Consider the following 57,671-nt stretch of genomic DNA (forward strand, 5'->3'; position numbering starts at 1 on the left):
TTCGATGATAGGCACGGATAGATAACCCCAATTGATGAAGAGCGCTCTCCAGAAACTCCGCATCTTGTTTATTCAGCTCGCAATACTGCTCAATTTCCCGACTAGTGAGCAGAGCGTTCTCCTTTCCTGCTCGGTTAAGCATTTTTTCTCTGGCTTTAATGACTCTATCTCTTACGACCTGAGTTGTTTCACCTCTGTCACCTCCCTCAGCTAAAGTTCCTTTGGGCAGTGCGGGAATTTCCAGACTCATATCGAACCTATCCAAAAATGGCCCCGATATTCTGCCCAGATAACGCAGTATGGTTTGAGGATTAACCCTAGCCTGATTGCCTTCGTAATACCCTGTAGGGCTTGGATTAAGAGCCCCGACGAGCTGAAAACGAGCAGGAAATCGAGTTTTACCTGCTGCACGGGAAATAATTATCTCTCCAGATTCCAATGGCTCACGCAGCGAGTCCAGCACTTTTCTCTCGAATTCAGGAAGTTCATCTAAAAAGAGCAAGCCATTATGAGCAAGAGATATCTCACCTGGACGGGGAACTGAGCCACCTGTGAATTACATCAATTTATGAGAACATATATTGTGCAAAGCTATAATTTTGGTGCAATAGTACATCAAATACTGAGAATATTTACACTTATAGGTGATACCAGTTTGTATTTTACAGCTACTAATGAGACCAGTTTATGTCAGTAAGAACTATCCCAAAAAATTATCGAAATCTAACTGGTGTAATCACAACGCATAAGTCTGACTCTCAGGTTGCATTCGAGTCTACTCTTGAACGTGATCTCTTCATCATGTTGGAACAACGTGAGGATGTTCATCATTTTTTAGAGCAACCTGTAAAAGTTGAGTTCAAAGATGAAAAAAATCAACTGCGCTGCTATACACCCGATGCATTGGTTTCTTTCACGGAACAACCTCAACAACTGGTGGAAGTAAAGTATGAGGCTGAGTTAAAAGAAAAATGGAGTGAGCTGAAACCTAAATTTAAAGCAGCTACTAAACTCGCCCGCTCTAAAGGTTGGGTTTTCAAGATATACACCGAAAGACGAATCCGTACCCCATTTCTTACCAATGCTAGGTTCCTAAAGCAGTATCGAAATATATCTGCTAAGCAAACAGATATTTTGTCTATTTTGAGCACGTTGTTTGAGTTGCGGGAGAGCTCCCCTAAAGCTCTTCTAGCAACCTTAAAAACAAACAAATGGAATCAAGCGACCTATATTCCCATTATTTGGCATTTGGTTTCCAGCAACCAAATCGCCACTGATTTAAATCGCCCACTAACGATGGATTCACCAATTTGGTTGCCAATAAAAAGAGGTGACTCATGATAACGATGTCATTCACCCCAGGAAATAAAGTACTGCTAGATAATGAAAAGCTAACTATCACTCAACAAGTCGATCTACACAGGGTATTAACACGCAATGAGTCCACAGGCGAGTACAAGACCGTTAAGATATCCCAGTTGGCTCCCTGTCCAACTGATGAAGGGGGTGATATCAACAAAGGGCCCAAGGATATTCACTTGCTGCCAGATGCCGATTGGAAGTTAGCACAAGAGCGATTTGAAGCGATTAGGCCTGTTCTGGACAACCCAGAATACCGCTTTAGTCGGATTGAAATGAGTGAGTTGGCTCAGAAAAACAAGGTTAGCCGAGCAACGTTGTACCGATGGATTGACCGGTATCGCGCTACAGGAAAAATATCTTCTCTGGTTCCAGAAAAAAGAGGAGTGAAACCTGGGAAGCTTAAGTTATCTGCTCCTGTGAACGCCATTATCAACGAAGTTTTAGATGAACATTACCTATCTTCACAGAAACACTCCGTGTCTTGGGTGTGCAGGGAAGTGATAAGGTTGTGTAAAAATGCAAAGCTAGAGCCTCCACACCCAAATACCGTTCGAAGCCGTATCCAGAAAATATCTGAAAAGAAACAGATAAAATTTAGGTTTGGCGGAAAAGCCGCGGAGCAAGAGTTCTCCGTTCACCGGGGAGAATTTCCTGATGGCACTTTTCCTCTTCAGGTCGTACAGATAGACCATACTCAACTAGATATTATGCTCGTTGATGATATTCATAGGCTGCCTATTGGAAGGCCATGGATAACACTGGCTATCGATGTATACAGCAGAATGGTCACTGGCTTCTATACAAGCTTTGACCCTCCAGGTGCCCTTTCTACTGGGCTTTGTCTATCTCATTCGATACTTCCTAAAGATAACTGGATAGAGAAGCATGGCTCTCAGACAGACTGGCCACTATGGGGAGTTATGTCGACCGTTCATGCTGATAATGCCAAAGAATTTCGTGGGGAGATGCTAAAGCGAGCGTGTGATGAGTATGGCATTGATATCAGCTGGCGTCCTGTCGCCAGGCCTCATTATGGAGCACATATAGAGCGTCTACTTGGGACCTTTAATAAAGAAATTCACAACCTTCCAGGAACCACATTTCATAATCCGGTGCTTAGGAAAAATTACGACTCAGAAAAAGCTGCATCATTAACACTGTCTGAATTCGAACGTTGGCTCACTATCTACATCACTGATGTGTATCACCAAAGAACACACAAGATGCTAGGTTGCTCCCCGCTTAGACAATTTGAAAAAGGCATCTTTGGCAACGATGAGTCACCGGGTACAGGCCTACCAGAGAAGATTCTTGATGAAAGAAGGTTAAGACTCGACTTTATGCCTTTTGAACTCAGAACAATTCAACGCTATGGTGTCCAGATAGATAAATGCCGTTATTACAGCGATATCTTGAGCACTTATGTCAACGCAAAAGACCCGAATAACAAAAGGCTGAAACGAAAGTTTCTTTTCCGAAGAGATCCACGAAATATCAGCTTACTGTACTTTTTTGACCCAGAGCTCAATGAGTACTTTGATATTCCCTATAGGGATACATCACACCCACCAGTATCGATTTGGGAGTACCGAGAAGCACAGAAAAAGGCAGAAGAAGAAAATCCAGATGCGAGTGAGGACGATATCTTTGAGGCCTTCAATCGCTTAAGAACCATTGAGAACAATGCAAAACAAGAGACAAAAAAAGTACGCAGAAACAATCAAAGAAAGCGCTCTAACAAGCAAAAGTCAGCGCTGGAGGGGAACACACCGAAAGCAAAATCTAGCTTGTCCTCTATAGAAAAAAGCTTGTTTGACAATATCACACCATTTGCAGACCGAGAGGTTTTAGATGACTGAGTACCCTCATCTTGATAAAAGTGTAGCCAAGTTACTGTCGGAGCCTGATGAGCTACGTCTAGAGTACATTCGCAGACCTAGGTGGATCACATACAGTCGGGCCAAGGAAGGACTAGAAAAGTTAGAAGATCTGTTGTACTACCCTAGGACGCACAGAATGCCTAACTTGTTATTGCTGGGAAATACCAACAATGGAAAGACGGCTTTAGCAAAGCACTTCATTCGACAAAACCCAGCTTATGATAACCCTAAAGGTGATAGCATTATTGTTCCTGCACTCTATGTTCAGGCACCACCAAAACCGGACGAAGCGCGCTTATACAACGCCATTTTAGACTCTGTGTATTGCCCCTATAAACGCACAAGTCATGTCTCTGAGAAACTCTCATTAGTCATTGATGTCTGCCAAAACATCAATTTGAAAATGTTGTTTATTGATGAAATCCAAAACGTACTGGCAGGCTCGACAAGCCAACAGCGCCATTTTATGCAGGTACTCAAATATATAGGAAACGAGCTACAAATACCCATCGTTGCAATTGGGGTTCGGGAAGCATTAAGAGCAATACAGATAGAAGAACAATTGGCCAATCGATTTGAGCCTTTTGCTCTTCCCAAATGGGAGCTCAATGAAGACTTTGTTCAATTATTGGCTTCTTTTGAGCGCCTTCTCCCGTTAAAGCAGCCTTCTAACCTTGCCTCACCTGAGCTTGCTCCTAAGTTGTTGGTTATGTCGAACGGGTTGCTTGGAGAACTATCAACGATATTACAAAAAGCTGCGATATTCGCTGTAAAAAACAATGTAGAACGAATCGATGAAGGCGTTCTTAACGACATTAACTGGATAGCTCCTGATGAGCGAAGAAAAATGGCTGAAAAGGTTATACGGTAAACATCACCTAAGTCATTTATGGCCTATCCACTTACACCCCATCTATGGCGAGTCGCTCTATTCATGGTTATTGAGACTCGCTAAGACTTACCATTTAACGTCTCAGTCATTTGGTCACTTGATATGGCCCAGCACTCAGATATGGACCAGAGATATCGACCTCTTTGCACCACCATCCATAATCTCTACATTGGCTCATTTCACATCAACACATATAAGCCAATGTTTATCAACTACGCTGACGCATTATGACGGAACTTACTACGAACAATGCCACCCCACTCGCTCTACACCGTTTTTACTCCCTATTGGAGTACAACATAGGAATAGACTCCGATACGGGCAACAATTTTGCCCATATTGCATCGCAAACAACGCATACCTTAAATTAGAGTGGCGATTGGCACATATAACATACTGCAGCACACACCACTCACTGCTCCTCGATGCCTGTCCTCACTGCAATAAGCCTGCTGCTTTTCACCGATACTCTGACTGGCGCCATCACTTACTCAATTGTGTTTATTGTGGACACTTAATGCTGCCCACTCTCCTCAATCGAAAGAACATAACGTCATCTCAACTGTCCCATCGCAATGCCTGGACAACTCACCTGATGGAAAAGACCGTTTTCGTTAATAGCGATCGTCGGCTGCACTGCCTCGCTTTTTTTAAGGGTTTGCGAATGCTAACAAAGTTGCTACTAGGCTCAACAAGGGAAAAAGCCTGGAATGGATTGGCATCTATTGGCTGCAAAGAGCCTCAAGCCACCTCATTTGAAAGGGATGTTTTGGAGTATCAAAGGGTCGCAACTCGACACAAAATTTTTAATGCTTGTTCTTGGTTACTCGTTGATTGGCCTATCCGGTTCGCACAGCTTATATCTGCATCAAAGCTCACCTACTCTGAGCTCGTAAAAGACTCCCACTCAGTGCCATTTTGGATACAAGAGTCGATTCAAAGGCTTGGGATATATAAAAAGAAGTATAGCCCTTCATGTTCAGAGTTATCTTCGGCAAGGCGCTATTTAGAAGAATGCAACTCATACAGTAAGAGCTCTCTGATGAAGCTTACCTGTGCTTCCCACAAAAATAAAAACTTAAAGTCGAAAGTAAATCGGTCACTACACCAAGAGGTAAGAAAAGATGTCAGCCATATTCCCTTCTTGGATATACTCACTAAGACAGAGTCAGCCAATAGCTATGCGCTTTTTGGTTTAAGAAAAATGACATTGAGACAAATTTACTTGCTAAAGTTAGTTCAGGATAAAACCGGCCGTTCGATGACAACCATCCTGAAAACAAAAAAGCGCTCGCTGTTCTATGACGCAATAAAAGGTTGTTGGTGTATATCATTGACTCATGGCCTATACACCGATCTTCGAATAGAAAATGGCTTCAATAAGTTTGTATGCTTGACCATCAACCGATTTATGGAATCGAAAACCTCATATCTTTTTCCATCAAACTCAGGTGGACAACTCCGGCTCTCCCGATTTCACCACAGCATCAGTGTTTTCGTTTGCAGATTCGAGCTCATCCTCAGAAAAGACAAAATCATATAAGCGCTCTATCACCGCACTGGCGTACTTATCCGTTGTCGCAAAGTTATGTTGGACTCGACAAAATAAGTAGTCCCCCCAAACACGTAATCGGCCAGAGTCAGATTCAGGGCTTGGCCATCTCGACTGGCAGATGGTCTCAGCCATAAAAACGTCAAACAATCGCGGCGTCATTTCCTGAAATGACGTATGCCAAACCAGCAGAGAGCTGAATTTTTCAGACTTTTTCTTTCTCTCCAGCTCAAGCAGAACAACATTTTTTCCTTGATGTGAAATAGTGGTGCCCGCTAGCCTTCGCCTATCATCTGGAGTACCCGTCCATTTTTTGTTTCTCAGTGGAACAAGAGAGAGAGTTCTCCCGTCAACGTTGTCATACTCTAAAGTGAGAGAGGCAGTATGCATCTTCCATTCGGGCTTCTGTAATTCGATATAATCAATGGCTTCAAAGTAAGCACCAAAGCCCTGAGGCATAATGCTCCTAGGTTTCTTTTCATCATTATCTTCACCTTGAATTACTGTAATGCCTCTTATTGGATCTTCAGTCCAGGAGCCCTCGCCCGTGGATAAAAAGTGCTCATCTTGGCAAACTTCATTAGAGTCGAGCAGCAAAGAGTGCTCTTTCTCTACAGAAGAAGCCGGTAATGTCACTTTACGTACGGGTATCTTGGGCTTGAACCCATTCTCACCCGTCTTCAGTAACTGTCTGTCATACCCAGCTCTTGGTGCTTTCGCACTCTGAATGGCTCTCTCAGGTAAGGGGTCAGAGCTTAGCTTCGGAGTGTCTCTGCGTGTGATTTCTGTATTATTGTCATTCTCTGTTGATTCTCGTTCCGCGTATCTGGCAAAGTCGATAGACTCTACTTCATCTGGGTAAACAAACTCGGACTCAACTATCTGAAAAACCAAAAAGCGCTTGTTGTCTTCTAACCATATCCCATCCACACGCATCTTGTATGACTCGGAACCGTCCATCGGCAGAAAGGTTCGAACGTAGGACTCACTATTAGAAATAAAACCCAGTTGAAGCCCAGTGTACACATGTGTAGCAGCAGCCCTAGCGTGGTGGCTTGTACATAGGAGAGAGATTGGTTTGATGTCTGAGTCATAAGCTTCTTTGCGCAATACAAACATTCGCTCTGGTCCATATAATTTGGAACTTTTTTTGTAGATTAATTTGTCGGCAGCTTTTCCAAAATCGGTGGTAAATAACATTCGAGCCGTGTAGCTGGACGTGGCATAGAAAAACCGTGCTATTTCCACGTTAGGTATGATGTACTCAACACCACTATGCTCCAGTAAACTACAGTTAGACTTCCAAATTTTCTCTTTGTAAGGGAACTGGTATCTAAAAGGAGGAAAATAATACAGTTTTTTTCCATCAACCTTTCGAGAATCTAAAGGTGATATTCTTTTTCCGATACCCGTCGCTTTGGATACCGTCAACCTTCTTCGAACATGCCCATCACCAGAGACGCGTTCATTGTTTCGCCATAAAGAGCCTAAAGTGACTTGCGGCAATCGACCTACGGCAACATAAATCTCACAAGTTTCTGAGAACTCAGAGAACTTTTTATAAGCATCAGGCTCATGTTTGACAATTTGAACGCGTATAAGTGGGTTTGATACATCTTTCGTTTTGTTAATCAGTACACCATCAATCCATTGCACACGCCAAAGCACATTGTCTTTTGGAAAATCTAACTTTAGTTCCTTAATATTGATCATGCATCAACACCTTGAGACTGCTTCTGCTTCAAGAGTTCAGATACTTCATCATAAATGGGAAGTTGAAGGTTCGGAGAATCTAGTGTGGCGATAACAGCGAATGGGACTTCTAAGCCAGACTCTTTAAATCCCGCCCTCAAATTGCATCTCACTTCAATCGATAAATCATCACCATGAATAAACGCAGCGGCCTTATTCCCTTCAAAGATGCGATGATCAACCGTTCCATGCATTAAGTGAGGGTGATAGTTTTCACTACCGCCCAGTTTTAACTTCTCTTTATCGGCCTTGAGCCAAAATTTAGCACCACGATATTCATTGTGATTTACGTTAATTGGGCTAAGCCAAGCCACAGTGACAACCAATCGACGCTGTTCGGTACTTGCGGCCAAACAACCAGGCAGAGGAAAGGTAAAGGTATGGCTGTCTTTATCGGATGCATGCCCAGTCCCTATCATCGTCGCCTGACTTGAAATACAGCCATGGATCCGCTGCTCATCCACGACACCAAAACCAACAAACTGATTAACAATAGAATTAAAGGTTCGACTATTGAGTTTTGTCTTTAGCTCACCTGAAAGAAATTCTTTAGCCTCTGGATGGTGCTGGGCCCCATGACATAGCATTGCTTTTAGTAGAACCGAATCAAACCCATCTTGAGGTAAGTTGCCCATGGATTTAAGGTCGGTTAGTGTTTCATGTAAAAATCCAAGTCGACGAGAAGTCAGCGCTGCTGCATTGCTTGTCCCTGCTGAGTACACATAGCTATTTAAGCTACCACTAGAACCCGGGTGAGCGCTTTTAACTCCCGGAGATAGCGTGGATGAGTTCGCAACCGAAAGCAATAAAGGCTCACTTTCAAGAATTGATTTTTGACGATATAACTGTCTGCCTCCCGGCATCATGATCTCGGGCTTTACCGCATTACGACGCCCTAGAGAAATCGGGTTGATGGGACTCGGCATTCCATCTTTTTGGGTAAAATCCCAAAAAGCCAGAGGAGAGGGTCCCTCGCATCCATCATCATGAGAAGATCTGGCGGTCAGCGCGTTGATAGCCTCTGCTGGAGCTCGCATTCTTCGCTCTGGTTGCTGTCTGGCTAACGCTTTAAAAAAATGAGATTCTTTTTCTTCTTCGCTACACTGATTAAACTCTGATTCGGTGATCGATAGCTGAATATCATTTGTCATGTTTCCTGCGCTCACAACAAAAAGCACGTCAAATTTATATGATAGCCAATCTAGCATTCGAGCCCAGGGGCTCATTTTTCTGTCAAACAGACGGTGTCTTTCTCCCACCGATAAATTGATGATTTTTACATTAGGCGCTGTTGGCGGCTGCCCTGCCTCACCCTCTTTCATGCGTTTTACAGCTCGATGAACCAAGTCTAAGGGGAGCTCGTCTTCTGGCACACCTTCATATCGCGCATCATTAAAGTTTGGCTGGCCCAACTTCATAATAGGACGAACATAAAGCGGCTGAGGTAAAGGGACACTTGACGGGTAGTTTAAATCGCCATGAATAATCAGTGATGCCATCGATGTGCCGTGGACCTGCGATTTAGGTTCACCATCGTAACCGCTCTCATAGTCATCCGGATCATCAACAATGATACGCCCACGGAGAGCCTCATGGTTTTCCAGTGGCAACCCATCCAAAAGTGCGACAACCGGAGAAGTGGAGAGTGGCTCTGGCTCGTAAAATGAATGCTCTTCCTGAACAGTTTCGTCCTCTCCTCCTGCAACGGTACATTGTCCGACAGGCCTAAAGAACATAACGTCATCACAATGCATTAGATCTATATCGGAACCAAAGTCGGATAAGATTTTTGATACCGAACTTGCAGGAAGGTTACCAAGCACAGAGTGATAGCTTATTTCAGGCATCACGTATCGACGGGAAACATTGCCGCCAGCTAAGGAAATCGCCCTTGTCAGTCTTTGCTCAGATATCTGACGGCTTGCCTCTGAGTCTCGATACCAAAGCTCAGCTTCAAACGGAATAAGTGCATCATCACCCGATGTTTCGATGTACTCCATTCGTTCTTGCCAATCTGTCAGTATTGAGTAGCCGTCACTGTCTCTTATATCAAGACGATCTTTTACATCCCAGACGCGCAAATCTATGAGCTGATTAAAGGCATTACCTAGCGCTTTTTTACCTGTCGGCAGTCCTTGCGATTTGTGTTGTTCCCAATACGCCAACAATCGTTTTAAGCCATCTTGACTACTCATCGCCAGATAGGCCGTTCTCTCTACCGGCTTTACCTTTCCTTTATCAAGCCGGAAAAAATCTTCGCTTTCAAAATTGGACTCTTGTAGCTCTTGAGCCAGCAACTCAAAACCGGGGACTTTGCTCAAAACGCTCCCAAAACTGGCCACTTCTCCGGCAACTTCGAGAACCAGCACTTTCTCAGGAACAAGGCCATCGGTTGAGCTTGTAAGCATGGCATATTCGGCAAACGCTTTTTCAACCTTTTGAATTTTAGGTGTCAAACGATTTGCCTGAAGTATCAGGCTTGGAGTTTCAACTTTATTTGGGAATGCCGTTCCCGAAAAAGACTTTTTAGTCGACTTAAGGAAGGTAAGATGAGGTCGCAGATCCATGAAAACTCCATTTCCAATGATTACTGCGACCTAGTTTAGAGGCTAATCTTCTGGTTTGTAACGTTTTTTCCAGTATTTAAGACGCTGCTCTGTAATTTTCTTGATGCCTGTCTCACTATCAGGTAAACCGAGCACGTATTTTCGTTGAACATCTAATGCAAACTCTTCAAGTTCTGCAAAACTAAAACCTGATAGTTTTTGTGCCAGAGTGCCTGGAGCATAGCCCAATGAGCGACCAAATCTCTCAGTAAAATTCTCAAACCATTGTTTTGCCATCGCTTGTGTAGGCGTAGGAATATCTAACTGAACCTGAAATCGTCTCCAAATCGCTTTATCTAACATTCCTTGATGGTTGGTCGCTGCCAGAACATACACATGAGGAGGCAGCATATCGATTTGTTTTAGAAGAGAGTTCACAACACGTTTCATCTCCCCATTATCGTTTGAATCTTCTCGTTCTTTACCGATGGAATCAAACTCATCCAGAAATAGAACACAACGTCGTGTTTTGACATGTTCAAACATCATGTCTAAGTGTTGAGAGGTTTTACCCAGGTATCTATCAATGATCCCTTCGTATTTCACAACATAAAACGGAAGGCCAAGATGATTTGCAAAAGCTTCAGCAAGCGATGTTTTACCGTTCCCCGGAGGGCCTGACATTAAAATTTTATGACGAGGCACTAAGTTGTATGAGCGCAGCACTTCGCGACGAGCATACTCTTCAATTACCTCATTAAAGATATCTTTCACATCAACAGGAAGCACTAAGTCATCAATGGTTTTTAGTGCTTGAAGCTCATAGAAGGTATTTTGAAGCTGCTCATCCATAGAGGTCGGTGTCCCCGTAGGCAGCACTTCTGAAGTTGTGAGGATATCACTAAGCTTCGTTGCCAGATGATGGTGTTGTTTTAATCTTGCATCAGCAGCAATCGCCTCAGCCGTCATTTTAAAACGAGGCAAGTCTCCTTTCATTCCTGTTTCAACAAGGTTAATCACCAAATCTGCTCTAGCCATCATCTCCTCCAAGGATCAAACCTAATGCTAAGCCTGATACAAGTATAGTTCAATACTAGCGATTATAATTCATTTAATGCATAATATCAATTATCAACCGACTTGAACCCACTGGAAATATACGATGATTAACCCAGCAGACATTGTTAGAAAAGCATTATCATTTTCCAATTTAAATCAAGAAGATTTCTCTAAAACTCTTGGTAAAAGTCAATCTCAGATATCAAAATATCTAAGTGAAAAGAGCCTACCTCCCTCTGACACGCTTATTCATTGTATGAATATTATTGAGACTCACAAAGATAAAACAACCACAGAAACGCCATACCAAATACTGTTAACTAAGGTTCAAAAATTAGAGGGGAGTCAAAATTCGCACATCTGCGAAGCTTTACTGGGTGTGCTCAACGCACTAGACAAGGAACACAGCCTAAGCAAGTAATCAGAATTCTAAAAACTAAGTAAGAGGGTTTGTCGAACAGGAAGTAGTGCCAATAAGCCCAGTATGAATGACTGTGCAATACAATAAAGCCTGTAGGACGAGTTCATGAAAATAACGGGCTGTTGTAGGTAAAATAATAAAGAGCTTCAAGCTAAATCGAGTGTTGGTTACTCTCAGAGAATGAACGCAAATAAAGGGCAAGCTCTTCTATCGGAACTGGCTTTGAGTAGTAATACCCTTGGTATATATCACACCCTAACGCCCTTAAGGCATTTTGCACTTCTTCGGTTTCCACACCTTCAGCCACCGTCACCATTTTTAGCTTCTGCGCAATGGCAACTACTCCCTCAACCATAGAGCTTGAGTTCGTATCTGTCAGCATATCTGACACAAAACTCTTGTCTATTTTCAGCTCATCGATTGGCAGGTTCTTCAATAGACTCAACGACGAATACCCCGTACCAAAGTCATCCAATGAAATTCGAATGTTTTGTTGCCTAAGCTTGTCCATTAATACGCAAATTCTATCTACATCATCGATCAACACACTTTCTGTCACTTCCAGTAGCAACTTAGACATAGCGAATTGGTGTTTATTAACACTCGAAATCAGAGAAGAGAAAAATGCTTCACTCTGAAACTGCTTGACCGATACATTTATCGAGAGGTCAAACTCTAAGCCACTATGATCCTGTATAGCAGATATCTCTTCTAACGCCTTATCGATGACGAACTGACCTATCGCATTCATCATTCCAATAGACTCAGCAATAGGAATAAACCTGTCTGGACCAACAAACCCAAGCTCTTCGTTGTTCCAGCGGATCAAGGCTTCTACCCCTTTTAAACTCCCATTCGAAGCGAGTTGGGGTTGATACGTTAAGTAAAGCTCATTGTTATCCAAAGCCTTTCTTAGGTGATGTTCTATTTCGATATTGTGCAAATGAACATCGAGCAAGTGGGGTTCAAAAAAAGTAATGGCATCTCGACTTTTTTTCGATTCGTACATAGCCAAATCAGCATTTCTTTTTAGCACTTCTTGCTTTTTCCCATCAAAGGGTTTGCGAGACACACCAACGCTCACGCTTAACTTTACTTCATAGTCTTTGGAGGGAAATGGGGTATCAAACTGCTGCTTCATACACTCACACAGCATCATAACGTCTTCTTGGTTAGTGCTGGCAGTAATAGCCACAAACTCGTCACTGCTGGTTCGTACCAGAAACGTATCGTTGGTTATCGAACCTTGCAATCTTTTAGCTACCTGAATTAGCACTTCATCGCCTACCTGATGCCCATAGCTATCATTCACCGACTTGAAGTTATCAATATCCAAAAAGACCAACGAGTAGTGCGCTTTCTTGGGTAAAGCGCTTAAGTAATCTTCGAGGTAGAACCGATTGTATAACCCTGTAAGGTAGTCATGTCGCGCCTGATGTAATAGCTCCTGTTGCTTTCGTTTTTCGCTACCTGCAATGTTTCGAAATAAAGCAAACATAATCAACGAAGATGCAATCCAAAGAAAAAAGAGCAAAAGCGCTTTTTGAAAAAACTGCTCTTGAACTTCATCCAGTTTGATTTCAGTCGTCAACCAAAGATCATACTGCTTCAAATAAGTACTGGCGCTGAGAGACTGACGAGAAGGATGACGCAACTCATTAATATAGACCTTGCCGTTTTGTTTAATTTCATCATACGACTCTCCCGTATTCCTTGTCAGCCTCTCTATGGAATCCTGAACATACTCTTGAGGGATTTGATATCGATAGACCTCCTGGTCACGGATTTGGTCTGCTGGAGCCAGCTGAAAATATCTGTCTTTTTCTCTGTAGAGAAGTGTACGACTAACAAGATGTTCATCCGTACTATTGAGGAAATAATCGAAACCTCGCTCCAGGTTAATGGAAAGCGACAACACAAACCGAGCGTTTCCGCGATCATCACGTACCGCTTTTTGAAACGGCAGGATAAAGCTATTCAGGTGCTTATTGAAATACGTACGCCCGAGAACTATTTCCTGGCTACTCAGAGTATCTTGAAAGGATGTTTTGCTTTCTTCTAACTGCAACAAAGATTCTCCACGTGGGAGAACTAGAATGGGCGCACTGACATCGACAATCCCCTCTAGGTTGAATATTGCAAATGTCTGAATAGACTGGTCCTTGGTCGCAACATCATTTAGGATTTCCCACGCGACTGCTTTGTCTTCGAAGTTGTTGCTTCTCATCAGCTCGCTAGCAACAATGTTTAAAATGGTCTCATATTGCGTAAAGGATGACTTGAGCGAGTTGCTTGTCAACAGCGTCAGTCCTTTTTGCTCTTGCGCCACTTCATGATAAACACTCTGGTAAGTAATATAAGCTGCTGCGCCCAAAAACAAGGACCAAAACAATAGGATAAAATGAAAAGCAAGCCAGATATTTTTTTTAATCAATGCCATAATTTCCCTCTGGCTTTTCTTCCTGTTCTGTTCCAAATCTCACTGACAATATTAACTATAGTGTTTGCTCAGTGAACGTGCTTTGCTGACGGTGATAACGGCTAATACCTATTTTTTAAGTCGGCTCGATGCCTCTAGTCTTCTTACTTTGCGGACATATTCAGGGATCACACAACCCAGAGCATTCGCGGCATCTTGCAACTTGTTGTAACCCGTTCGATATAACAAACTCTCAGTATGGGTAGGGATCAAGGTTGACGGCTCGATACGGTTACCAAACAGAACCATCACACGCGCCCCGGCAATACCTCGTTGATGTCCACTCCAAATAAACCCTTGAACTTCATCAAACCGTTTATCACTCAGCACAAGTTTCGCAAAATTTCTTAGCTTGCTGTAATTTTGCTTTCCTCCTGCCAATAATGGCTCTAGCGCCTTAATCGAGGAGAGGTCTAACAAGTGAATATTCTTGCTTACTAATAACGTGGTTATCTCTTTTTTCTCAATCTGATCAATGTTGAAATGCCGTGCACCATTCTCATTTTTACGCATAATCGTTTCGGCAATCGCATCGATGTAGTGAGTCCCAAGATACATGACGCTAAAACCATTTCCGTTCTTATCCGCTACCGGATCAAATCGCCCTTCACTAATGCCATAGGGTTTAAAACTGTCTGAAGCAAACTCTTGGGAGTGGACTCGAACTAAAAACTCTCCATCTTCAATATCATAGGTTCTCATCTATCTCATCCCTTTGCATGAGGGATAACTCGAGTATCTTCATGAAGGAGAGCCTCGACAAAAACAGAGAACGTAGCGTCATCACCATTCACGAGCAAATCAATGGGGCGAGATGTCACTGTCCCATCTGGTGTCTCATCTTGACTGACCACATCGGCCATATCATCCAGCGACAGTTCTTGCTTCACGATGTCTTCTACTACTGAGTCAGGCATCTCAGTTATCTCCATCGTCACCGTAAAGCACTCGGTTAACCAAAACGCGATATCCCAACCAGTCATACTTTTGTACAGCTTTGGTAAAGCGTGGCTAAGCGGCTCGTAGATACAGGCTTCTCTGTCTAACTGGAACGCTGGGTACATAAAACCATCTTGTGTTTTAACCGCCAGAACCGATTGCGAATCACGCAGCTTGTTGACGGCTCGGTTTGCATTACTGTCTCTGAGTTGTAATGTCTGAGCAAGCTGCTTGGCATCGTAGAGGTCATGTTTTTCTAAAAATTGAGCACGTTTTACTGCAAATCGCTGGGTCGCCACCACTTGAGACTCCGCCATTCGCTGTATCCCAAGCTGTTCAAGTTGCTCTTCAAGTGCAATTTCTTCAGTGATGTCTATGTGTGCAAGCTTTTGAAGCTCACAGATCAATGGGCGAAATTTAGGCTCATCAGGTTGCTCAAACATGTATTTGGCTTTGAATTTCTCATTGTAACTGCTGACGCGTTTTCCCAAGGGATCTGTAATCAACATTTGCCATTGGTTGGTCAGCTCCTGACGCATCGAGCTCGAAAGCTCCCATGCAAATCTTTCTTTAGGGTTACTAAAGTTCAGCACATGCACGTGACGATGGCCATCAACAAGATACACATCCGGTGTAGTCAAACCTTTGTTAATACACCCCATTGGCTGAAATAACGACAGGTTTACCTCCACAACCTTTCCATCTATGATCAACTTGACCATCTGTGGTAGCCCAGACAAAGGCTCACTTCCTCCCTGCTCTCCCCAGGAAAGATTTGCCTGACTCATAAATCCTTGCACGATGGCATTCTGTACGTTTTGATTGCTCATATAACACTCACTAAATGGTACGCATGGTATTTAAGATACCACCATATACCAGTATTACATGGTAACTGGATATTTTCCACTCAATGAGGCGATACTCCAACAAGAAGGTTTGGCCATCTCAAGACCCTGCGTTGGAGCTGCTGGGCTGCGTCACTTAAAACAAGTCAGGCCTAAATACCCTCAAAACATCGGGTAGACGACCACTAATAAATGCAAAAGCAAACAGGCCAACGAGATACTTTGTCGTTTTACTCGACACCAGTTCATAATGCCATTGCGGAGCGTCTTTGTTCGCCATTAAGACAAGATAAAAGCAGTAAAGCAGCACAACGCCCACCAGTGCCAATAAGCAAGCAACCAACAAGTTGATAAACGCATACTCTACTGGGAGATTTAGGTTGTCTTGCAGTAGATAAATAGGGAGCAAGGCTCCCCACATAATACCTACGTAGCCCGCACTCATGGACAACGCTGTGTTGGCAAAATGAATTCCAACCACCTTAACGTACTTATTCCCGTAATCATTAACCGGCCCAGTGCGCGCAAACTTAACACTCAAAAACACGATAGAGAGTGACGCGAAAATCCAGATCCATTTCAAAGCAACTTGCTCAAGTAGAAGGTTGCCAAAAAACTCTGGGTTCACCTCGAACAAAATCAGAAACCAAGCTACAGCGGAGATAAGACTCAATGCGGTAAAAGGCAATAATACGGATCTATAACTGACAGGGTGACTTTTTAAGTAGCTCAAGCGTCCCACTTTGTTCGTTCCTTTTCTAGGCACTCAATGTGGATGAATGCTAAATACTATCTTTGCGAAGGGGGGCTAAGGCCGTATTGTAAAAATATTGCGTCGATTTCACCGGACTCAATCATCTCTTCAATAGCCTTCTTCAAGCGGTCAAAATACTTCGACATCCGGGACTCTTTTGGGATACTCAAGTACCGACCATTGTAAAAGTATTCGATATACCTTGCTTGCTTGACCCCCTTAATCCCCCTAAACATCTCTTCATCATGATTTGACGAGGTGATAGCAACATCAATACGTCCGCTTTTTAACATTTGAATGATTTGAGGAGTGTGCTTAAAAAAGTCTTTTTGAAGGTTAGATGCTTTGGCAAACGTATCTGAGTAATAACTGCCCCGAAGCGCACCAATTCGATACTTAAGGAGATCATCAAATGTATTCACTTCTATGTCTTTTTTAGGACTGATCATGTAATACACTTCTCGAATACTGTAACCATACGCGACTGCATGGAGGTAGCGTTCTCGATCTCGATTCATAGAGTGTCTGGGGATAATATCAACCGTACCAATTTTGGCCAGATTGATGGTTCGGGCCCACGGCACATGACTCCACTCCACACTATGCCCGATTCGTTGAACGGCAAGTTCAACAATCTCAGCAACAGGTCCTGTACACCCGCCTTCGATGGGGATGAGTTCTGGCGCTCTTTCGCGGCAGTGTGCTCTGAATGTTTCAGCATAACCAGAAGCTGATATCATTATTAAAGCGAATAATAAATATTTCATGCTTTCAACTAAGTCTAATGGCTAGAACTAAAATAATCTTAGTCGCATTCATCACCCGACGCCAGATTACCAATAAAGTGAAGTTATAATGGAGAAAATCAAGACCGTCCCTTAAGCCACAAATACCCCAAAGTAGGTATAATTCTAATTCTATCGCACTTACCATCACAACGTTCAGAGGTATGTTAAGTTTTTCTATTCCTAAATAACATAGGACTTAGGTCTATACACACCCAACCTAAACCTTTATTAAAAAAGCAGTTTCCCACTAAAAACCTCTTTATTCTCAGGATTCGAGAACAATACATTTTATTGCCCATTCATTCAGCCAAACGAACAATAAAAACAGATTCAGCTTCTAACTAAAAATATAATAAATAAAGATATTGTTTATCAAATTAGTAATTAGAAATAAAATCAAGGTAAGTAATAATAAGAAGTTCTTCATTCAAACAAAAATAGAAATATGACCACATAATTAATTTCCTTCCCAATATACTTCTAAGTTTTCTCCATATCGATTCACAAACGTGCTGTCATTTCGTGCACCACTGGCTTTAGTAATTAGATCTACGGCATTTTGAAAAGCCAATACCGTTTCGCTGGGCACCGCTTTATTTAATGCAAAATAGAGATCAACCGTTTGTAGGTTATAAACTAATTGGAAGTCGTTGGGCGAATACCCTGCTTTTTTAATGGCGTGCAAAGCGGCCCTTTCTTCGTAAGCCCACAGGTCAATTCTATCGTGCATCAGCATATGAGCGAGCGCTTCTGCCGAGTAAGCTACGTCGATTCTATTATCCAAAATAGCATCATCTTTTGTCAGTAATTGCTCACCGACATCATCTATCATTACACCGATGCTGTAATATCGGATGTCCTTTTTGTCCTCCACTAAGATCCCGGAGTTTTTCTTTGCAATTAGTACTACCCGGGTCTGTGCGATGGGTCCCACCCATTGAAATAGATCTTCGCGAAACTCCGTTCTGGCCGCAGAGAAGAGTACGGCGTTTTTCTGGCGAAGGGCCGTTCTGTACGAGCGAGCCCATGGCCGAAACTTTATGGCATCGCCCTGCAACTCACTATTTAGTAACTCTGCTGATTCCTGAAGTAAATCAACGGCAACCCCTTTCGTTTTCTTGTTTTCAATAAAGTTGTATGGCGGGTATTCTTCAGTATAAAACTGCAGCTGTGAGAAAACCTCGGAAGAACGCTTGGCCCCTACAGGCAAAGAAAGCAAACATAAAATAGCTATGACCAAGTAATTTCTACACATAAACATTCCCAAACTCATCACAAAAGTGTTTCGCAGACTGCTTAGGTACTTTCACTACTTCTTCATATACCTAAATGCTACCTCATATGTACTTACCCAATTCATTATCAAAAGCAATGGATAACCTGCATAACTAAACTGCATTGGCCAGCATGCTGTGGTGTACATTTTGTGAGCGGGAGTATAGTTATGATGTGTATAAGGGGGAACAATTTAAGTCATTTAGGTTATAAAGATTTTATAATTTCGCAATAAATGCGCTACACAACATTAACACATAAAACAGCGCTCATTTCATTGTAAAGAGAGCGCACCCTGGGGACTTCAACTGCGTTTCAGAAAGCTCGTAGGTATTGGGTATGGGGGCGGAGCAACCTACGCTCACTCTGGATATTCAGCTCTACATCACCAGGGTGCTTAGTCTTGAACAAAATGGAAAAACACATCTAAAGCAACAGCATAACACCATGATATTAATCGTTAATTCATAAAGAACGCAAATATTTAAATTTATTCCAATATAAAAAAATGACCCGCCCAAAAGGCAGGTCAAATCCCCGATCATCGTGGAGAGTATGGCGAGGTATACAAAAATGTCATCTAACAATCGTTGTGGGTGAAACATCAACAACTAAATGAAATAACCTTATTTAACCAAAAGCAGAAAATGACACTTTTGTTAAATTTTTATGTCACTTCGTTAGTTGTTGGCTTGATTTTATGGTATTTTATTGTTTACTAAAATAGTTAAATCTATAAAAATTATTAAAGTTGTTAAAACTTTAAATCCAATAAATTATTAATGTGTTTAATGTGCTCTATTAAATAGGATGGTCTGTGGTGTTTAATAAACTAACGCTGAAAACCCGAATGATAATCGCTGTTCTCTTACCTACGATTGCTTTGCTTATTGTAGGGGGGGCAAGTTTTAACAGTATGGAGTTTATCGAAGAACAAGGTAAGAAACTTTATCAGAGTACTTCTTCTCCTATGCGCTCAATGGCTGAAATAGCCTCTCGCATTCCGAGAATGCGTGTCGGTATCGATATGATGCTACTGCAAGAAACCTCGTTAAAAGACAAAAAAGGGGTATTAACCAGAGTCAAAGAAACTCGCGAAGAAGATATCCCTGAAATGCAAAAGGCGTTGCAGCACGCTATCAATGCCCAGGTTGATGACGAGCGCAGAGCAGAAGTCGAGCAATTGGCAGCAAAATTTGAGGATGTCATTCGAGAAGAGCTCACCCCGATGTTAGCGGCACTTGAAAACAATCAGCTTGATCAGGCCAAAGCGATATACAAAGACAAGTACGCTAAATCTTATGGCGTCATGCGCAAGCAAGCCAACCACATCTTAGACTCTCTACTGGATCAGGCGGAGCAACTCTATACCACCAGTCAGGAAAACTATAACTCCGGAGTGCTTCGCATGGGTATGATTATCGGCATTGCGATAATCATTTCGGTGTTGGTTTCTTCTCTTATCATACTCAGCCTGCGTCAGAGAGTGAGCGCCTTGAGAAATTCTATTGTCTATGCGGCAGACAACATGGCATTAAATACCAGAGTGGATTTAGAAGGTGAAGATGAGTTGGCGTCCATCGCCAAAAGCTTCAATAGCTTTATACACAAAGTCCATGACTCTGTTGAGAAAGTCGCAACCAGCTCCTCTGTCTTAGCCGACACTGCTAATCAGGTGGCAGAGAGAGCTAAGCTCACACAAGATAAGTGTATTTCTCAACGAGATAACACCGTTCAGGTTGCAACGGCCATCACAGAATTAGGCGCAACCGTTGAAGAAATCGCGGGTAATGCAGCGCAGGCTGCTGATGAAGCGAAAGAAACGACGAAGCAAGCTCAGGAAGGCAGTCAAGTGATTGGCGAAGCCCGTACTCAAATTGATGTGCTTTCCAGTGAACTTACTCAGGCAACCGGAGTGGTTCAGTCTCTGGCCGATCAGGTTGAAAACATCAGCTCTATTTTAGAAACCATACGAAGCATTTCGGAGCAAACAAACTTACTGGCTTTGAATGCAGCCATTGAGGCAGCTCGCGCAGGAGAACAAGGCAGGGGCTTTGCTGTCGTGGCGGATGAAGTTCGCAATCTGGCCAGTCGCTCTGCTGAATCCACCGAAGAGATACAGGACGTCATCAATAAGCTTCAGGAAGAATCAACCAGGGCCGTCTCTGCGATGTCTCAGGGTAAAGAACAAAGCGATATGGTCGTCATTCAGGCGGACAATGCCGACCATTCTTTACAGCAAATCAATGTCCACATCGAGCAAATCAGTGATCGCAATATCCAAATGGCGACCGCGACTGAAGAGCAGGCAACAACGGTCACGGAGATCAACCGAAACGTTGAGGACATCAATCAGCTGACCGTAGAAACCACCGACATTGCAGAAACCATGGCCACAGCCAGTGATCAGTTATTGCAGCTTTCTGGTCAGTTAGATGACTTGGTGAGTTCTTTCAAACTGAAAGATTGATTTAGCATCTTTTTACTTCTGAGTACCGGGCACATAGACATGATGTGCCCGGGAGCAAATCTAAAGGCATTTTTTATTTAGTTAGGTAAAGGTGAGCTGGGTGGATTCAATAGATGTATTGATAGTCGAAGACGAAGTCGCTATTGCAGAGCTGCATGCCGAGTTTTTAAGGCAGACTGTACGGTTTAACCCGATTGGCATTGCGTCCAACTTAGCAATGGCTAAAACCATGCTAAGAATACAAAAGCCACAACTTGTCCTACTTGATAACTATCTGCCCGACGGGCTTGGCGTCGAGCTTTTGAGGGAAATGGTTTCTGATAAAAAGTTATCAAATACCTCGGTTATCCTGATAACAGCAGCCAGCGAGATGGACACCGTAAAACAGGCGCTTCAATGTGGCTGTTTTGACTATTTACTTAAGCCCGTGTCCTATGACCGACTCCGAGACAGTCTGAATCGATACTTAAAGTACTACAGTGCTATCAATGCCTACGATAACTGTAGTCAGCGCCATGTTGATGATTTATTCAATATTCAAGCCAGAGAGAAGAACTCACAAACACTACCCAAAGGTATAGAAGAGCTGACTCTTGAGAAAATCAAGACGATGTTCACTACTGAATCTGATGCCAAGTACACCGCTGAGCGCTTAGGCAGCGAAATCGGGATCAGTAAAACAACCGCACGACGATATCTGGAATATTGCGCGGCAAGTGGATTCTTACTGGCAAAAAACGAGCACGGAAAAGTAGGAAGGCCTGAACGAGTATATCTAAAGCCAAAGTTGAAATAGCAAGGTGAGAATGACTATACATTTGAAATACATTCAATATACATCTATTGTAAATTTAACACCCTATTAGAGGGAGATTAGTGGTGATTATTTATAATGAAAAGAGAAGCGTTGATGATGAGAACCATGTCGTCGAGTTTGCACAGGCACCTATCTATCTAAGAGCCATAGGAACTGTTGTCGTCATTATCATGCTCGTTATCGTTATCGTTCCTTAGACATGAAAAAAATGTCCTACGTTTTTTGCTCTTATTGTTATCTAACTTAATAATTTTGTGAGCCTTTATCAGAACGAATCAAGCACAACACTTTATACTAGTCCTATGTGGTCTAACCACGCTCAAGAAAATGGAACTCGCTAAATAAATAGGACGACTTATGAAACGCTTGATACTACTTTTTTGTATATCATTTCTTACCGCCTGTGCCGCGCCCCTGGTTTCCGATAGCCAGAAGGCTCAAATCGATGCTTTGCCACCAGAGCAACAGATTGACCAAATTCTCAGCGTGCTCGGTACCATTCAAACCGAAGACAAACAACCAAGAACCCGTAAAGCGCTAACAGAGTTACTGGATAAGGCCGTCGTTGCAATAGAGTCCGGAGTCAAAGCCACACCTGAACAGTTAAATGCCTTAAATGTCCAGGCAAAGCGTCTTGATCGTTACTATAAAGATGAAAAAGAAACACATTTAAGTGACTATTTTATTGAAAAAGGTGCAACACCTTTAGTTTACCAAGCCAGAATTGCAGCACGAAAAGGGGAAATTGATAGGCTCAAACACTACTACACTCATGGCCTAACACGCAGTTATAAAGACGTATACTCTCCTCTGACGGTTGCTGCGCGATACAACCAACTGGAAGTAGTCAAATATCTTATTGTCGAAGAAGGTGTACACCCCGACGCGGAAGCCATGTACGCAGAGAATAAACTCAACGTTCCTCTGTACTCTGCAGCTTACAACGCCAGCAACCCTGATATCATTGACGTTCTGTTCTTAAGTGGCTCACAAGCATCGAGTTACCAAGCCATGCAGCGAGCGCTCGTCAACCCTAAGGGTGGCCGTATAGCCGAAAGGTTATATACCTACGGTGCGATTGCTTCCAAACAAGAGCTCAACGATGCATTTGTTGCAGCCTTTCAAAAGGGCTACACCGATAGCTTTGAAGCATTTATTCGTTTAGGAGCATCCCCCAAAGAAGTGGGTTTAAAAGTGTGTACCGTCATACCGAAAAAGCCGGAACAAGTCCTTCTCATCGATCAAACCTGTAATGTTGACCGTTACCCTTATGATTTAGCATTAGGTCATGCGATTCGCGAAGGTGATATCGCGCTTGTTGAGGCGGTTTTAGCCACAGGTTTTGACGTCAATGAGAGAATACCAACCAAGCGTGCTTACACTTTCTATCCACTTGAACAAGCTATCTATGACAATGAGCCTGATATTGCCAAACTGCTTCTTTTTTCTGGGGCAAACCCAAATGTTGAACTAGGGGGTACGGCTGGTTATCCCTTGGACATCGCTCTGGACAATGACCGAGATACTCTTGTTCCCGTTCTCAAAGAGTATGGGGCTGTAGAAGAAGCATCGTTTTGGGATTTTGACACCGTAATGAAAGGCCTGACTATCACGGCAATCGGCACCGGAATTTACGCCAGTGATGTCAATGCCTATCATGGTAGTGAAGTCTTTGCGGCAGCAGTCTCAGATGTTTGGTCCGGGGGACAAACCAACACGCTGGCGGCATTAAATAAACGGTATCTCTCAGGTGATATCTCCATTAAAGATCCCGCGCTTGCGCATTTGTTAAAACAACAACAAAAAGTAGAAGCAATAAGGCATCAATCTATCACCAGTGCTAATCAGCAGAAGAGAGAAAATGCAAAAAAAATAGAGCAGCTTGAACGCTCTAGATTAACGGCTCTCAGAAGTAAAAAGCCGGACAGCTCTCACTATGGCTCGCTGGTAAAAGACTTATCTGAACAAGAGCAAACTAGGGTCACTCACGACAAAGAGAAAGAGAAAGAGAAAGAGAAAGAGAAAGAGAAAGCATCGACCACTGAGAAGCCAAAGGCAAAATCGAAACAAAAGCCGGTTCCCCTACCTCACGGTCTCGTACGCGCTGGTAACCTAAAAAATAATAATCAAACCGAGATACAAGGAACGATTAGTCAGATGGGTGTATCGGTCGCCGGCATTAATACCGGCACAATGACTGTGAAATATCGCCTGTCTTCATTGATGGGAGAGCCATTGGTATCTGGAAGTTGGAAGTGGGACGCTGATACTGATGAGCCCTTGCCTGCTGACTTGTCCATTCTTTTAAGAATAAAAAACAATGGTGCGACCGGTTATATTAGGCTGAGCCCAACAGTGCCTAAGGCCAACAGCGGATATGGCTTTAATGTGTCAGGCAGCCCAAACTGGAATAGTTATATTTGTGGATACAAAGGCAACAAGAAAACCAAGTGCTTAGGCAAGGAAGACGCCAAACTAATGGTTAAAGGAGGCAGCGTGCGAGGCTTTGAACTAAGTCATAAGTAAACGTCAAGAACCGGATAGGCTCGTTGAACCTATCCGGTTCTCCATAGAGAAAAAAATAGCACTAAAGTATTAGTGAAAAAGATATACCACTAATACAGCCCCTGTTAGTGCCAGATATGGAGCGTAAACCCGAATGTTTTTAACGGCATTTAGTTGATAAGAGAGCCCGTTACTGACTGACATGCTCAGACCTATCTTCGGGCCGTCATAATCGCCCCCATCTCTTAAGTATTGCTCAATGGTAGCCGACCTCTCAATAGCTCGGTCAACCGATACTCGGTGGATCACGTCCAACCATAAAAATAAGCCTATGATGATGACGGAAAGTCCCAGATAAGAGCTTGGAGGCATGTTAATTCTTTCTGCAAGGTAAGAGACTGAAATAGCGACAACAGCGGCCACTCCCCAACCCATGATCTTTAAACGAGTATTTTCTTGATTGCTTATGATGGCTTGAACGAGTTTAAGCTCTTCTATCGCAATGGCTTGACTATCCATGCTGCCTCTCCCCCCGAATTCAAGTGAGCTGTCACATTAGTAAACACGATTTTTGTTGCACGTTAGTGTGCTTCAGTTAACACAGTTATAACATATAATGATTGGGTAATTGATATTCATATCAGCTCAATGAATGATTAGTACTTTTGTGCTAGGAACTTGTTGGTTAATCTCTATGACGTTTTTCGCTAAACATCGCTTTTCTCTACGCTCTTTGTTTGTCGTACTCTCTGTTACGGTTTTTCTATCAGGCTGTGCCAGCCGGTCTAAATTTACCGATGCAGCCTACTCCGGTGATCTGGCGACAATAGGTGCATTCATTGAGCAGGGTCAGGATGTCAACAAAATCGATGGTTTTGGCTACACACCTTTATTAACAGCCGTCGAACATGAACAATATGATGTCGCCAAGTTACTTATTCAACATGGTGCTCAGGTTGAGAAAGTAACTCAAAACTCCGGTGATAATACGATCTGGGGCAGCCCTATTCATCTTGCCGCATACAATGGCGACACGAAAATGTTAGCGTTGCTGTCACATGCAGGAGCCGATATTGATGCTAAAACAGAAGATGGCCGGGACCTCACTTTCCTGGCTGTTGGCTCGGGCAACCTTGAAACCGTAAAAAAAGCCATTGAGCTTGGTGCTCCTATTGATAATTTGAGCAAAAACTTTTCTCCATTGATGTTGGCCGCGTACGCAAAACACCCCCACATCATTGAGTACCTTCTTTCTGTTGGTGCAAATCCGAACCAACTGTCTAGCAGCTTAAGCTTTAATAATGATACTTCTCAATATGGTTGGGGCGGGTTCAACGCACTCTTTTTTGCCATTGATGAGCCTATAGCGGGAAGCAACTTGTATGGTTCACACCTGTTAAACACCAATACCCAGAACCAGTCTCTGGCGCGCAAACAGCAAGCGCTAGAAAAAAACAAAGCAAACCTAACTGAGCAAGCTCAGCAAGAGTTAGCTGAAATATCGAGTCAGCTCATCATGGCTCGTAGCGAACCGGATCACTCTAAAGCGAAACGTAAAAAAGACTCTATCTACCTCTTGCTCAAAGCCGGTACTAACCTCAATGGGAGTACAGGTAAGCAATCTCTTCTTGGAAGAGCCGTTAGCTACAAACTGGAACCCGAAGTATTTGGTGACTTGTTGAGGTTTGGTGCGGATCCAAACAAAGCCAACTGGAATAAACAGATCCCTTTGCATATTGCTATGGAAACCCAGTCACAGGAACACGCTGAGCTTCTACTTAAATATGGCTCAGACATTGATGTCAAAGATAAACAATCTCATACCCCTCTACACAACGCTGTTAAGTCCGGAAACCATGAGTTAGCCAGTCTCCTTCTTAAATATGGGCCCGACATCAACAATCGTGACAGCGAAGATGAGAGTGTTCTATTTGAAGCAGTTACAAACGAAGACCTTGAAATGACAGAACTCCTTCTTGCAAACGGTGCTGAGGTGAACACGAATAATGGTTCTGGAGGCTGGACACCGCTCACAGAGGCAGCCGCTGATGGCAACAAAAAAATAGTGGAGTCACTGATTGCTTATGGCGCAGATGTTGATTTAGCGACTAACAAAAACTATACCCCTGTGTACAATGCCGCAAATGAAGGTTACTACGAGGTGGTTGAGCTGCTGCTCAAGATGGGCGCATCACCAAATATAAAAGTAGCTTCGAACGGCTGGTCACCTCTTCATGCAAGTGCTTACAACGGCTTCTACAATACAACGGAATGGTTGATTAAAGGTGGGGCGAACTTGAACGCACTGACGCACAAAGGCTCTACCCCACTCGATTTAGCACTGCAAGAAGAATATAAAAAAGTGGGAGGCTTAATCTCGGGCTCTGGTGGTCGCACTGAACGTTATGAAGAAGATGATGGTGATGGTTTTATGAAGTTTGCCGTTACCGCAGCGGTAGGTGGACTTGCTCTAAATTCAGGCCTGGACGCAGCCGATACTGCCCAAATCATGACCGCGACTGTCAAAGATGTGTATTTTGATGGAGGGGGCAAGAACCTTACCGGTCTACACATGGCAAAACTCACCGGTGACGGCTCTCAAATCCATGATCCCGTTGTTAGGGAACTCTTTGAGCATAAACAAGAGCTCGACAAGCAAGATGCGGCTTTTCAAAAGCAGCTTAAACAAGATGTCATCAAAATAAAGAAACAACAACGCGCAGCGGCCAAAGCTCAGCAGCAAGCAACTAAACAACTACAGGCGGCACAAAAACAATATCGAAATCAGGACACCGGGCAGCTCAAATACAACTATCAAGGTAGCCAATATACAAAAGCTGAAATTGCACAAATTGCCAACAAGCAGCGCCAACAGGCTATCTCAGAAGCCCGAGAGCAGTGCCTTAAGAAAAACGGCACCTACAACGGAGTCGATAACAACTGCACCATCATCAATATTAAGCCTTTAAGCGAAGTGGCAGCAGAGCGCGGAATTGAGAATCTTAATGAGGAACAAGCAAGTGCACTTATTGGTGAACTTACTCAGGATGAGAATACGTCTCTAACGAAGAAAGGAGACAGCATCGCAACTTCAAAGACTGTTAGTACGTTCGAAGAAGTTGAGTTGCCTGAGCTTAAGCCAGTATCAAATAAAATCGCATCGTCCAAAAACTACAAATACACAAAATATGCAGCTGTATTTAAGGGTGGCAGGCCTTTGTTTACTTTAGAATACGGAGTTCATAAGAAAGGTTATGAAGGGCGTGTGGTTTGGCGCTTCACCAACCATTCAGACACTATGATTGAAACGGTGAGCATTCAAAATGGCACTTATCACATGCGTGACAACACCACACGCAGTAAAGGTTCTGAAACTATCAGCAATAAAGTTCAGAGCGGTAAAAGCTATGCGACCGTTTACGATACGATTAATGCTACTGAAAACACAGGAAGTGTATTTAATCCAAAAAACGATAACCCTCCAGAATCAATCAGCTTTGAAGATGCCATCATTCGCCTAACTTTCAACTATAAAGATCATTTTCGTCTAGACTGGGCAGAGTTTGGAGAGCTCAAGTATTACTAGACTTCCATCACCAGTTTGGCTCAGCATAGTGGCGAGGATACTCTCCACTATGTAGCCCTATGGGCTGACTAAATTTGTTAAACAAGACATCTAAATATGTCTACTTCTATGTGACAGTGGCTAGAGAGCGTTAAAGGCTCATACTAGCTATTTTGCACATACCCAAGTAATACATCACTTATCCCCTGAAACTGTGCATAAGTTCATCATATTCCAAAAGCCTGTCTGAGAACAAACTCACATTCAAACATGGTATCAAAGAAAAAGCCGACTGGAAAAGTCGGCTGAACTATCCGTTCGAAAGAGCCAAAATTCGTAGCTTTACATTCATTGAGATAGGATGAGTCTACAAGAAATACTGTACTTCATACGCTTGCATACCTTAAGAATACATATGTAACTGGTCGTTATAATCTGTTCCTAAATGTAAGTGGCGGTCTATTGAGCCCTATTCTGATGCTATCTAATGAGGATAAACAATCACTGTCTCTTGTATTTAAAATAAACTTGCGACAATTTACCCACGCCTATAGACTAATTTCAAGATCCTCGGATATCTATACTTTTTCATTGAACTACTATCTATCGATATTGTATCAATCGAACTTGGCATAATTGCAAAGTGAGCCACCAAGGATATACGATAAGCTTAGGGAATTTCCCTCCCATGTACATGGTGATAAACCCCCTAGCCTTGCACACAAAATGCGTTCCCTCTTCAGATTGAATGATAAACATTTTGTAGCTGTTATACAAAGCCATAGGCAGTGCCTGTGGCTTTGTCGTATCTGACGGTTAAAACTATTGTTACGCCACCATTGGAGGGTGAACCCCGTTTTTTGTTTCCGTAGCAAATCGCCTCTCTATTGAGTCAACAGTGTACCAATGAGACGTTATCGCTCCCCAACGATAACGCCATTAATCACATAAAATTCATAGCTGCTTTTAAAGACACTATATTATTCGAAATCATTCACATTCCGCTCTAAATCACTCTCTACAATACTCACGATTTAACCTGAACTTAGTCTTAGGTGAACTTAAGCCATCGACCAACATTCAGTTATGCAATCATCCATACCCCCCTATTTGTTACAGCTAACCAAACCTATAAAGGTGCCCCCGATGAACGTAATGGAATACACAAATGAGTACTTGATCCATGATCTCAAAGAGTATGGGATCACAGATATAACAGAAGTCGTATACAACCCAAGCTATGAACTGCTGTTTGAGGAAGAGACCAGAAAAAACCTGGATGGATTTGAAAAAGGCGTCATCACTGAGTTAGGCGCCGTTGCTGTAGATACCGGTATTTTTACCGGCCGTTCACCGAAGGATAAGTACATTGTGCAAGACGCAGTGACCCAAAAAACTCTTTGGTGGACCTCTGAGCATGCAAAAAATGACAATCAACCTATCTCCGTTGAAGTATGGAATGAACTGAAAGACACCACGATAACCCAACTATCCGGTAAGCGTTTATTTGTCATTGACGGCTACTGTGGAGCCAATATTGAGTCTCGTATGAGGGTGCGCTTTATTACTGAGGTTGCCTGGCAGGCACATTTTGTCAAAAACATGTTTATTCGACCTACTGAAGTTGAGTTGCACTCTTTTAACCCTGACTTTGTAGTGATCAACGCAGCTAAAACAACCAACCCTAACTGGAAGCGCCAAGGGCTTAACTCCGAAAACTACATCGCTTTCAACCTCACAGAAAAAATACAACTCATTGGAGGCACTTGGTATGGCGGTGAGATGAAAAAGGGGATGTTCGCTATGATGAACTACTTTTTACCACTGAAAGGGATCGCGTCTATGCACTGTTCAGCAAACGTTGGTAAAGCTGGCGATACCGCGTTATTTTTTGGTTTATCTGGTACTGGCAAAACAACTTTGTCTACCGATCCATCTCGTAAGCTTATCGGTGATGACGAACACGGTTGGGATGATGACGGAGTTTTCAATTACGAAGGCGGTTGTTACGCGAAAACTCTTCACCTAACTAAACTCTCCGAACCTGAGATATTTAACGCAATTCGTAAGGATGCGCTTCTAGAAAACGTAGTAATACGTAAAGATGGTAGTATCGACTTTAGCGATTCCTCCAAGACGGAAAACGCCCGAGTTTCCTACCCCATTCAGCATATATATAACATCGTAAAACCGATCTCAAAATCAGGCCACGCTACTAAAATTATCTTTTTGGCCGCAGATGCTTTTGGCGTACTTCCCGCAGTATCGAAACTTACTCCTGAGCAAACCAAATACCATTTTCTCTCTGGCTTTACCGCTAAACTCGCAGGTACTGAACGTGGCATTACAAAACCAACGCCAACATTCTCTGCATGCTTTGGTGCAGCGTTTTTAACATTGCACCCTACGGCATACGCTGAAGTATTGATCAAACGTATGAAAGCTTCTGGCGCAGAGGCTTATCTGGTAAATACTGGATGGAATGGCACTGGGAATAGAATGTCATTGAAAGATACCCGCACCATTATCAATGCCATTTTAGACAATACGGTCGATGAGGCACCCAAGAGGCAAATTCCGATATTCAATCTATCAATCCCGACAATACTTCCTGGAATTGAAGATGGCATTCTCGACCCTCGCGATACTTACATCGAACCTCAGGAATGGACGTGCAAAGCAGAGTACTTAGCTGAATGTTTTATAAAAAACTTCGAGAGCTATACGGACAATGAAGACGGTAAAGCTCTTGTTTCAGCTGGCCCACAGTTAGGCTCAGAATTCTTATAAGTAGCCTTGTATACGAACCTATCATTCTCGATAGACATCATCCAACAACGCATGTCGCACTAAAGCAGCATGCGTTATTGTTTGTAAGCTAATCAATGAACATACAAACAAAAAACGGTGAATATTGTCCAATATCAATCATTAGTCACTTTATTTTGTGGGAGGAACCATCGAGATGTAAGCTAATTTCTCAGAGATTAATAAACTTCCCATATCTAAACAAAGGACTGAGAAATGAATAAGCTGAAGTCATTAAGTCTATTGTTGGTACTTCCATTGGCTTCAAGTGCGTTTGCTGCTAACGGGCCTTCAATCAAGGAAACGATAGACTTTCTAAACAAAGTATACAATAACGAAGACGACACATACTCATCCCCCTGGAAGAGTGAAGATCCAGATACGTTGGATTCCAAACCTTACTTTACTAATGGGAATGGTAAAAACGATTGCCAGCTCAACATAAGAGTTTACGATTTTTTCTATGAGTTAGGGACGCTGGAAAAAGTTTATCGTAATGATTATTTTGTAGATATGACGATAACACATGCTAAGAAGGTCAATGACAGATACGCATTGTTAAAAGACACCTCTGGGTTTCCTAGAGTGGAAATAACGTCCCATAGAACCAGCCAATCTCTTCCAGATGCCATACACAGCGATGATTATAGTCGTACATGCTCCTCTTCTAATGACTGTATATTACATAATTTGTCATCGAAAATGCTCAACCTAAACTTTGAACCTTACAAATCCTATAAGCAGAACAACATACAATTAATGGCAGATTTGCATTCTGAGGTATCAGTAAACAAGGTTAAACGAGCACTAGATCACCTCCATAAAACATGTAAGGCCAAATACCCTGAAGAGCCTGACCCGTTCTGACCCTACAGTAGATGTATCATTCAATACGAAGAAGGGACTATTTGGTTCCTTTTTTTGTTTTAAGTTCTAAACCATAGTACTAGATCAGCGTCTCGCAATCTTGGTTTCTACTGCACTCATTCATTCTCATTAATTAATGTACGTTCTCATTATTTGATGTAATTCACACCACCACCCACAAGCGCAGCCATTGAGCTTGAATGGTGCGGTGAACGAAAAGGACGCTGTTTCCAGTTTTGATGGTTAATATCCTGTTGCGTAAGAGAAGCAACAGAAGCAGACTCAAGAGCTTCTTCATCAGTCATATCAGGAAGCAAGTCACATAGTCGTGATGCCAGCATAGTCTTACCCGTTCCGGGGGGACCTACGAATAAGAGATTATGCCTGCCACTCGCTGCAATCTCTAAAGCGCGCTTTCCTTGTTGCTGTCCTATGATGTCCTGAAGATCTCTGGATGACGATAAACAGCTTTCAGAGCTTTTGGGTTGCTGTAACCCTAAAGCTTTTTGACCACACAAGTAGGCACATATATCCGTTAAATCTACGGCTGATTTGTGTAGCTTCTCCCCTACTAAAGCAGCCTGTGAACCATTGGCATCAGGTACAACTAGGCACCTTTCAGATTTAATAGCAGCCAATGCTGCAGGAAGAACGCCTTTAACAGGCCTAATTTCACCAGATAAAGCCAGCTCTCCGATAAATTCATGTGTATCTATCAAACTTAATGGCAGTTGTTCTGAGGCGGCTAAAATACCAAGAGCGATAGGAAGATCAAAACGACCACCTTCTTTAGGAAGATCTGCTGGTGCGAGATTGACAGTAATTTTCTTAGCAGGAAACTCAAAGTTGGAATTGATGATGGCGCTTCTTACCCTATCTTTAGATTCTTTAACCGTTGTCTCGGCCAGACCAACCAAACTGAAACCTGGCATGCCGTTGCTGATATGAACTTCTACCTGAACCTGTGGAGCCTCTACACCAACACAAGCACGACTATGAATGATTGCCAATCCCATAAATTCCCTTAATCAAAACAGATGAATAGATACTGAATTCTTTGCACTCACACCTATATATCCTGATTTGAAAAAGAATAAATATGAAAAAAGACTGAGTTTTTTCTTGTCAGCAAAGTGGTTAATGTGTTACCACTAGTGGTGCAAACATATACAAAGATATAAATAACTGAACAAATGAATTTTTCCGCAAAACTTAACATTCTCATTATCGTGCTTGTCGTGGTCCTGATTAGAACCGCGCGGGGGCGAGTGAACGGAAAAAACTAAATAAAGATTTCCAAAAACCCCCGCACTGAAAGGTCCGGGGGTTTTTTGTAATTTGAGTTAATGAAAATAGCCATGCCGAAGGCTAACCGAGAAGTACAGGAACACAACATGTGCACTAATGAAGCAAACACAACGTCGCAAGGAGGCAATAAATGAATGGTTCTGATTTAGTTGTTGCCGCCTTAAAACAGGAAGGAATAAAGACCGTTTTCGGATATCCGGGCGGTGCCATCATGCCAATCTATGACGCCCTTTACGATGGTGGTATCGAGCATATCCTCTGCCGTCACGAACAGGGAGCCGCAATGGCTGCAATAGGTATGGCAAGAGCAACTCAGGATGTGGCCGTATGTATGGCAACGTCCGGCCCTGGAGCAACAAACCTTGTTACTGGTCTTGCTGATGCCTTCCTTGATTCCATTCCTCTTGTTGCTATTACGGGTCAGGTTGCCAGCCCATTAATCGGTACCGATGCATTTCAGGAAATGGATGTTATCGGTATGTCTTTAGCGTGTACCAAGCACAGCTACCTGATTACTGATATTGATGATTTAGCGCCTACATTGGCAGAAGCATTTGAAGTAGCTAAATCTGGCCGTCCTGGTCCTGTTATCGTCGATATAGCGAAAGATGTTCAGTTAGCCGATGCTCCTGTTCACTCTCTTCCTTACTTTGAGCCACCAGCAATTCCGGTAGCAACTCAAGAGAGTATGCATGCGGCTCAAGAACTGCTGGCAGATGCTGAGAGACCCGTTCTATACGTCGGTGGTGGTGTTCAGTTGGCGAAAGCCACAGATACGGTTCGCAGCTTTCTGAAAAGCAACCCAATGCCTTCAGTAAGCACACTGAAAGGATTAGGTTCAATAAACCGTCACGATCCTAACTATCTTGGTATGGTTGGTATGCACGGTACCAAAGCCGCTAACCTTACGGTTCAGGAGTCTGACCTTCTGATCGTTGTTGGTGCGCGTTTTGATGACCGTGTTACGGGCAGACTGGATACCTTTGCACCAAAAGCAAAAGTTATCCATATCGATATCGATGCTGCAGAGTTCAATAAACTAAGACATGCTCACGCTCCCGTTCGTGGCGATATCAACGTAATTCTTCCTCAGCTTGAAGTAACACAAGATCTAGCACCATGGCTAATGCACACCGAAGAGCTAAGAAACAAGTTCAAGTGGCGCTATGACCATCCGGGCGAGCTTATTTACGCTCCACTTCTGCTAAAACAACTTTCAGATATGATGCCAGACAGCTCTATCATTTCTACCGACGTAGGTCAGCATCAGATGTGGGCAGCGCAGCATATGCAGCCTCGTCGCCCTGAAAACTACATCACCTCTGCGGGCCTGGGTACCATGGGCTTTGGTCTTCCAGCAGCAATTGGTGCGAAAGTAGCACGCCCTGAAGATGAATCTATCCTGATTACTGGTGACGGCTCATTCATGATGAATGTTCAGGAGCTAGGAACCATTAAACGCCGAAACGTTCCTGTCAAAATCGTTCTTTTGAACAACCAACGTTTAGGTATGGTTCGTCAGTGGCAGTCTCTGTTCTTCGATGGTCGTTATAGTGAAACTATTCTTGATGACAACCCTGACTTTGTAGCACTGGCGGCTTCGTTTGGCATTCCTGGTAAAACAATCACCAGAAAAGAAGAAGTTGAACCAGCACTAAAAGAGATGCTGGAAAGCGAAACTGCGTACATGCTGCATGTCGCTATCGCTGAAGAAGAGAATGTATGGCCACTTGTACCACCAGGTGCAGCAAACCAGGATATGTTGGAGAACACCTGATGGAAAGATATTTAGTAACCATTGAAGCAAATGATAAGCCTGTTCTGGTTGAACGTATTCTTCGTGTTGTACGTCACCGTGGATTTATTATTAAGCAGATACTTGCGACACAGAACCAAGAGAGTAAATTAGCTAAGATTGAAATTGTGGTAGACAGTGATCGTCCGATTACACTGATAACCAATCAGATCGAAAAGCTTTGGGACGTAACACATGTCGTCACTTCTCATCTGGAAAAAGATGAACTGCTCAGTGCATACAAAATTTAAAGAAGGATTTTAGAATGGCAACAAATACAGCTGATTATATTTGGTTCAATGGAGAGATGGTTCCATGGGCAGAAGCAAACGTCCATGTACTAACCCACGCTATGCACTACGGTACTTCTGTCTTTGAAGGTATCCGCTGCTACAACACGCCTAACGGACCAATTGTATTCCGCCATAAAGAGCATATGCAGCGCCTGAAAGACTCTGCAAAAATCTACCGCTTCCCTATCCCTTACTCTGTTGATGAGCTAATGGAAGCGTGTAAAGAGACTCTGCGCGAAAACAAGCTTGATTCTGCTTATATTCGTCCACTTGGTTTTGTAGGTAACGTCGGATTGGGTGTTTGCCCACCAGTTGATACCGAAATGGATCTGATCATTGCGGCTTTCCCATGGGGTTCATACCTTGGTGAAGAAGCACTTGCTAACGGTGTAGACGCGATGATTTCTAGCTGGAACCGTGCAGCACCAAATACTATTCCAACTGCCGCTAAAGCAGGTGGTAACTACCTTTCTTCTCTACTAGTTGGCGGTGAAGCTCGTCGTCACGGCTACGCAGAAGGTATTGCACTTAGTGTCGATGGTTACCTTTCTGAAGGTGCTGGTGAAAACATCTTCGTAATCAAAAATGGTGTGCTTTCCACTCCACCAGCAACCAGCGCAATCCTTCCTGGTATCACTCGCGATGCAATCATGACAATCGCAAAAGATCTTGGTTATGAAATCCGTGAAGAGAATATCGCTCGCGAAGCACTTTATCTTGCAGATGAGATCTTTATGACAGGTACTGCGGCAGAGATCGTTCCTGTACGTAGTGTCGATCAGATTACAGTTGGTGAAGGCAAACGCGGCCCTATCACAGAGAAGATCCAGTCCACCTTCTTCGGACTATTTGACGGAACAACAGAAGATAAATGGGGTTGGTTAGATCCGGTTTACCCTCAGAACAAGTAATTAAAGGAATACAAACACAATGTCGACTCCAAAGAAATATCGTAGTGCCACGACGACTCATGGCCGAAATATGGCGGGTGCTCGTGCGCTATGGCGTGCAACAGGTGTAAAAGACGAAGATTTCGGTAAACCAATTATCGCAGTCGTTAACTCGTTCACTCAGTTTGTTCCAGGACACGTACACCTTAAAGACCTTGGTCAGATGGTTGCAAAAGAGATTGAAGCCGCTGGTGGTATCGCCAAAGAGTTCAACACAATCGCTGTTGATGACGGCATCGCAATGGGTCACGGTGGTATGCTTTACTCACTGCCTTCTCGTGAGCTTATTGCTGACTCTGTAGAATACATGGTTAATGCACACTGCGCAGATGCTATGGTTTGTATCTCTAACTGTGACAAGATTACTCCGGGAATGTTGATGGCGTCACTACGCCTGAATATCCCAACGATCTTTGTTTCGGGCGGTCCTATGGAAGCAGGTAAAACCAAGCTTTCTGATCAACTGATCAAGCTAGACCTCGTTGATGCTATGATCCAGGGTGCCGATCCAAACGTTTCTGATGAACAAAGCGAGCAAATCGAACGTAGCGCATGTCCAACATGTGGCTCTTGCTCTGGTATGTTCACAGCAAACTCTATGAACTGCCTGACAGAAGCGCTAGGTCTTAGCCAGCCTGGTAACGGCTCTATGCTTGCGACTCACGCGGACCGTAAAGAGCTATTCCTGAATGCTGGTCGTCGTATTGTTGAAATGACGAAGCGCTACTACGAGCAAGGTGATGAGACAGCAGCACCGCGCAACATTGCGAATAAAGAAGCGTTTGAAAACGCGATGGCACTAGATATCGCAATGGGGGGGTCCACAAACACTGTACTTCACCTACTAGCAGCAGCTCAGGAAGGTGAAGTCGATTTCGATATGACAGATATCGATGCCATGTCTCGTCGTGTTCCTCACCTATGTAAAGTAGCTCCTTCTACTCAGAAGTATCACATGGAAGATGTTCACCGTGCTGGTGGTGTATTAGCTATTCTTGGTGAACTGGATAGAGCTGGCCTTATCAACAACCAGACTAAGACAGTTCTTGGTATCACAATGCAAGAGCAGCTTGCTCAATACGACATCATGCAAACTGAATCTGAAGAGGTGAAAAACTTCTTCCGTGCTGGCCCTGCTGGTATCCGTACAACTGAAGCTTTCTCTCAGGATTGTCGTTGGGATAGTCTGGATGATGACCGTGAAAATGGTTGTATCCGCACTAAAGAAAATGCATTTAGCCAAGATGGTGGTCTCGCGGTACTAAAAGGTAATATCGCACTGGATGGTTGTATTGTTAAAACCGCAGGTGTAGATGAAAGCATCCTTAAGTTCCAGGGACCTGCCGTTGTATTTGAAAGTCAGGAAGATGCGGTAGACGGTATTCTGGGTGGCAAGGTAAAAGCAGGTGACGTAGTTGTTATCCGTTACGAAGGTCCAAAAGGTGGCCCGGGCATGCAAGAAATGCTTTACCCAACGACTTACCTTAAGTCAATGGGTTTAGGTAAAGAGTGTGCCCTTCTAACTGACGGTCGCTTCTCTGGTGGTACATCTGGTCTTTCCATCGGTCACGCATCTCCAGAAGCAGCTAATGGCGGTACGATTGGACTGGTTAATGATGGTGACACAGTTACTATTGATATCCCTAACCGCTCTATCACTTTGGATGTAGCAGAAGAAGAACTAGCCGCTCGTCGCGCAAAACAAGATGAACTTGGCTGGAAACCAGCTAACCGTCAGCGCGAAGTCTCTTTTGCACTAAAAGCATACGCAAGTATGGCAACAAGTGCAGACAAAGGTGCTGTTCGCGATAAATCCAAGCTTGAAGGCTAAGCTAAATGGGCAATATGCAACATCCTCTACCGAAAACTGGCGCAGAATATCTGCGCCATATTCTTCGCGCTCCAATCTACGAAGTCGCTTCAAAAACACCGCTTCAGGATATGCCAAGGCTCTCTGAGCGAATTGGAAATCAGGTTCAGTTAAAACGGGAAGACCGTCAGCCGGTTAACTCTTTTAAGCTACGTGGTGCTTACAACATGGTTGCCACTCTGACTGAAGAGCAGAAAAAAGCAGGCGTTATTGCCGCTTCTGCGGGAAACCATGCTCAGGGAATCGCTTATTCAGGCAAACACCTTGGTATTAAAGCCATTATTGTTATGCCTCAGACAACACCGGATATCAAAGTTGATGCTGTACGAGGCTTTGGTGGCGAAGTGGTTCTTCATGGCAGCAATTTTGATGAAGCTAAAGCCGAGGCAGAACGTCTATCTAAGTTGCACGGCTATACCTTTGTTCCTCCGTTTGATCATCCGCTGGTGATTGCTGGTCAGGGCACCATTGGTATGGAGATGCTCCAGCAGAACGGTCACCTGGATTATATCTTTGTTCAGGTTGGCGGTGGCGGCCTTGCTGCCGGTGTTGCTATTCTGGTTAAGCAGTTAATGCCAGAAGTCAAAGTTATCGCTGTTGAACCAGAAGATTCATGCTGCCTTAAAGCGGCTATGGATGCAGGTGAGCCAGTAGTTCTTGATCAGGTCAGTATGTTTGCTGATGGTGTCGCCGTTAAACGTATAGGTGACGAAACCTTCCGCGTATGTAACGAGTATCTGGATGGTCATATCACGGTTTCCAGCGATGAGATCTGTGCTGCTGTTAAAGACATCTTTGAAGATACCCGAGCGATTGCAGAGCCATCAGGAGCACTAGCATTAGCAGGACTAAAGAAGTTTGCTGAAGAAAATGGTCTGAAAGACAAAAAGCTAGGCACAGTTCTTTCCGGTGCCAATACCAACTTCCACGGACTTCGCTACGTTTCAGAACGTTGTGAAATAGGTGAGAAAAAGGAAGGTTTGTTAGCGGTTACTATCCCTGAAGAGGCAGGTGCTTTCTTTAAGTTCTGCCAGATTATTGGTGGTCGAGCGGTAACCGAGTTTAACTACCGTTATAGCGATGAGAGTTTAGCAAATATCTTCGTTGGTCTAAGGCTTCAAGGCGGTCAGGAAGAGCTGGAAAGTGTAATCCATGATCTCCGTGATGGTGGCTATCCAGTAATCGACCTGTCAGACGATGAGACAGCCAAACAGCATATCCGTTATATGATTGGTGGTCGTCCTAAGAAACAGCTTCAGGAGCGCTTATACAGCTTTGAGTTTCCGGAATATCCAGGAGCTCTGCTTAAATTCCTGAGTACTCTTGGAACACATTGGAATATAACTCTATTCAACTACCGCAATCACGGTGCTGATTACGGCCGTGTACTTTGTGGATTTGAACTGGAAGAGTCTGACCTAGCTCGGTTCTCAGAGCATTTGTTTGAGCTGGATTATCCGTATAAGGATGAAACGGATAACGAAACCTACAAATTCTTTTTGTCTTAAAACCTGTTTTGACCAGTACAGAAAAGGAGAAACACCTTATTAACCGGTTTTTCTCCTTTTTTTCGTCAGTTCAGCCACTCGTAGCTGGGCAATTGCTTTCGCTAGTTCCCTGGCCGCTTTTGCGAAGTCCATATCACCATGTTGATTGTGAATATGCTCTTCGGCTTTACGTTTAGCCTCTTCAGCTTTCGCGGCATCGATATCTTCGCCCCGGATTGCAGTATCAGCAAGTATATTGGTCATACTCGGTTGGACTTCAACAATACCACCAGAAACGTAAATAAGTTCCTCATGGCCATGCTGCTTAACAATTCGAAGAATACCTGGTTTGATTGTGGTTAATAATGGAGCATGCCCATAATAGATACCAAATTCCCCTTCACTTCCGGTCACCTGGAAGGTCTCCACACGGCCTGAGAAAATCTTTTTCTCGGCACTTACTACATCCAGATAAAAAGTAGTCACACTCATTCTGCTTCCTGCTTTTTGTTAAAAAGGGTGACTATCATTAGTCACCCTTAAGTATGGTTTATATCGCAGCAATTATACTTACTTTTTAATTTTTACCGGGCGTTGCCAGCCAGGAATTCTGCGTTCTTTAGCGCGAGTGATGACTAACTCACCTTCCTCAATATCTTTTGTTACCGTTGTTCCGGCACCAATTGTTGCACCATCTCCAACCTTTACGGGAGCAACAAGTTGAGTGTCAGAACCAACAAAGACATCATCACCAATGATCGTTTTGAACTTATTAGCGCCATCATAATTACAGGTAATGGTACCCGCACCGATATTTGTATCTTTACCGATCTCGGTGTCACCAATATAAGTGAGGTGACCAACTTTAGAGGCTAGTCCAATCACACCGTTTTTGATCTCAACGAAGTTACCAACATGAGCTTTGTTCTTAAGCTCAGCGCCAGGACGAAGGCGTGCAAATGGACCAACTGTACAATCTTCACCGACTGTAGAGTCTTCGACAACCGTGTATGGGCTCAGCACAGAGTTGTCATCTATTTCACAATCTTTCAGAACACAGCCGGCACCAATAACTACGTTATCACCAATAGTTACGCTACCTTCGATAATAACGTTAACGTCGATTTCCACATCACGACCACACTGTAGCTCACCACGTAGATCAAAACGGCTAGGATCACGAAGCATAACGCCCTGCTCTAGCAGTTTTTCTGCCTGCATAGCCTGAAAAGCGCGCTCTAGCTTAGCTAGCTGAATACGGTTATTAACACCTTCAACTTCAATTGGATTCGCAGGGTGTACTGCTTCTACCGCACCACCTTCTTCATGAGCAGCTGCAATGATATCTGTAAGATAGTACTCACCCTGAGCATTGTCGTTACTTAAACCAGATAACCAACGTTTAAGGTCTTTACCCGTTGCAACAAGTACGCCTGTATTGACTTCCTTAATCAGCTTCTGCTCTTCTGTCGCATCTTTTTGCTCAACTATAGCAACAACAGGACCATTCTTGCGCACAATGCGTCCGTAGCCCGTAGGATCGTCTAGTACAACCGTTAAGAGTGCAATACCGCCTATAGGTTGTGCATCAAGAAGGTTTTCAACGGTCTCAGCGGAAATAAGCGGAACATCGCCATAAAGTACCAGTACTTTTTCATTGTCATCAAAACTTGGAGATGCCTGATCAACAGCGTGACCAGTGCCTAGTTGCTCTGATTGAAGTACCCAATTGACAGGCTCGTTTCCAAGGACCTCTTTCATCTGATCACCACCGTGACCATAGACCAAATGAATATTTTGAGCACCCAGTCCCGTACAAGTATCAATGACGTGCTTTGCCATCGGTTTTCCTGCCAAAGTATGCAGAACTTTTGGCATATTGGAGTACATACGGGTTCCTTTTCCCGCAGCCAGGATAACCGCGCTAAACTTCATGAAGATAACCTTATCGTCTAATTATTTAAGAAGCTGATTTTAACGTGATAGACAAAAAGTATAAAAGGGAAATGTTAATAATTGGCAATATAAAGCGTATATATTCCTATAAACGCAAAAAGGCGACCAATTGGTCGCCTTTATAGCAATGCACTAAATGATTAGCGTCTTCTTTGCTTTGTCAGTTCGATTACTCGAAGCTGAGCAATGGCTTTAGCCAGTTCACTGGCCGCTTGTGCGAAGTCCATATCACCATGCTGATTCTGGATATGCTCCTCAGCTTTGCGCTTGGCTTCTTCTGCCTTAGCAGCGTCAAGGTCTTCACCACGGATTGCTGTATCAGCCAGTACGGTAGCCGTACCAGGCTGAACTTCAATAATACCACCAGAAACGTAAATAAATTCCTCGTGGCCGTGCTGTTTAACAATACGCACCATGCCAGGCTTAATAGCGGTCAGCAGCGGTGTGTGACCATGGAAAATACCAAGCTCACCTTCGCTCCCGGTCGCCTGAAATGTTTCAACACGGCCAGAAAAAAGCTTCTTCTCCGCGCTAACTACATCCAGGTGAAAGGTAATTGCTGCCATATCGCCTCCTATTTAGCCTTTATAGCTTCTTAGCATTCTCGATAGCTTCGTCGATAGTACCGCAGTACATAAACGCTTGCTCTGGAATGTCATCGTATTCACCACTTAGCAAACCTTTGAAACCACGAAGAGTTTCTTTCAGAGATACATAAGTACCTGGTTCACCGGTAAATACTTCCGCTACGTGATAAGGCTGAGTTAGGAAACGCTCAATCTTACGTGCACGTGCTACCACTAGCTTATCTTCTTCAGACAGTTCATCCATACCTAGGATAGCGATGATGTCTTTCAGCTCTTTATAGCGCTGAAGTGTCTGCTGAACACCACGAGCTACATCGTAGTGCTCCTGACCAACAACAAGTGGGTCAAGCTGACGTGAAGTAGAATCTAGCGGATCGATCGCTGGGTATAGACCCATTGCAGCGATGTTACGGCTAAGTACAACTGTTGCATCCAAGTGTGCGAACGTTGTTGCTGGAGACGGGTCAGTCAAGTCATCCGCAGGTACGTATACCGCCTGAACAGAGGTGATAGAACCCTGTTTAGTCGATGTGATACGCTCCTGAAGAACACCCATTTCTTCAGCTAGTGTTGGCTGGTAACCTACCGCAGATGGCATACGACCCAGAAGTGCCGATACCTCTGTACCCGCTAGGGTATAACGGTAAATGTTATCAACGAACAACAGTACGTCACGACCTTCGTCACGGAAACGTTCTGCCATTGTCAGACCTGTCAATGCTACACGTAGACGGTTGCCTGGTGGCTCGTTCATCTGACCGTATACCATTGCTACTTTTGATTCTTCAGGGTTTTCGATGTTTACAACACCTGCTTCCTGCATTTCAAAGTAGAAGTCGTTACCTTCACGAGTACGTTCACCTACACCCGCGAATACTGAAAGACCAGAGTGCTGAAGTGCGATGTTGTTGATAAGTTCCATCATGTTAACGGTCTTACCTACACCTGCACCACCAAACAGACCGATTTTACCACCCTTAGCGAATGGACAAACCAAGTCGATTACTTTTACACCTGTCTCAAGAAGTTCAGTCACGTTTGACTGCTCTTCGTAGCTTGGAGCTTCACGGTGAATTGCGTAGTGCTCTTCAGCATCTACTTCACCACGCTCATCAATCGCGTCACCAAGAACGTTCATGATACGTCCAAGGGTCTTTGTACCTACTGGTACAGTGATTGGAGCGCCAGTATTTTCTACCGCCAGTCCACGACGTAAACCATCAGAGCTACCCATTACGATACAGCGAACAACACCACCGCCTAGCTGCTGCTGAACTTCAAGAACAAGACGCTCTTGAGCTTCAACCACATTAAGCGCGTCATATACACGTGGTACATCGCCTTGTGGGAACTCTACGTCGACTACCGCACCGATGATCTGTACGATCTTACCTGTAGCCATCGTTAATCCTCTAACTAATTAGTTTTTCCAATGCTTAAACCGCTGCAGCACCACCTACAATCTCAGAAAGTTCTTGTGTGATAGCCGCCTGACGCGCCTTGTTATACACAAGCTCTAGGTCTTCGATTAGGTTTGTTGCATTATCTGTTGCTGCTTTCATCGCAATCATTCGGGCTGCCATTTCACATGCCAGGTTCTCTACCACACCCTGATACACCTGAGATTCAACATAGCGAATCAATAGTGCATCCAGAAGTGGCTTTGGTTCTGGCTCATAAATGTAATCCCATGAATGCTCACGTTTTTGCAGCTCTTCATTTTCCGATTTAGGCAGTGGTAGCAATTGATCGATCGTTGGTTCCTGAACCATAGTATTAACAAACTTGTTGAATACTACGTACAGGCGGTCCAATTCACCTTCATCATATTTCTTCAGCATTACGCCTACAGAACCAATCAGATCTTCAAGACTTGGGTTATCACCAAGGCCTGATACCTGAGCAGCTACTTTAGCGCCACTATTATTGAAAAATGCAGTTGCTTTAGTACCAACAATGGCAATCTCAAGTTCTGCACCTTTCTCTTTCCAGTCCTGCATGTCATGCATAGCTTTTTTGAACAGGTTGATGTTCAAGCCACCACACAGACCACGGTCTGTAGAAACGATGATATAACCAACACGCTTGGCTTCGCGTTCTTCCAGATACGGATGTTTGTATTCCAGATTACCGCAAGCCAAATGACCGATCACTTTACGCATTGTTTCTGCATATGGACGAGAAGCTTCACGAGCGTCCTGAGAACGTCTCATTTTAGAAGCTGCTACCATTTCCATCGCTTTCGTGATCTTCTGAGTGCTTTTCACACTCCCGATCTTATTACGTATCTCTTTTGCGCCGGCCATCGTATTACTCTCTCTCTATGGATTATTGCCAGTGACCATATTGGTCACCCGCAAAGAACCAATTACCAAGTTTGGGTTGCCTTGAAATCGTCAACAATCTTCTTAAGTTGCGCTTCGATTTCATCATTGTAAGCACCCGTTTTGCTGATTTCGTCTGAGAAATCTGCAAAGTGGCTGTGAGCATACGATAGTAGAGCTGCTTCGAAGTCCAGAACCTTGTTCAGTTCAATGTCTTCAAGATAGCCACGCTCTGCCGCAAAGATTACTAGTGCCTGGTCAAATACTGACATTGGAGCATATTGCTTCTGCTTCATTAGCTCAGTAACTTTCTGACCATGGTCCAGCTGCTTCTTAGTTGCTTCATCAAGATCAGATGAGAACTGAGCAAACGCTGCAAGTTCACGGTATGCAGCAAGCGCTGTACGGATACCACCTGATAGTTTCTTGATAATCTTAGTCTGCGCTGAACCACCTACACGAGATACCGAGATACCTGGGTCAACCGCAGGGCGAACACCAGAGTTAAACAGTTCTGTCTGTAGGAAGATCTGACCATCAGTAATCGAGATTACGTTAGTCGGTACGAATGCAGATACGTCACCAGCCTGAGTTTCAATGATAGGAAGAGCAGTCAAAGAACCAGTCTTACCTTTCACTTCACCATTAGTGAATTTTTCTACGTATTCTTCACTTACACGAGCAGCACGCTCTAGAAGACGAGAGTGAAGGTAGAATACATCACCAGGGAATGCTTCACGACCCGGTGGACGCTTCAGTAGTAGAGAGATCTGACGGTATGCTACCGCTTGCTTAGATAGGTCATCATAAACAATCAGTGCATCTTCACCGCGATCACGGAAGTATTCACCCATCGCACAACCTGAGTACGGTGCAAGATATTGCAGCGCAGCAGATTCAGAAGCAGAAGCAACAACTACAATGGTGTTATCCAGTGCGCCATGCTCTTCTAGCTTGCGTACTACGTTCGCGATAGTCGATGCTTTCTGACCGATAGCTACGTAGATAGAGTAAATACCAGAGTCTTTCTGGTTGATGATTGCATCGATAGCCAATGCAGTTTTACCAGTCTGACGGTCACCGATTACAAGTTCACGCTGACCACGACCGATTGGGATCATGGAGTCAACAGACTTATAACCAGTTTGCACAGGTTGGTCTACCGATTTACGGTCGATTACACCCGGAGCGATAACTTCTACAGGAGAAGAGAGTTTCGCTTCGATTGGACCTTTACCATCGATAGGCTCACCCAGTGTGTTTACCACACGGCCAAGCATTTCAGGACCTACAGGTACTTCAAGAATACGACCTGTGCCTGTTACTTTCATGCCTTCCTTAAGGTCGGCATATGGGCCCATTACTACCGCACCAACCGAGTCACGCTCAAGGTTAAGTGCAAGTGCATAACGGCCACCCGGTACTTCAATCATTTCACCTTGCATCACGTCCGCTAGGCCGTGGATGCGAATGATACCATCGCTTACCGATACGATAGTACCTTCATTACGAGCTTCACTAACAACTTCGAAAGATTCGATACGCTGTTTGATCAGATCGCTAATTTCCGTGGAATTTAGTTGCATGCTTCCAATCCCCATTAAGACTGTAATGCATCGCTCAGGCGATTCAATTGACCGCGCGTTGAGTTATCGATGATTAAGTCTCCGGCTCGAATAACAACCCCACCAAGTAGGGCCTCATCTACACTGCAATTCAGGTTAACTTTGCGCTCTAGACGCTGCTCAAGTTTGCTGCTGATATCTGCAATTTGTGCTTTGGTCAATTTAGTTGCGGAAACCACTTCTGCATCAACCATTTTTTCATGCTCTTGTTTAAGAGCAATAAACTCATTGCAAACCTCAGGAATAGCTAATAGTCGGCCATTCTCAGCCATTACCTTGATAAGGTTCTGGCCAAATTCATCAAACTGTTCGCCACAAACGGCAATAAAGATTTCTGACAGTTTGTCAGCAGATGCGGAACTCGTAAGAAGCTCAGCAATATCTTTATTCTTTGTAACTTCGGCAGCAAAAGTAAGCATTTGACTCCATTGGTCTAATGCATCTTTTTCTACCGCAAAATCAAACGCTGCTTTAGCATAGGGGCGTGCGATTGTAGTCAAAGACATATGCGCCCCTCGCTTTAAAGTTTTGCAGTAATGTTATCGAGAATATCTTTGTGCGCATCTTTATCGATGGAACGCTCAAGGATTTTCTCAGCACCAGCTAAAGCCAGAGTAGCAACTTGTTTGCGCAGTTCATCGCGCGCACGATTGCGTTCTGCTTCGATTTCAGCTTCAGCTTGAGTAAGAATCTTCTGGCGTTCTGCCTGAGCTTCTTCACGAGCTTCATCTACAATCTGAGCCTTACGCTTATTCGCTTGCTCAATAATCTCTGTTGCTGTGCGCTTCGCTTCTTTCAACTGATCTGAAGCGTTGGCTTGTGCTAGGTCTAGATCTTTTGCTGCTCTTTCAGCAGCCTGAAGACCATCAGCAATTTTTTTCTGACGTTCTTCGATCGCATTCATGATTGGCGGCCACACGTACTTCATGCAGAACCACACAAAAAGTGAGAATGCTATAGCCTGACCCAGCAGAGTTGCGTTCATATTCACAACAGCTACCCCTCTATTTGTTCTTCGACGACAAAGTTTCTATTTAGCTTTAGATCTGTCGATTATAGAGAACCAACAAATGGGTTCGCGAACGTGAATAGAAGTGCGATTACGATACCGATCATTGGGATCGCATCAAGCAGACCAGCGATGATGAACATCTTAACCTGTAGCATAGGAGCCATTTCTGGTTGACGAGCAGCACCTTCAAGGAATTTACCACCAAGAATTGCGAAACCGATCGCTGTACCAAGAGAAGCAAGACCGACGATAATACCTACGGCGATTGCTGAAAAGCTCAGTAAAGTTTCCATTACTATCTCCAATTTATAGTTGTTGGCTTATATGCCGAAAAAAACTTTAAAAATTAATTATTAATGATCAGGGTCTTCATGAGCCATCGACAGATATACGATGGTAAGCATCATGAATACGAACGCCTGGATACAAATTACTAGAATATGGAAAATTGCCCATGGAAGAGCACCTAACCATTGTAGCCACCACGGTAGCAAAGCAGCGATAAGAATAAATACAACCTCACCAGCGAACATGTTACCGAATAGACGCATGCCAAGTGAAAGCGGTTTAGCAAGTAGCGATACCACTTCAAGAAGCAGGTTAAACGGAATCATCACAGGGTGATTGAATGGATGTAGAGCTAACTCTTTCGCGAAGCCGCCCAGTCCTTTGATCTTAATGCTGTAGAAAATCATAAGAGCAAAGACACCGAGTGCCATAGCCATGGTGATGTTAACATCAGCAGAAGGAACCACTTTTAGATACGGGATACCTAGCCAATGTTCAGCTGGATAAGGTAAGAAATCAATTGGAACTAAGTCCATGATGTTCATTAGCAATACCCAACAAAAGATAGTCAGTGCCAATGGTGCGATCAATGGGTTGCGTCCATGAAAGGTCTCTTTGACGTTATCAGCGACAAATTCGACAATCATTTCAACAGCACACTGAAGCTTACCCGGCACACCTGTTGTTGCTTTCTTTGCTACAGAGTAGAAAACCCAAAGGAATAACATCCCTGTAAACGCAGAAAAAAACAGGCTATCGATATGCACATTCCAGAAACTTGACTCCTCCGCAACTAGACCTAGCTTATATAAAGACAGGTTAGTCAGGTGGTGTTCAATGTAACCGATAGATGTGAGCGCTTCACCTTGCGCAGCCATAACTCATCCTATTTTTTTTTGTTAATGAAAAACGCGGGCAAAAAGATATTAAGACCTAAAGCCAGCAAATAGGTTGTTTTAAGTGGAACAAGTTCCACATGCATATACATGTAAACAATAGAAAAGAGAACTGCAGTGAGAAGGATTTTCAACGTTTCGCCAGTGTAGAACGAAACTGTAACAGCTCGTGCCGCTCTTGCCCCACTGTACAAAAATGCACAGAACGCAAAAACTGCATTCGCTACTACGAATATACCACCGCCAATTAACGCAGACACTCCCCAGTCAATATTCACGGCTAGTGCCATTCCTATTGCCACTAATATAACCACGCTAGATTGAATCAATAACAATCGCTTTGCAAGCGCTCGTCCTGGCCTAGCCAGCGCAGCTACCATGTATTCTTACCTCTTCTTATACTTCCAACTACGCACTTATAACCGTGCATGGAAATTCAGCGAAAATTATACGTTGAGACATTATTAATGCAATAAAAACGCAGCATTAAATAACAAAATTGTTTACAAACCTACAACTTTCAAAATATCTGATGTAACAACTGTAAGTTGTTGCTCAACTCTTACTCATTCTCAAGTAATTTAATCAACTGATCTAATTTGTGAGGCTCATCAAAAGTTATTGTTAACTTGGACTTACCTTTACTTGAGCGGACCAAAGAAACCTCTGAACCAATCCTTTTAGTCAATCGTTCAGAAATATCTATTGCTTCGAGATCTACGCTCTTTTCAGGTTGTTCTTGTTTAGGCTCTAAATATTTTTTTACAAATTTCTCAGCCTGACGAACCGTCATTTGCTTGTTAGCAATAACATTTGCAACTTCAATTTGTGAACCGCCTTCAAGAGACAGCAGTGTTCGAGCATGTCCCATCTCAAGTTTTTTCTGCTCAACAAGAGATTTAACCTCATCATCCAACTGATTTAACCTCAGTAGGTTAGTGACAGTTGTTCTCGATTTCCCGATAACATCCGCTACCTGTTGATGCGTCAGTTCGAACTCATCCTGAAGACGTTCAAGTGCCTGAGCTTCTTCAATAGCATTCAGGTCTTCTCGCTGAATATTTTCTATCAGCGCCATTGCAATAGCAGCGTTGTCTTTTACGTTCTTTACAATACATGGAACTTGACGAAGTCCAGCTTGTTTGGCTGCTCTCCAGCGACGCTCACCAGCAATAATTTCATAGGTGTTATCAGATACTTGTCTGACAACTATTGGTTGAATAATTCCCTGAGACTGGATGGAAGCGGAAAGCTCTTCAAGAGCTTCAGGTGACATCTCTTTTCGGGGCTGATAGATACCCGGTTTAAGACTGTTTACAGATATGTCTGTCAGTTCACCATCTGTCGATAGGGACTGACTATGAGAAGCTACCTGCTGCTTCTCTCTGGCGATAGAACTGGTAGCCAGTAGCGCGTCCAGGCCTTTTCCTAAACCACGTTTAGACATTTATATTAATTCCTTAATTTTTATGCGGGTACTTCTTCTCGGCGAAGCATCTCTCCAGCTAAAGCTAAATAGGCTTTAGAGCCAGCAGAGTGTTTGTCGTAGTACATAGCGGGTCTGCCATGACTTGGAGCTTCGGCAAGTCGCACATTTCGAGGAATAACGGTTCTGTAAACCTTGTCACCAAAGTGCTTCTTAAGTTGGTCAGAGACTTCGTTCGACAAGCGATTTCGCGGGTCAAACATGGTTCTGAGCAAACCTTCAATCTTCAAGTTTTCATTCACTACCGCTGCAAGTTTGCTGATTGTATCCATCAATGCAGTAAGCCCTTCTAAGGCAAAATATTCACACTGCATTGGCACTAATACAGAATCTGCTGCGGCCATGGCATTGATTGTAAGTAGGTTTAGAGCCGGGGGACAATCTATAAAGATGAAATCATAGTTATCACGAACCATAGCTAAAGCATTTTTTAGCCTGACTTCGCGAGCAAACACTTCCATCAATTTGATCTCTGCCGCTGTTACATCACCGTTGGCTCCAACCAGATCGTAACCACCAGATGTCTTTCGACACACTACTTCGTCAAACGGAGTATCTTCTACAAGCAAATCATAAGCTGTAGCGTCAATCTGGTATTTATCGACACCGCTAGCCATGGTTGCATTACCTTGAGGGTCGAGATCGATAACTAAGACTTTACGCTTTGTCGCAGCCATTGATGCAGCAAGATTGACACAGGTAGTGGTTTTTCCCACTCCACCTTTTTGGTTAGCGATTGCTATGATTCTTCCCACAATTAACCTCTCTACAAATCCTTATCCGCTAAGGTTACTAGATGTCTTTCGCCTTCAAGCTCTGGAACTTGCAAAGCTTTGAATTCGATCACAGTACACCATTCCGGAAGCTCCGCAACCTCTTGCTCTGAATATTGCCCTTTTAAAGCCAAAAATTTACCTGTTTCTGGCTTCGGTAGGTGGCGACACCACTCCACCATATCAGTCATCGATGCAAAGGCTCTACTTAGTACAGCATCGAATTTTTCTTCTGGTTGAAACTCTTCTACCCGACTCTGCACTGTCGTCACGTTCTCGATGTTTAAGTCATGTAAGACTTGTTTGATAAACCGAATGCGCTTTCCAAGGCTATCCAATAGATAAAATTCACAATCAGGTTTCATGATCGCCAATGGAATTCCAGGTAACCCCGGACCAGTACCAACATCAATAAAGCGCTGGCCAGTAAGCAAAGGACTCACGATGATGCTATCAAGAATATGTTTAACCAACATATCCTCTGGATTCCTGACAGAGGTTAAGTTATACGCTTTATTCCACTTGTTCAATAATTCAACATATCCAACTAACTTCTGGCGTTGTTCTTCTGAAACATCAAGATCAGTTTCCAATAAAAGGGAATCCAGTTTTGCTTTCAATAAACTCACTACTCTTCACCTTTTTTCAGTAGGCCTTGTTTTTTAAGGAAAACAAGAATAATTGAAATTGCTGCAGGCGTAATACCTGAAATACGGGATGCAATACCTATAGTATCTGGTTTTGCGTCTTTCAGTTTTGCGACAACCTCGTTTGATAGTCCCTGGACGGTATCGTAGTCAAAATCAGCAGGAATTTTTGTATTCTCATGTCGTAAGGATTTTTCGATCTCGTCTCTCTGACGCTGGATATATCCTTCGTATTTCACCTGGATTTCAACTTGCTCAGAAGCTTGCTTATCTTCAAGAGCTGGCGAAAAAGCATCAAGTTGTGTCAACTGATCGTAGCTAATTTCTGGACGGCGAAGCAGATCCTCACCACTCGCCTCACGAGACATAGGTGTTTTTAAAAGAGCATTAAGTGCATCGACACCTTCAGACTTTGGGTTCATCCAGGTCTCTTTTAGACGCTGGCGCTCCTTTTCCATATTTTCGATCTTTTCGTTAAATCGAGCCCAGCGAACATCATCAACAAGCCCCAACTCGCGGCCTTTTTCTGTTAAGCGAAGATCGGCATTGTCTTCGCGCAATAACAATCTGTACTCAGCACGAGATGTAAACATACGATACGGTTCTTTCGTTCCCATTGTCGAAAGATCGTCAATAAGAACCCCCATGTAGGCCTCGTCACGACGCGGGCTCCAACCCTCTTTATCCTGAGAGTACAAACTAGCATTCAAACCAGCCATCAAACCTTGAGCAGCGGCTTCTTCGTACCCTGTCGTGCCATTGATCTGGCCGGCAAAGAACAGGCCTTTGATAAACTTGTTTTCATAGGTACTTTTGAGATCTCTCGGATCAAAGAAGTCATATTCAATCGCATATCCTGGTCGAACAATATGAGCGTTTTCCATCCCCTTCATTGAACGTACAATCTGCACCTGAACATCAAATGGCAAACTGGTAGAAATACCATTCGGATAAAGTTCCGTTGTTGTAAGTCCTTCTGGTTCAATAAAGATCTGGTGACTATTCTTGTCAGCAAAACGCATCACTTTATCTTCAATAGAAGGACAGTAGCGAGGACCAATGCCTTCTATCACTCCCGCATACATAGGACTACGATCTAGGTTCGCTCTAATAACATCATGTGTTTTTTCGTTAGTATGAGTTATATAACAAGGAATCTGACGTGGGTGCTGCTCCCTTTCACCTAAGAATGAGAAAACCGGTGTTGGATTATCTCCGTGTTGTACTTCAAGAACTGAAAAGTCGACACTATTGGCATCAATACGCGGTGGTGTGCCCGTTTTAAGACGATCAACTCTTAACGGTAGCTCTCTTAATCTATCAGCTAACGTGATCGATGGTGGATCGCCTGCACGGCCTCCTGAGGAGCTTTCCATTCCAATATGGATCTTACCCCCAAGAAAGGTTCCAACGGTCAGTACAACCGATTTGGAGAGGAATTTGACGCCCATTTGAGTAACAACTCCAGCCACTCGATCATTTTCGACAATAAGATCATCTGCTGGCTGCTGAAATAATGTCAGGTTAGGTGTATTTTCAAGAACAGTACGAATCGCATTTTTATAGAGTACGCGATCAGCCTGAGCACGAGTTGCTCTTACTGCAGGTCCTTTAGACGCATTTAACGTTCGGAACTGTATACCTGCTTTGTCGATAGCTTGAGCCATAACACCACCCAAAGCATCAACTTCTTTTACAAGATGTCCCTTTCCTATTCCACCAATAGCCGGATTACATGACATCTGGCCTAAGGTATCAATATTGTGTGTCAGCAACAGGGTTTTCTGACCTGTTCTGGCTGCAGCAAGTGCTGCTTCCGTTCCAGCGTGTCCGCCACCGATAACAATGACATCAAATGATTCGTGATAAAGCATTGAACGACCTTAGATAGAGCTAACGAGACTGTAATACAACTATCAGACTCAAAGAAAATGGAAATATAAAAAAGAGCGGTATTTTACCTGTTTTGCCTCACTGAGAAAATCAATTTCACTATTTTTTGGTTACGCGAGAAAAGATTAAGGTATATATGATCTATATAAAGATCTTTTTATTAGATCTACTATTAGGGAAACACGATCCTGTGGATAAGCTCGAAAAGATCAATAAGATCATGAGTTCAGGGTGGATCATATTTTGTGATCAGGTTTTGATCATGCTCTTAGGTAGCTGGGATCAAAAGGGCTACTTATCAACAGATGCAGAAACTGATCAAAGTTATAAATTGGATAACTATAGCTTGATCACTTGTTTATCTCAGTTTTATCCACATGTGATATTTTTGCTATAGGATAAAATTTAATAACGTAACCTTTATAGTTATCCACATTGGGGTGTAATTTGACTGAGTACAGAACTCTGATACCACTAAATGTTAAAAACTTTTAAGGTTCTCTTTCAGCCACTCTTCTGCTGGTTCTTCTGGTACTTGTGATTTTAAAACATCTATCGTAAAGCAGTCAGATAAAGGTGTTGCCCCAATATCTAGCAACAAGTTATATGCATGTTTACCTGCATCGCAGAAAGTATCATAACTAGAATCCCCTATAGCGATAACTGCAAATTTAACATCTGTCATTTTAGGAGGTGTTGCAAGAAGGCTGTTGATAAAGGGTTGAATATTTTCCGGATAGTCGCCTGCACCATGTGTAGAAGTTATGATCAACCAGGTTCCGCAATTTGGAATGTCTTCTAATGCCGGATTATTGTGGATCTCGGTTTCATGTCCGTTTTCATTCAGAAGATCGCTTAAGTGGTCTCCTACGTACTCTGCACCACCTAATGTGCTACCAGTAATAATTTGGATCATGGTTGTATAAAGCCTCATCTAATTCGTTGTCATCAGGCTTTAGTATTGAATGAATTAGTCTTTGAATCAACGGTATTAGTTGAAAGGTTTTTTGGGCGAGAGAAACAAAAAAGGAGCTTGAAAGCTCCTTTTTAATGATTATTTTCCGATACAGAATGATGTAAATATTCTTCCTAGCAGGTCATCAGAGGTAAATTCTCCGGTGATCTCATTCAAGTGTTGTTGAGCAATGCGCAGTTCTTCCGCCAGGATTTCACCTGCCATGAAGCCTTCTAGCTGTTGCTGGCCAATATTCAGATGTTCAGCTGCTTTTTCCAGGGCATCCAGGTGACGTCTGCGAGCCATAAAGCCACCTTCGCTATTTCCAGAAAAGCCCATGCACTCTTTCAGATGATTACGAAGTGCATCAACGCCTTCGCCTGTTTTTGCTGAAAGACGAATCAGAGTTGGGGAGTTTACATGACAGATCCCTAGCTCTTCGTTAGTTTGATCGGCTTTATTGCGGATCACTGTCATACCTATATTTTCAGGCAGGCGATCAATAAAGTCTGGCCAGATTTCTTTTGGATCGGTTGCTTCGGTTGTTGTTCCGTCCACCATAAAAAGAACACGATCTGCTTGTGCTATTTCGTCCCATGCACGGTCAATACCGATACGCTCAACCTCGTCAGAAGCATTGCGTAGACCTGCAGTATCGATTATATGAAGCGGCATGCCATCGATATGGATATGTTCTCTCAGTACGTCTCGTGTCGTCCCTGCAATATCGGTAACAATTGCACTGTCTTTACCTGAAAGGGCATTGAGTAGGCTTGATTTACCAGCGTTAGGGCGACCTGCGATAACCACCTTCATGCCTTCGCGCATGATGGCTCCCTGATTTGCTTCTTTACGAACGGCTTCTAGGTTATCGATAATAGTTTGCAAATCCCCACTGACTTTACCGTCAGATAAGAAATCAATCTCTTCTTCTGGAAAGTCGATAGCAGCTTCTACGTAAATTCGTAGATGGATAAGCGATTCAACCAGCGTGTTGATGCGCTTGGAGAACTGCCCTTGAAGAGACTGAAGAGCAGATTTAGCGGCTTCTTCAGAACTAGCATCGATAAGGTCGGCAATCGCTTCTGCTTGAGTTAAGTCCATCTTATCATTTAGGAACGCACGTTCTGAAAATTCTCCTGGACGGGCAGGACGAACATCTGATATTTCCAGAATACGTTTAATCAGCATATCCATAACTACGGGACCACCGTGTCCCTGAAGCTCTAGTACGTCTTCACCGGTAAACGAGTGCGGATTTGGAAAGTACAAAGCGATACCCTGATCAAGCTCTGTTCCATCAGCCATTTTAAATGGAAGGTACTCTGCATATCTTGGGCGAAGGTTCTTACCTGTAACTTCTAGCGCCACTTCTGCCGCTTTAGGGCCGGATACACGAATAATACCCACTCCTCCACGACCTGGAGCTGTTGCCTGAGCAACGATAGTGTCTGTAGTCATAGTTTTACCAAATCTGAGGAGCGGAAAGGGAATTCATTTTATAAGACGCCGTGAATCCATCCATGGAGGCTTGAACAAAGCATCCATGCTTTGAACACTTATAAAACGAACACCCCATCCACTCCCAATAAGCTATTTGTAGCCAAAGTTTAATCAGCTAATAACAAAAAGGCGACCCTTTGGCCGCCTTTCTTCGATTCTTTCAAATCTTAGTTCTTAGAGTGTAAGCCCTTCTTCTCCAGATTCTTATAGATAAGCGTCTGTTGAATTAGCGTTACGATGTTCGATACCAACCAGTATAGAACCAGACCTGATGGGAAGAACAGGAAGAAGAATGTAAACATAACCGGCATAAAGGTCATGATCTTCTGCTGCATTGGATCCGTTACAGTTGTCGGGCTCATCTTCTGAATCATAAACATACTTGCACCCATCAATAGAGGAAGGATGTAGTATGGGTCTTGAGCTGAAAGGTCAGTAATCCAGCCGAAGAATGGTGAGTGACGAAGCTCAACAGATTCCATCAGAGACCAGTACAGTGCGATGAAGATAGGCATCTGCAAGAAGATAGGTAGACAGCCACCAAGTGGGTTTACTTTTTCTTTCTTGTACAGTTCCATCATTTCCTGGCTCATACGTTGGCGATCATCACCGATACGCTCACGCATTGCCTGTAGCTTAGGCTGAAGCATACGCATCTTAGCCATTGAGGTGTACTGAGCTTTTGTTAGCGGGTACATAGCGCCACGAACAACGAATGTCAGGATAATGATTGCTACACCCCAGTTAACAACAACACCCTGGATCATAGATAGTAGCCAGTGAAGAGGCTTAGCAATGAACCACAACCAGCCGTAGTCAACTACAAGGTCTAGGTTAGGCGCAACAGCGGCCATAGCGTCTTGTAACTTAGGACCCACCCACAATGTCGCTTCAAACTTAGTGCTTTCGCCATTAGCAATAGTTTTGTTCGGCATGCGAACACCGATATCACCAAGGTTTCCAATAACACGAGTGTATAGAGTAGAACCAGCTTCGTTACGTGGAACCCATGCCGATGCGAAGTAATGCTCTAGCATAGCAACCCAACCTTTACCTTCAGGAAGGTTCAGAGAAAGGTTACGATCCTGCATATCTTCGAAGCTGTATTTCTTGTAACGCACGTCTTCAGTTGAGTATGCGCCACCACGGTAAGTTGGCATTGTCAGGCTGCCACCAGCATCCATCAGGTTTTGACGAAGGTGAGCGTACATACCAAATGTAGCGTTGTTACCAGAGTTGTTTACAACATCAAACTCAACATCTACAGCGTAAGAACCACGCTTTAGAATAAATGTTTTTGTGTAATCAAGACCATTTGCTGTGTAAGTCAGCGGAATTCGTAGTTCATCCTTACCTTCAGAAAGAGTGAAGGCGTCAGCTGAAACAGAGTAGTTAGGACGGCTTGTGCTGCTAAGGTCGATACCTTGAGGGCCAACTAAACCACTTTGAGCAATGTAAACATGACCCTGAGAGTTCTTAAGAATCTGGAATGGTTCGTCAGATTCAAACTCTTTGTCATATTCATTTAATTTTGCAGATACAACATCACCACCAAATGTATCGATTGACAGAGTCAGTACATCAGTCGTAACAGTTACCAGTTTTGCAGAAGCGTTTTGTTCAGGTGCAGGGTCAAGCTCATCAGCAATAGCTGGTGCCGGTAGAGTACCGCCATTTTGTGCTTGAACAGCTTGCTGTGGCGCCGGGTTTTTCTCTACTTGCCATTGTTGATACAGCAAGAAAGAAACCAAAGCCAGTGCAAGAAGCAGGATATTACGTTGAGAATCCATTGTTATTTATCTCTGTCAGTTTCTTGTATTGGTGGAACGGGGTCATATCCCCCTTCATTCAAAGGGTGGCATTTTAATAGACGTTTGCCAGATAACCAACACCCTTTTACAAAACCATGCATTTTTATTGCCTCAATAGCATAAGTTGAGCAGGTTGGTGTAAAGCGGCAACGCGGACCTATAAGCGGACTTATTACCCACTTATATATGTAAATCAATCCGATAGCTAACCACGAGAAGGGCGAGAAAGGCGACGCCATAATTTATCTAATAATTTAAACATTTCCTCATTACTCAAATCTTGCGCGCTCTTTTTCGCAATTACAACAAAATCTTTATTTGGAAGTTTGTGTTGTCTTGTTCTGAAGCTTTCGCGAGTCAAACGTTTGAAGCGATTACGACCGACAGCAGTTTTGATTTGTTTCTTAGGAACAGCTAAGCCCAGACGAGGGTGAGAAAGAGAATTGTTACGAGCAATGATAGTGAAATGGGGAGAGCCAGCACTGTGTGCTTGCTTGAATACAGTTTGATAATGCTCGGGAGTTAACAGACGTAACTCCCGATTGAACGCGTACTTACTCAAAATAATCGCGAATTATTTTGATAGGCGCTTACGGCCTTTAGCACGACGTGCATTAATTACTTTACGACCGT

General features: G+C 43.5%; 48 protein-coding genes and 2 pseudogenes (2 of these 50 running past the window's edge). 17 read left to right on the top strand and 33 right to left on the bottom strand.

The features are described from left to right. A pseudogene (locus SNR28_RS26600) lies at nt 1–550 on the bottom strand (ATP-binding protein) (its annotated part extends 131 nt beyond the left edge of the window); the annotation flags it as partial. A 251-nt stretch (nt 551–801) separates the two neighbouring features. On the opposite strand from SNR28_RS26600, the gene SNR28_RS26605 reads away from it, so the two are divergent. The 4 genes from SNR28_RS26605 to SNR28_RS26620 are packed head-to-tail and all read left to right on the top strand — an operon-like array spanning nt 802 to nt 5,677. Next, nucleotides 802–1,341, top strand: coding sequence for a TnsA endonuclease N-terminal domain-containing protein (locus SNR28_RS26605; RefSeq protein WP_375751988.1), 540 nt, complete (start codon nt 802–804; stop codon nt 1,339–1,341). Continuing rightward, nucleotides 1,338–3,221 (top strand): Mu transposase C-terminal domain-containing protein, encoded by a 1,884-nt coding sequence (locus tag SNR28_RS26610; protein WP_375751989.1) that lies wholly within the window; start codon nt 1,338–1,340, stop codon nt 3,219–3,221. The genes SNR28_RS26605 and SNR28_RS26610 overlap by 4 nt, the downstream gene beginning before the upstream one ends. After that, complete coding sequence (locus SNR28_RS26615; RefSeq protein ID WP_375751991.1) at nt 3,214–4,113, top strand: TniB family NTP-binding protein; 900 nt, start codon at nt 3,214–3,216, stop codon at nt 4,111–4,113. The genes SNR28_RS26610 and SNR28_RS26615 overlap by 8 nt, the downstream gene beginning before the upstream one ends. After that, the gene (locus SNR28_RS26620; protein WP_375751993.1) at nt 4,076–5,677 is read left to right on the top strand and encodes a TniQ family protein; all 1,602 of its coding nucleotides are present in this window, start codon (nt 4,076–4,078) and stop codon (nt 5,675–5,677) included. Before SNR28_RS26615 ends, SNR28_RS26620 begins: the two co-directional genes overlap by 38 nt. Here SNR28_RS26620 and SNR28_RS26625 read toward each other — a convergent pair. The 3 genes from SNR28_RS26625 to SNR28_RS26635 are packed head-to-tail and all read right to left on the bottom strand — an operon-like array spanning nt 5,582 to nt 11,025. Then, the gene (locus SNR28_RS26625; RefSeq protein ID WP_375751994.1) at nt 5,582–7,399 is read right to left on the bottom strand and encodes a hypothetical protein; all 1,818 of its coding nucleotides are present in this window, start codon (nt 7,397–7,399) and stop codon (nt 5,582–5,584) included. The two genes, SNR28_RS26620 and SNR28_RS26625, sit on opposite strands and share 96 nt — an antisense overlap. Next, nucleotides 7,396–10,005, bottom strand: coding sequence for a S8 family peptidase (locus SNR28_RS26630; RefSeq protein ID WP_375751996.1), 2,610 nt, complete (start codon nt 10,003–10,005; stop codon nt 7,396–7,398). The genes SNR28_RS26625 and SNR28_RS26630 overlap by 4 nt, the downstream gene beginning before the upstream one ends. A 42-nt stretch (nt 10,006–10,047) precedes the next feature. Beyond that, entirely contained in the window at nt 10,048–11,025 is a 978-nt protein-coding gene (locus SNR28_RS26635) for an AAA family ATPase (RefSeq protein ID WP_375751997.1), read from the bottom strand. Nucleotides 11,026–11,146: 121 nt separating this feature from the next. Between SNR28_RS26635 and SNR28_RS26640 the strand changes: the two genes are divergently transcribed. After that, the gene (locus tag SNR28_RS26640) at nt 11,147–11,464 is read left to right on the top strand and encodes a helix-turn-helix transcriptional regulator (RefSeq protein WP_375751998.1); all 318 of its coding nucleotides are present in this window, start codon (nt 11,147–11,149) and stop codon (nt 11,462–11,464) included. Between the two features lie 151 nt (nt 11,465–11,615). Here SNR28_RS26640 and SNR28_RS26645 read toward each other — a convergent pair whose 3' ends face one another. The 6 genes from SNR28_RS26645 to SNR28_RS26670 all read right to left on the bottom strand — a co-directional run bounded on the left by SNR28_RS26645 (nt 11,616) and on the right by SNR28_RS26670 (nt 18,527). Further along, nucleotides 11,616–13,904, bottom strand: coding sequence for an EAL domain-containing protein (locus SNR28_RS26645; RefSeq protein ID WP_375751999.1), 2,289 nt, complete (start codon nt 13,902–13,904; stop codon nt 11,616–11,618). A gap of 108 nt (nt 13,905–14,012) precedes the next feature. Beyond that, nucleotides 14,013–14,645, bottom strand: a complete 633-nt coding sequence (locus SNR28_RS26650; RefSeq protein ID WP_375752001.1) for an RES domain-containing protein — start codon at nt 14,643–14,645, stop codon at nt 14,013–14,015. 5 nt (nt 14,646–14,650) lie between these two features. Then, complete coding sequence (locus SNR28_RS26655) at nt 14,651–15,712, bottom strand: hypothetical protein (protein ID WP_375752003.1); 1,062 nt, start codon at nt 15,710–15,712, stop codon at nt 14,651–14,653. A 154-nt stretch (nt 15,713–15,866) separates the two neighbouring features. Then, nucleotides 15,867–16,463 (bottom strand): hypothetical protein, encoded by a 597-nt coding sequence (locus tag SNR28_RS26660; protein WP_375752005.1) that lies wholly within the window; start codon nt 16,461–16,463, stop codon nt 15,867–15,869. Nucleotides 16,464–16,519: 56 nt separating this feature from the next. Continuing rightward, on the bottom strand, nt 16,520–17,251 hold the full coding sequence (locus SNR28_RS26665; protein WP_375752006.1) for a substrate-binding periplasmic protein: 732 nt from the start codon (nt 17,249–17,251) through the stop codon (nt 16,520–16,522). Between the two features lie 478 nt (nt 17,252–17,729). After that, the gene (locus SNR28_RS26670) at nt 17,730–18,527 is read right to left on the bottom strand and encodes a substrate-binding periplasmic protein (RefSeq protein WP_375752007.1); all 798 of its coding nucleotides are present in this window, start codon (nt 18,525–18,527) and stop codon (nt 17,730–17,732) included. Nucleotides 18,528–19,364: 837 nt separating this feature from the next. Here SNR28_RS26670 and SNR28_RS26675 point away from each other — a divergent pair. From SNR28_RS26675 to SNR28_RS26690, 4 genes are all read left to right on the top strand, one after another. After that, nucleotides 19,365–21,017 (top strand): methyl-accepting chemotaxis protein, encoded by a 1,653-nt coding sequence (locus SNR28_RS26675; protein WP_375752008.1) that lies wholly within the window; start codon nt 19,365–19,367, stop codon nt 21,015–21,017. 100 nt (nt 21,018–21,117) lie between these two features. Continuing rightward, entirely contained in the window at nt 21,118–21,813 is a 696-nt protein-coding gene (locus SNR28_RS26680; RefSeq protein ID WP_375752009.1) for a response regulator, read from the top strand. Between the two features lie 83 nt (nt 21,814–21,896). Continuing rightward, nucleotides 21,897–22,031 (top strand): hypothetical protein, encoded by a 135-nt coding sequence (locus SNR28_RS26685; protein ID WP_375752010.1) that lies wholly within the window; start codon nt 21,897–21,899, stop codon nt 22,029–22,031. Nucleotides 22,032–22,191: 160 nt separating this feature from the next. Next, nucleotides 22,192–24,360 (top strand): hypothetical protein, encoded by a 2,169-nt coding sequence (locus SNR28_RS26690; RefSeq protein ID WP_375752011.1) that lies wholly within the window; start codon nt 22,192–22,194, stop codon nt 24,358–24,360. 69 nt (nt 24,361–24,429) lie between these two features. Here SNR28_RS26690 and SNR28_RS26695 read toward each other — a convergent pair whose 3' ends face one another. Next, nucleotides 24,430–24,858, bottom strand: coding sequence for a hypothetical protein (locus tag SNR28_RS26695; protein WP_375752012.1), 429 nt, complete (start codon nt 24,856–24,858; stop codon nt 24,430–24,432). A 175-nt stretch (nt 24,859–25,033) separates the two neighbouring features. Here SNR28_RS26695 and SNR28_RS26700 point away from each other — a divergent pair, with 175 nt between their 5' ends. From SNR28_RS26700 to SNR28_RS26710, 3 genes are all read left to right on the top strand, one after another. Continuing rightward, complete coding sequence (locus SNR28_RS26700; protein ID WP_375752014.1) at nt 25,034–27,925, top strand: ankyrin repeat domain-containing protein; 2,892 nt, start codon at nt 25,034–25,036, stop codon at nt 27,923–27,925. 1,125 nt (nt 27,926–29,050) lie between these two features. Beyond that, nucleotides 29,051–30,694 carry a phosphoenolpyruvate carboxykinase (ATP) gene (gene pckA / locus SNR28_RS26705; protein ID WP_375752016.1) on the top strand — a complete coding sequence of 548 codons (1,644 nt, stop codon included), beginning with the start codon at nt 29,051–29,053 and terminating at the stop codon, nt 30,692–30,694. Nucleotides 30,695–30,928: 234 nt separating this feature from the next. After that, nucleotides 30,929–31,579, top strand: coding sequence for a hypothetical protein (locus SNR28_RS26710; protein ID WP_375752017.1), 651 nt, complete (start codon nt 30,929–30,931; stop codon nt 31,577–31,579). A gap of 167 nt (nt 31,580–31,746) precedes the next feature. Here SNR28_RS26710 and SNR28_RS26715 read toward each other — a convergent pair. Continuing rightward, nucleotides 31,747–32,595 (bottom strand): annotated as a pseudogene (locus SNR28_RS26715) (YifB family Mg chelatase-like AAA ATPase); the annotation flags it as partial. Between the two features lie 422 nt (nt 32,596–33,017). Here SNR28_RS26715 and ilvG point away from each other — a divergent pair. The 5 genes from ilvG to ilvA are packed head-to-tail and all read left to right on the top strand — an operon-like array spanning nt 33,018 to nt 39,303. Then, a complete protein-coding gene (gene ilvG, locus SNR28_RS26720) occupies nt 33,018–34,664 on the top strand; it encodes an acetolactate synthase 2 catalytic subunit (RefSeq protein ID WP_375752018.1) in 1,647 nt (548 codons plus the stop codon). Then, nucleotides 34,664–34,933 carry an acetolactate synthase 2 small subunit gene (gene ilvM, locus SNR28_RS26725; protein WP_277824968.1) on the top strand — a complete coding sequence of 90 codons (270 nt, stop codon included), beginning with the start codon at nt 34,664–34,666 and terminating at the stop codon, nt 34,931–34,933. Before ilvG ends, ilvM begins: the two co-directional genes overlap by 1 nt. A gap of 14 nt (nt 34,934–34,947) precedes the next feature. After that, nucleotides 34,948–35,886 (top strand): branched-chain amino acid transaminase, encoded by a 939-nt coding sequence (locus tag SNR28_RS26730; RefSeq protein ID WP_277824970.1) that lies wholly within the window; start codon nt 34,948–34,950, stop codon nt 35,884–35,886. Nucleotides 35,887–35,905: 19 nt separating this feature from the next. Further along, nucleotides 35,906–37,756 (top strand): dihydroxy-acid dehydratase, encoded by a 1,851-nt coding sequence (gene ilvD, locus SNR28_RS26735; protein WP_375752020.1) that lies wholly within the window; start codon nt 35,906–35,908, stop codon nt 37,754–37,756. A 5-nt stretch (nt 37,757–37,761) separates the two neighbouring features. Beyond that, on the top strand, nt 37,762–39,303 hold the full coding sequence (gene ilvA / locus SNR28_RS26740) for a threonine ammonia-lyase, biosynthetic (protein ID WP_375752021.1): 1,542 nt from the start codon (nt 37,762–37,764) through the stop codon (nt 39,301–39,303). Nucleotides 39,304–39,342: 39 nt separating this feature from the next. Here the strand turns inward: ilvA and SNR28_RS26745 are convergent, their stop codons facing one another. From SNR28_RS26745 to rpmH, 21 genes are all read right to left on the bottom strand, one after another. Further along, on the bottom strand, nt 39,343–39,774 hold the full coding sequence (locus SNR28_RS26745) for a F0F1 ATP synthase subunit epsilon (RefSeq protein WP_375752023.1): 432 nt from the start codon (nt 39,772–39,774) through the stop codon (nt 39,343–39,345). 78 nt (nt 39,775–39,852) lie between these two features. Further along, a complete protein-coding gene (glmU, locus tag SNR28_RS26750) occupies nt 39,853–41,217 on the bottom strand; it encodes a bifunctional UDP-N-acetylglucosamine diphosphorylase/glucosamine-1-phosphate N-acetyltransferase GlmU (protein WP_375752025.1) in 1,365 nt (454 codons plus the stop codon). Between the two features lie 161 nt (nt 41,218–41,378). Further along, the gene (locus SNR28_RS26755) at nt 41,379–41,804 is read right to left on the bottom strand and encodes a F0F1 ATP synthase subunit epsilon (RefSeq protein ID WP_375752026.1); all 426 of its coding nucleotides are present in this window, start codon (nt 41,802–41,804) and stop codon (nt 41,379–41,381) included. Between the two features lie 19 nt (nt 41,805–41,823). After that, nucleotides 41,824–43,227, bottom strand: coding sequence for a F0F1 ATP synthase subunit beta (gene atpD, locus SNR28_RS26760; RefSeq protein WP_375752027.1), 1,404 nt, complete (start codon nt 43,225–43,227; stop codon nt 41,824–41,826). A 34-nt stretch (nt 43,228–43,261) separates the two neighbouring features. Then, nucleotides 43,262–44,131 carry a F0F1 ATP synthase subunit gamma gene (atpG, locus tag SNR28_RS26765; RefSeq protein WP_375752029.1) on the bottom strand — a complete coding sequence of 290 codons (870 nt, stop codon included), beginning with the start codon at nt 44,129–44,131 and terminating at the stop codon, nt 43,262–43,264. Nucleotides 44,132–44,193: 62 nt separating this feature from the next. Continuing rightward, nucleotides 44,194–45,735: a F0F1 ATP synthase subunit alpha gene (gene atpA / locus SNR28_RS26770; RefSeq protein ID WP_375752030.1), complete on the bottom strand. Its 1,542-nt coding sequence runs from the start codon at nt 45,733–45,735 to the stop codon at nt 44,194–44,196. A gap of 14 nt (nt 45,736–45,749) precedes the next feature. Continuing rightward, nucleotides 45,750–46,280, bottom strand: a complete 531-nt coding sequence (atpH, locus tag SNR28_RS26775) for a F0F1 ATP synthase subunit delta (protein ID WP_375752031.1) — start codon at nt 46,278–46,280, stop codon at nt 45,750–45,752. A 14-nt stretch (nt 46,281–46,294) separates the two neighbouring features. Then, on the bottom strand, nt 46,295–46,765 hold the full coding sequence (atpF, locus tag SNR28_RS26780; protein ID WP_375752032.1) for a F0F1 ATP synthase subunit B: 471 nt from the start codon (nt 46,763–46,765) through the stop codon (nt 46,295–46,297). A 62-nt stretch (nt 46,766–46,827) separates the two neighbouring features. Next, nucleotides 46,828–47,079: a F0F1 ATP synthase subunit C gene (gene atpE / locus SNR28_RS26785; RefSeq protein WP_275130663.1), complete on the bottom strand. Its 252-nt coding sequence runs from the start codon at nt 47,077–47,079 to the stop codon at nt 46,828–46,830. Nucleotides 47,080–47,139: 60 nt separating this feature from the next. Then, nucleotides 47,140–47,952 carry a F0F1 ATP synthase subunit A gene (gene atpB / locus SNR28_RS26790; RefSeq protein ID WP_375752033.1) on the bottom strand — a complete coding sequence of 271 codons (813 nt, stop codon included), beginning with the start codon at nt 47,950–47,952 and terminating at the stop codon, nt 47,140–47,142. 8 nt (nt 47,953–47,960) lie between these two features. Further along, entirely contained in the window at nt 47,961–48,350 is a 390-nt protein-coding gene (locus SNR28_RS26795; RefSeq protein WP_375752034.1) for a F0F1 ATP synthase subunit I, read from the bottom strand. Nucleotides 48,351–48,532: 182 nt separating this feature from the next. Further along, the gene (locus SNR28_RS26800; RefSeq protein ID WP_375752036.1) at nt 48,533–49,417 is read right to left on the bottom strand and encodes a ParB/RepB/Spo0J family partition protein; all 885 of its coding nucleotides are present in this window, start codon (nt 49,415–49,417) and stop codon (nt 48,533–48,535) included. A gap of 20 nt (nt 49,418–49,437) precedes the next feature. Continuing rightward, entirely contained in the window at nt 49,438–50,211 is a 774-nt protein-coding gene (locus tag SNR28_RS26805) for a ParA family protein (protein WP_375752037.1), read from the bottom strand. An 11-nt stretch (nt 50,212–50,222) separates the two neighbouring features. After that, complete coding sequence (gene rsmG, locus SNR28_RS26810; RefSeq protein WP_375752038.1) at nt 50,223–50,858, bottom strand: 16S rRNA (guanine(527)-N(7))-methyltransferase RsmG; 636 nt, start codon at nt 50,856–50,858, stop codon at nt 50,223–50,225. Next, nucleotides 50,858–52,750: a tRNA uridine-5-carboxymethylaminomethyl(34) synthesis enzyme MnmG gene (mnmG, locus tag SNR28_RS26815; protein ID WP_375752039.1), complete on the bottom strand. Its 1,893-nt coding sequence runs from the start codon at nt 52,748–52,750 to the stop codon at nt 50,858–50,860. The genes rsmG and mnmG overlap by 1 nt, the downstream gene beginning before the upstream one ends. Nucleotides 52,751–53,250: 500 nt before the next feature. Continuing rightward, entirely contained in the window at nt 53,251–53,685 is a 435-nt protein-coding gene (gene mioC / locus SNR28_RS26820; protein ID WP_375752040.1) for an FMN-binding protein MioC, read from the bottom strand. 138 nt (nt 53,686–53,823) lie between these two features. Then, a complete protein-coding gene (gene mnmE / locus SNR28_RS26825) occupies nt 53,824–55,185 on the bottom strand; it encodes a tRNA uridine-5-carboxymethylaminomethyl(34) synthesis GTPase MnmE (RefSeq protein ID WP_375752041.1) in 1,362 nt (453 codons plus the stop codon). Between the two features lie 209 nt (nt 55,186–55,394). Continuing rightward, entirely contained in the window at nt 55,395–57,017 is a 1,623-nt protein-coding gene (gene yidC, locus SNR28_RS26830; RefSeq protein ID WP_375752042.1) for a membrane protein insertase YidC, read from the bottom strand. Nucleotides 57,018–57,019: 2 nt separating this feature from the next. Further along, complete coding sequence (gene yidD, locus SNR28_RS26835; protein ID WP_277825008.1) at nt 57,020–57,277, bottom strand: membrane protein insertion efficiency factor YidD; 258 nt, start codon at nt 57,275–57,277, stop codon at nt 57,020–57,022. Then, entirely contained in the window at nt 57,244–57,600 is a 357-nt protein-coding gene (gene rnpA, locus SNR28_RS26840; RefSeq protein ID WP_277825010.1) for a ribonuclease P protein component, read from the bottom strand. The genes yidD and rnpA overlap by 34 nt, the downstream gene beginning before the upstream one ends. 12 nt (nt 57,601–57,612) lie before the next feature. Continuing rightward, on the bottom strand, nt 57,613–57,671 hold the end of the coding sequence (gene rpmH / locus SNR28_RS26845) for a 50S ribosomal protein L34 (RefSeq protein WP_093278272.1). The gene runs 76 nt beyond the window's last position; 59 of the gene's 135 nt are visible here — the last part of the coding sequence; the start codon falls outside the window, past its right edge — the gene reads right to left on this strand; it ends in the stop codon at nt 57,613–57,615.

Origin of the sequence: Vibrio iocasae (assembly GCF_042245395.1) — a bacterium.
Taxonomy (GTDB): Bacteria; Pseudomonadota; Gammaproteobacteria; order Enterobacterales; family Vibrionaceae; genus Vibrio; species Vibrio iocasae.

What these genes read in the sequence shown, in the direction of transcription:
- SNR28_RS26605 (WP_375751988.1), top strand. Translation starts at nt 802, where the DNA reads ATGTTGGAACAACGTGAGGATGTTCATCATTTTTTAGAGCAACCTGTA.
- SNR28_RS26610 (WP_375751989.1), top strand. Translation starts at nt 1,338, where the DNA reads ATGATAACGATGTCATTCACCCCAGGAAATAAAGTACTGCTAGATAAT.
- SNR28_RS26615 (WP_375751991.1), top strand. Translation starts at nt 3,214, where the DNA reads ATGACTGAGTACCCTCATCTTGATAAAAGTGTAGCCAAGTTACTGTCG.
- SNR28_RS26620 (WP_375751993.1), top strand. Translation starts at nt 4,076, where the DNA reads ATGAGCGAAGAAAAATGGCTGAAAAGGTTATACGGTAAACATCACCTA.
- SNR28_RS26625 (WP_375751994.1), bottom strand. Translation starts at nt 7,399, where the DNA reads ATGATCAATATTAAGGAACTAAAGTTAGATTTTCCAAAAGACAATGTG.
- SNR28_RS26630 (WP_375751996.1), bottom strand. Translation starts at nt 10,005, where the DNA reads ATGGATCTGCGACCTCATCTTACCTTCCTTAAGTCGACTAAAAAGTCT.
- SNR28_RS26635 (WP_375751997.1), bottom strand. Translation starts at nt 11,025, where the DNA reads ATGATGGCTAGAGCAGATTTGGTGATTAACCTTGTTGAAACAGGAATG.
- SNR28_RS26640 (WP_375751998.1), top strand. Translation starts at nt 11,147, where the DNA reads ATGATTAACCCAGCAGACATTGTTAGAAAAGCATTATCATTTTCCAAT.
- SNR28_RS26645 (WP_375751999.1), bottom strand. Translation starts at nt 13,904, where the DNA reads ATGGCATTGATTAAAAAAAATATCTGGCTTGCTTTTCATTTTATCCTA.
- SNR28_RS26650 (WP_375752001.1), bottom strand. Translation starts at nt 14,645, where the DNA reads ATGAGAACCTATGATATTGAAGATGGAGAGTTTTTAGTTCGAGTCCAC.
- SNR28_RS26655 (WP_375752003.1), bottom strand. Translation starts at nt 15,712, where the DNA reads ATGAGCAATCAAAACGTACAGAATGCCATCGTGCAAGGATTTATGAGT.
- SNR28_RS26665 (WP_375752006.1), bottom strand. Translation starts at nt 17,251, where the DNA reads ATGAAATATTTATTATTCGCTTTAATAATGATATCAGCTTCTGGTTAT.
- SNR28_RS26670 (WP_375752007.1), bottom strand. Translation starts at nt 18,527, where the DNA reads ATGTGTAGAAATTACTTGGTCATAGCTATTTTATGTTTGCTTTCTTTG.
- SNR28_RS26690 (WP_375752011.1), top strand. Translation starts at nt 22,192, where the DNA reads ATGAAACGCTTGATACTACTTTTTTGTATATCATTTCTTACCGCCTGT.
- SNR28_RS26695 (WP_375752012.1), bottom strand. Translation starts at nt 24,858, where the DNA reads ATGGATAGTCAAGCCATTGCGATAGAAGAGCTTAAACTCGTTCAAGCC.
- SNR28_RS26700 (WP_375752014.1), top strand. Translation starts at nt 25,034, where the DNA reads ATGACGTTTTTCGCTAAACATCGCTTTTCTCTACGCTCTTTGTTTGTC.
- pckA (WP_375752016.1), top strand. Translation starts at nt 29,051, where the DNA reads ATGAACGTAATGGAATACACAAATGAGTACTTGATCCATGATCTCAAA.
- SNR28_RS26710 (WP_375752017.1), top strand. Translation starts at nt 30,929, where the DNA reads ATGAATAAGCTGAAGTCATTAAGTCTATTGTTGGTACTTCCATTGGCT.
- ilvG (WP_375752018.1), top strand. Translation starts at nt 33,018, where the DNA reads ATGAATGGTTCTGATTTAGTTGTTGCCGCCTTAAAACAGGAAGGAATA.
- ilvM (WP_277824968.1), top strand. Translation starts at nt 34,664, where the DNA reads ATGGAAAGATATTTAGTAACCATTGAAGCAAATGATAAGCCTGTTCTG.
- SNR28_RS26730 (WP_277824970.1), top strand. Translation starts at nt 34,948, where the DNA reads ATGGCAACAAATACAGCTGATTATATTTGGTTCAATGGAGAGATGGTT.
- ilvD (WP_375752020.1), top strand. Translation starts at nt 35,906, where the DNA reads ATGTCGACTCCAAAGAAATATCGTAGTGCCACGACGACTCATGGCCGA.
- ilvA (WP_375752021.1), top strand. Translation starts at nt 37,762, where the DNA reads ATGGGCAATATGCAACATCCTCTACCGAAAACTGGCGCAGAATATCTG.
- SNR28_RS26745 (WP_375752023.1), bottom strand. Translation starts at nt 39,774, where the DNA reads ATGAGTGTGACTACTTTTTATCTGGATGTAGTAAGTGCCGAGAAAAAG.
- glmU (WP_375752025.1), bottom strand. Translation starts at nt 41,217, where the DNA reads ATGAAGTTTAGCGCGGTTATCCTGGCTGCGGGAAAAGGAACCCGTATG.
- SNR28_RS26755 (WP_375752026.1), bottom strand. Translation starts at nt 41,804, where the DNA reads ATGGCAGCAATTACCTTTCACCTGGATGTAGTTAGCGCGGAGAAGAAG.
- atpD (WP_375752027.1), bottom strand. Translation starts at nt 43,227, where the DNA reads ATGGCTACAGGTAAGATCGTACAGATCATCGGTGCGGTAGTCGACGTA.
- atpG (WP_375752029.1), bottom strand. Translation starts at nt 44,131, where the DNA reads ATGGCCGGCGCAAAAGAGATACGTAATAAGATCGGGAGTGTGAAAAGC.
- atpA (WP_375752030.1), bottom strand. Translation starts at nt 45,735, where the DNA reads ATGCAACTAAATTCCACGGAAATTAGCGATCTGATCAAACAGCGTATC.
- atpH (WP_375752031.1), bottom strand. Translation starts at nt 46,280, where the DNA reads ATGTCTTTGACTACAATCGCACGCCCCTATGCTAAAGCAGCGTTTGAT.
- atpE (WP_275130663.1), bottom strand. Translation starts at nt 47,079, where the DNA reads ATGGAAACTTTACTGAGCTTTTCAGCAATCGCCGTAGGTATTATCGTC.
- atpB (WP_375752033.1), bottom strand. Translation starts at nt 47,952, where the DNA reads ATGGCTGCGCAAGGTGAAGCGCTCACATCTATCGGTTACATTGAACAC.
- SNR28_RS26795 (WP_375752034.1), bottom strand. Translation starts at nt 48,350, where the DNA reads ATGGTAGCTGCGCTGGCTAGGCCAGGACGAGCGCTTGCAAAGCGATTG.
- SNR28_RS26800 (WP_375752036.1), bottom strand. Translation starts at nt 49,417, where the DNA reads ATGTCTAAACGTGGTTTAGGAAAAGGCCTGGACGCGCTACTGGCTACC.
- mnmG (WP_375752039.1), bottom strand. Translation starts at nt 52,750, where the DNA reads ATGCTTTATCACGAATCATTTGATGTCATTGTTATCGGTGGCGGACAC.
- mioC (WP_375752040.1), bottom strand. Translation starts at nt 53,685, where the DNA reads ATGATCCAAATTATTACTGGTAGCACATTAGGTGGTGCAGAGTACGTA.
- mnmE (WP_375752041.1), bottom strand. Translation starts at nt 55,185, where the DNA reads ATGACTACAGACACTATCGTTGCTCAGGCAACAGCTCCAGGTCGTGGA.
- yidC (WP_375752042.1), bottom strand. Translation starts at nt 57,017, where the DNA reads ATGGATTCTCAACGTAATATCCTGCTTCTTGCACTGGCTTTGGTTTCT.
- yidD (WP_277825008.1), bottom strand. Translation starts at nt 57,277, where the DNA reads ATGGCGTCGCCTTTCTCGCCCTTCTCGTGGTTAGCTATCGGATTGATT.